A 57,671-nucleotide genomic window follows, 5' to 3' on the forward strand; every position below is an offset into this window, starting at 1 on the left:
AAGGCCCTGCGCGACCAGGGACTCGACCTCGAGGAGACACGATGACTGAGGAGACGCGATGACCACCGTGACGGCCGAGACCTCCGCCACCCCGCGCCCCGGGAGACACCCGGGGCGCGCCACGGTCGCGCCGCCGCCGGACGGCTGCGCACGGCCGGGCTGTACACGGTGTCGGTCCTCGCCGGGGTCGCCGTCTGGCAGCTGCTGGCGGTGACGTACGGCTCAGCCCTGGTCGCCTCCCCGGGCGAGACCCTGTCGGCGGCCAGGGAGCTGGCCGCCGACGGCACCCTGGTCAACTCGGTCATCGCCTCCGGCCGCCGCATCCTGATCGGCTGGGGCCTCGGCCTCGCCGTGGGCGTACCGGTCGGCCTGCTGATCGGGCAGATCCCGCTGGTGCGGCATCTGCTCGACCCCTACATCGAGTTCTTCCGCTTCATCCCTCCGGTCGCGTTCGTGACCCTGGCGGTGGTGTGGCTGGGCATCGGCGAATCGTCGAAGGTCGTCCTCATCTTCTACACGTCGGTCTTCATCGTCACCCTGAACACCAGCGCCGGCGTCATGGCCGTGAACGAGTCGAAACTGCGCGCCGCGGCGAGCCTGGGCGCGAGCCGCCGCCAGATCCTGCGATGCGTCGTGCTGCCCTCCACCGTGCCCCACATCGTCACCGGGGCGCGGCTGGCGATGGGCAACAGCTTTCTGACCATCGTGTCCGCGGAGATCGTCGCCTCCCAGGTCGGCCTGGGATCGTTGATCTGGACCTCCCGCAACTACGGCCGCATCGACTGGGTCTTCGTCGGGATCATCACCCTGGGCATCCTCGGGTTCGTCTACGACCGCGTACTCCGCGTCGTCGCCTCCCGTGCCCTGAGTCGTTATGGAGTGAAACTGTGAGCAGCCAGATGTCCCGCACCCTCGTCCTGGAGCGCTTCGGCACCCTGCCCCGGCTGGCGGAGCGGCCCGTGCCGGAGCGGCAGCCGGGTCAGACCCTCGTACGGGTGCAGGCCGCGCAGGTGGGCCACCTGGACCTGAACATCGTGGACGGGGCGTTCGGCATCCTGCCCGATCTGCCCACCGTGCCCGGCACCACGGGGTGCGGCGTCGTCCTGGCCTCCGACACCCACCCCGAGGGTGCCCTGGTCAAGATCAACGGCAAGGGCCTGGGGATGCGCCGGGACGGCAGCTGGGCCGACCACGCCGTGGCGCCCGACGCGGCCGTGTCCCCCTTCCCCGAGGGCACCGACCCCGCCCTGGCGTGCAGCTACTTCTCCCCGGCGGGCTCGGCGTGGGCCGCGGTGCACTCGGTCGCCGGGATACAGCCGGGGGAGCGGGTGCTGGTGACCGGCGCGGCGGGCGCGGTCGGCGCCCTCACCGTGCAGGTCGCCGCGCGGGCCGGGGCGGAGGTCATCGGCGTGGTCGGCCGCCCGGCCAAGCTCGCCCACGTCCCGGCCCCCGGCAAGGCGGTCCTGGCCTCGGACCTGTCGCCCGAGGCCGTGGGCGGGCCGGTCGACGCGCTCATCGACACCGTCGGCGGCCCGGTGCTGCGTGACGCCCTCGGGCTGGTCCGCCCGCGCGGCCGGGCCGTGCTGGTCGGCTACACCGCCGGACGGGAGCTGGCCATCGACATCGCGGACTGGCTGCTGGCCGATGTGGCGTTGCTGCCCGTCAACCTGATGTCGCGGGGCAAGGAGGTCGCCGCCGACACCGACGCGATGCTCGGCGACCTGATGTCCGGGGAGCTGACCCTGCCGATCGAGCGCTACACACCCGACCGGCTGGCCGAGGCGGTGGAGCGACTGCGCACCGGAGCCGCGGTGGGCAAGGTGGCGCTCGACCTGTCCTGACCCGCGTACGGACGGGCCGTCCCGGCGGCCCGCTCAGCGGACCGGATCGCTTGGGCGGACCGCCCCGGCCATCACACCATCGGTGCATGGACCTCATGGACATCCAGGCGCCCCCGGCGGGCGCCTACGCGGAAGCGGACGGCGACACGTACCACTACATCGAGACGGGGCAGGGCAGCCCCACCGTCTTCCTCCACGGGGGCGGCCCCGGGTGCACCGGCTGGTCGGACTTCGGCCAGGTGTCGCGGCTCTTCGCCGCGGACCGCCGGTGCTTCCTGGTGGACATCCTCCAGTACGGCAAGTCCGCGAAGCCGGTCATCAAGGGCCCCATGTGGGACTACCACGCCGCCAAGACCGTGGCGCTGATGGACACCCTCGGCCTGGAGCGCGCCGACTTCGTGTGCAACTCCTGGGGCGGCACCATCGCGCTCAACCTGGCCGCCGTGTACCCCGAGCGGGTCCGGTCCCTCGTCATCACCGGCAGCATGCCCGTCTTCCACGGCCCGCTCGCCCCGCTGCCGGAAGGCGGCCGCCGTGGGCGCAACGCCCGCGACGTGTACTACGGGGGGACCGGCCCGTCGTGGCAGAAGATGCGCGAGCTGATGGCCCGCCTGGAGTGGTACGACCCGGAGGCCATCCCCGACGCCACGGTGACGATGCGCTACGAACAGAGCCTGGACCCGGAGGAGACCGCGCTCGCCGGGGCCTCCGACAACCCGCGCGGCGACTGGCAGGACCTCACCGGCGCGCTCGGCCGCATCCAGGCGCCGACCCTCTTCATGTGGGGCATGTACGACGCCTTCCTCACCCCGGACTATCCGCTGATGCTGGCCCGCATGATCCCCAAGGGCAATCTGCACGTGATGAACGACGTCTCGCACCACCTCCAGGAAGAACGCCCCCACGACTACTACACCGTCGTCTCCGGCTTCCTGAACCAGCAGCACATCTGACAGCACCGAACACGGCTGACACAGCGCGGAGGAAACGTGACCGAGCCTGCCCTGCGGGTCGTCGAACTCACCAGCCCGTTCGCCCGGTTCGCGGGCCGGCTGCTGGTCGGACTGGGCTACGAGGTGGTGCTGGTCGAACCGCCCGAAGGCGACGCCACCCGGCGTGAGGAGGGCGGCGACGCGTTCGCCCACTGGCACGCCGGGAAGCGTGTCGTGACCCTCGACCCCGCCGCGCCCGAGGGCGCTGCGGGGATGCGCCGCCTGCTGGAGGGCGCCGACATCCTGCTCGACGGAACCCCCGGCGGCGCGGAGGCGAGCGCCGACGGCCTCGGCCACCTGGTGCACGTACGCGTCACCCCCTTCGGCCTGACCGGGCCGCGCAGCGGCTGGCAGGGCAGCGACCTCGTGGTGGCGGCGCTGGGCGGGATGCTCGCGCAGGTGGGCGACCCGGACGGACCGCCGCTGCGGATGCCCGAGGGGCAGGCGGAACACCTCGCGGGCGTGGGCGCGGCCATCGCCGCCCTGCTCGGGCTGCGGGCCCGGCGGCGCGGCCCTGGCCAGCTCGTCGATGTCTCCGCGCAGGCGTGTGTCGCGGCCGCCCTGGAGGCGGGCACCCTCGCCTACGTCCACGAGGACCGGGTCCCGGGCCGCCCGGGACGGGTGCATCCGCTGGTGCCGCACGGGCTGTTCCGGGCCGCCGACGGCTATCTCGGCGGCGGGCTCGGGGGCAGCCCGCGCATGTGGGACGCGCTGCTGGAGTGGCTGCGCGAGGAGGGCGCGGAGGCCGATCTCGCCGAGTCCCGGTGGCAGGACCCCGTGGAGCGCAAGAAGCACCAGGAGCATGTGTTCTCGGTGGTCCAGGACTTCCTGAGCCGCTGGCCCAAGGCCGACTTCGCGGAGCGGGCCCAGGCCAGGAAGCTGCCCTGGGCGGCCGTCGACCTGCCGCACGAGCTGCCGGACAATCCGCAGCTCGCCGCGCGCGACTTCTTCACCCGGCTGCGGACACCGCAGGGGGAGCGGACCGACCTCGGCTTCCCCTTCGCGTTCCCCGAGGGCCACCGGCCCGGGAAACTCGACGTGCCCGCCCCCGGCGCCGATCAGGGCCTGCTCGACGAGCGCCGCCCGGCCCGCCCGGTGGCCGCCGCCGAGGAGCCGGTGCGCCCTGCGCTGGACGGGGTCCGGGTCCTGGACCTGACCTGGGTGCTGGCCGGTCCGTACTGCACCAAGGTGCTGGCCGACCACGGTGCCGAGGTCATCAAGGTCGAGTCCGCGGGCCGCCCCGACCCCACCCGGTTCGCCCCCTTCATGCACCTCTCCCGGGGGCCCCACACCGACCCGAACACCAACGGCTACTTCAACGAGGTCAACCGCAACAAGCAGAGCATCGCCCTCGACACCCGGACCGAGGACGGCATCGCGGTGCTCCGCGAACTCATCGCGTCCTGCGACGTCCTGGTCGAGAACTTCAGCTCCACGGTCATGAAGAAACTGGGCCTCGGCTACGAGGCGCTCCGCGAGATCAACCCGCGCATCGTGTACGTGAGCATGTCCGGGATGGGCCACACCGGGCCGCGCAACGGCTGGGTGTCGTACGCGGACACCGTGTCCGCGAGCAGCGGGCTGACCGGCCTCACCGGCTGGGGACCGGACGACGTGGTCGGCGTGATCTACGGCCACGGCGACATCGTCGCGGGCCTCCAGGCCGCGCTCGCCACCGTGGCCGCGCTGGAACACCGCGACGAGACCGGGCGCGGACAGCACATCGACCTGTCCCAGCTGGAGGCGATCGCCGCGCACATGGGGACCAGCCTCCTCGCCGCGTCGCGCCCGGGGGCGGACGTGGCCCGGCCGATGGGCAACGCCCACCCGCGGTGGAGCCCGCAGGGCGTCTACCGGTGTCTGGGCGCCGACCGGTGGCTCGCCGTCAGCGTCCGTGGCGACGCCGAGTGGGCGGCCGTGTGCGAGGTGATCGGGCGCCCGGAGCTGGCCACCGACGAACGCACCCGCACCGCCGAGGGCCGCCGCCGGGCCGCCGACCTGGTGGACGCCGCGCTCGGCGGATGGGCGCGCGGCATGCCCGCCGACGCCGCGGCCGAACTGCTCCAGGAACGGGGCGTACCGGCCGGAGCCGTGCAGGACGGGCGGGAACTCGTGGAGCACGACCCGCAGTTGCGGGCCCGCGGCTTCTACGTCCACGCCGAACACCCGGTCGCGGGCGGCTTCCTCCACGAGGGCCTGCCGATCCGCCTCACCCGCACCCCAGGCTCCCTCCGCACGCCCGCGCCGGTGCTCGGCGCCGACACCGACACGGTGCTCCGCGAGGTGGCCGGACTGACACCGGAACGCATCCGGCGGCTGCGCGACGCGGGGGTCCTGCGGTGAACACACCGGGCGCGGCGATGACGCTCCCCGCCCTCCTCGACGCTGCCGCCGAGACACACGGCGACCGGGTGTTCCTCCGCGTGGACGGGGTGACGCGCAGCTACCGGCAGTCCCGTGAGGCGGCGGCCACGATGGCGGGAGCGCTCGCCGCGCGCGGCTGCCGCCCAGGCGACCGGATCGCCGTCATGTCCGGCAACCGCGTCGAGTTCATCGATCTCATCCTCGGCTGTGCCTGGCTCGGCGCGGTGCTGGTGCCGCTCAACACCGGCCTGCGTGGCGAGGGCCTGCGGCACGTCCTGCGCCAGGCCGAGCCGTCCTTCCTGTTCGCCGAGGAGGAGTTCACCGGGCGCGTCACGGCGGCCGGTTACCGGGGCCCGGTGTGGACCATCGGCGGCGACGGCGCCCCGGCCCCGGGCGGGACCGGGGCGCTCCCGCCCGCACCGGTGGGACCTGCGGACACCGCCGCCATCCTGTTCACCTCGGGCACCACCGGGGCCGCGCGCGGTGTGCGCTGCCCCCACGCCCAGTCCGTCTGGTGGGGCCGCAACGTCGCGGACTCGCTGCGCCTCACCTCCGACGACATGCTCCACACCTGTCTGCCGCTGTTCCACACCAACGCCCTCAACACCCTGGCGCACGCCATGACCGTGGGCGCCGCGTGCACCCTCGGGCGGCGGTTCTCCGCCGGTGCGTACTGGGGCGAGGTGGCCGAGGCCGGTGCCACCGCCGTGTATCTGCTCGGCGCGATGGTGCCCATGCTGCTGGCGCGCCCGCCCGGCCCCGACGACCGCGCGCACCGGGCCTGGCGCGGCCTGTCCCCGGCCACCCCGGGCCCGGCGTACCAGCCGTTCCTGAACCGTTTCGGCGTCACCCTGGTGGACGGGTTCGGCTCCACGGAGACCAATCTCGTCATCGGGTCGACACCCACCCACCACCGGCCCGGCTACATCGGCACCGTGCGCGACGGCTTCTCCGCGCGCGTGGTGGACGAACGCCTCGCCCCCGTCGCGGACGGCACGCCGGGTGAACTCGTCGTCCGCAGCCACCGGCCGTTCGCCTTCTCCACCGGCTACCTGGGGGACGACGGGCCCCCGCCGCCCGGCTCCTGGCGCCGCACCGGCGACCGGGTGGTCCGGGAACCCGACGGGTGGTTCCGCTTCGTGGACCGGATCAAGGACGTCATCCGCCGCCGCGGCGAGAACATCTCCTCGGCGGAGGTGGAGTCGGCGGTCCGCTCCCACCCCGCGGTGGCCGGGGCCGCGGCCTTCCCGGTGGCATCCGAGCTGGCCGAGGACGAGGTCATGGTGGCGGTGACGGTCCGGCCGGGCCTGGTGCTGGACCCGCCGGACCTGGTACGCCACTGCGAGGACGAGCTTCCGCCGTTCGCCGTGCCCCGGTACGTCGACATCGTCCCCGAACTGCCGCTCACCGCGACCGGCAAGATCCGCAAAGCCGTGCTCCGCGAGCGCGGGGTCACCGGGCACACCTGGGACCGCGGGGCGGCGGCCCGGTCCGGGGTCAGCCGCCCGTCACCCACTCCGTGATGACCTTGGCGTACTCCTCGGGCAACTGCTCCGGCGCGGGCACGTGGCCGCCGGGAACGACCCGGGTGTCGCAGCCGAGCGCCGCGGCGAACTTCTCCAGGCCGGGCAGCGAGTAGTGGTCCCCGTCCGCGCACACCGCGAGCGTCCGCGCGGTGATGTGCGGCAGCCGCGGCTCCATCGCATAGCGGCGGACCGCCACATGGCCCTCCTCCACCCGGTCCAGCACCGTCACCGCGTCGATCACATAGCGGTGCAGCGCGGCCTCCTCACCTTCCCGGTAGAAGCCGCGCCGCCGGTTCCACAGCTCCAGCAGATGGGAACCGTCGGGCCGGGGGTCGACGTGGTCGACCGGCTTGCGCCGGTCGGCGGTGCGCCGCTTCTCGTCGTCCACGAAGGGCGTGGCGGAGAGCAGCAGGCTGGACACGCGGTCCTGGTAGCGGGCGGCCAGCTCCACCGCGATGACACCGCCCGTGTGGTGCCCCACCAGGTGGAAACGCTCCAGGCCCAGCGCCTCGACGAGGGCCCCGGCGGCGTCGGCGAAGCGCTCGATCGTATGGGGCTCCTCGGGTTTCGCGGAGGCGCCGAACCCCAGGGTGTCCATGGCGATTCCCCGGTGCACGGCCCCGACCAGCGGCAGCACGCCCAGGTACTCGGTCCAGGAACGCGGCGTCTGATGGAGCATCAGCACCGGCTCGCCCGTGCCCGATTCGACGTAGTGCAGCTGCCCGAAGGGGCTGGGTACATAGCCGCGCAGCAAGGAGTCCGTCATGTGTGACCTGCCTGTTCCATCGGACGGAAGGGAGCGGGAGGCGCGCGCCGATGGCGAACACTGTGGCGGCCGTCCACGCGCGGCACCAGGCGGCCGGTCCGCTCTGTGAACCGATGGCCGGGACGTTCGGCATGGCCGACCGCACGCTAAAAATTCGACAGAGCGCCTTATGGCTCTCGATTACGCCGCGGGCACACCTTAGGGTATATGCCGATATGTCAATGGATCCGGCTGGTCGCGTACGTACCTGGTGCGACGAGCGGCTTCCCTTGCTCTCGGCGGTCGGTGTCCAGCTCACGGACCGCGAGGTGATGGAGTACGCGCTGGCACAGGCGGTGTCCGAGCTGGGCGGCATCGCCGGAGCGGTGCACTGGTCATGCGGCCCCGCGGGCAGCCATGAACTCCGTCTGGTGCTCGCCGGAGGGCTGCCCCGGTCCGCCCTCCCGGAGTGGGAGGAGATCCGGGAGGACGATCCGGCGCTCGCCCCCGCCCGGGCCGTGCAGGACGGCGCGTTCGTCTGGATGCCCGCCGCCGACGGGCGCGTTCCGGAGGGGCGCCACCCGGACGCGGAGCGTGCCCGTGCGCACACGCACGGGAGGCTGCCCGAGGCCACCATGGTGGCCGCCGTCCCCCTCTTCGCCGAGGACACCCCCGTCGGCGCGCTGTCCGTGTTCACCGGGCCCGGCGCGCCCACGACGGAGCAGCGCGGCTTCCTGCTGGAGATGGCCCGCTGGGCCTCCGGGCGGCTGTCCGGTCCCTCGCCCGCCGCGGGCCGGGGCCATCCGTGGTGGCAGGAGCAGTCGGCCGTCTCCGGGCTCCGCCAGGCCCTGGTGGCGACCAAGGTCGGTTCCTGGGAGTGGGACATCCGTACCGGCGAGATGGTCTGGGACGCGGCCGGGCTCAGGCTGCTGGGCATCCCGGAGGACTACGAACGCCGCATCGAGAGCTGGGTCGCCCTGATCCACCCCGAGGACGTGCCGCGGGTCATGGCCGCCACCCAGGAGGCGCTGCACGGGCACGGTGTGTACGAGGCCGAGTACCGGGTGTGCCGCCCGGACGGCACCACCGGCTGGGTCCAGAGCCGCGCCCACCTGGCGCTCGACGGGCACGGCGAACCCGTCCGCATGATCGGCCGGGTGTGGGACACCACCGAGAGCCGCATCGCGCGGGAGTCCGTGGGGCAGGCGCTGCGCTTCATGAGCGACGCGTTCTGGGCGGTGAACCGGGAGTGGCGGATCACCTTCCTCAACGTCGAGGCCGAGCGCCTCGTCGGGCCGTCCGTGGACGTGCTGGGCAGACCCCTCTGGGACGGGCCCGCGGGCCTGGTCCCCGAGCTGGAGGCCCGCTGCCGGCACGCGGCGCTCGACGGCACACCGACCGGGTTCGACATCCAGTGGCCCACCGACGGCCGCTGGTACCACATCCGGCTGGTCCCCGTGCCCGACGGGCTGACCGCCTACCTCACCGATGTCACCGACACCCGCAACCGGGCGGCGCGGCGTGAGGCGGCCGACCGGTCCGCCGCCGAGCAGGCGGTGCGGATCCGCGGGCTGACGAGCGCGCTCGCCGAGGCGGTCACCACCCATGACGTCGTCGACGTGGCCGCCGCCCACATGCTGGCCCCGTTCGGAGCCTCGGGCCTGCTGGTCCAGGTGCTGGAGGGCGAGCGGCTGCATGTGGTCGGGGCCGTCGGATATCCGCGGGCGTTCCTGCGGGAGGTCGACGGGATCGCGGCGGCCGACGGCCACCCGCTGCTCCACGACGTGATCGCCTCGCGCCACCCGCGCTTCATCGCCTCGGCCACCGAGTACGTCGAGCTGGCCCCGGCCCTCGCCGACTACCCGGTCCTCGCGGAGAAGAACGCCTGGGCCGTCCTGCCCCTGATCGCCTCCGGCGAGCCCAACGGCGTGTGCGTCGTCTCCTTCGCCGAGCCCCGCCACTTCACCGCCGACGACCGCACCCTGCTGACCGCCCTCAGCGGCATGGTCGCCCACGCCCTGGCCCGGGCCCGGCTGTACGACGCCGAGCACGCCCGCGCCCAGGCGCTCCAGCGCGGACTGCTGCCCCAGGACCTGCCCACGCCGTCCGCCGTCACCGCGGCCGTACGGTACCTGCCCGCCAGCACCGGCACGGAGGTCGGCGGCGACTGGTACGACATCATCCCGCTGTCCGCGGAGCGGGTGGCGCTCGTCATCGGCGATGTGATGGGCCACGGGCTGGCCGAGGCCGCGACCATGGGACGCCTGCGCACCGCCGTGCACACGCTGGCCCATCTGGAGCTGCCGCCCGAGGAGGTCCTCGCCCACCTCAACGACATCGTCAGCGCCCTCGGCGACGACTCCTACGCCACCTGCCTGTACGCCGTCTACGACCCGGTCTCCGGGGTCTGCTCCATGGCGCGCGCCGGCCACCCACCGCCGCTCCTGGTGAGACCCGACGGAACCGTGGAGTGCCTGGACATCGAGGCCGATCCGCCCCTGGGCGCCGCCGAACCCCCGTTCAACACGGCCGAACTGCGGCTGCCCGGCCACGGGCTGCTGGTGCTGTACACCGATGGCCTGGTCGAGTCCGCCTCCCGCGACATCGACGTGGGCATCGCCGAGTGCTCCCGGGTCTTCACCACCGACCTCGGACGGCGCCTCGCAGGCCCCGGCCATCCGCCCCCGGCCTGCGGCCCGGACGAGGACCACCGCGCGGACCGCAAGCGGCTCGACCGCCTCTGCGACACCCTCCTCGACGCCATGGTGCCCGCCCAGCAACTGACCGCGGACGACACCGCCGTGCTCGTCGCCCGGCTGCACCGCACCGCCCCCGGGAACATCGCCGCCTGGCGGCTCCCCGCCGAGCCGGTGGCAGCCTCCCTCGCGCGCGACCACGTCCGCGGCCAACTGGAGGAGTGGCATCTCGACGAGCTGGTCATGACCACCGAACTCCTCGCCAGTGAGCTGGTCGGCAACGTCGTCCGGCATGCGAGAGGGCCCGTCCACCTGCGCCTGCTCCGCGGCCGGACCCTCATCTGCGAGGTCTCCGACGGCAGCGCCACGACACCCCGGATCCGCCGGGCCGCCGAAATGGACGAGGGAGGACGCGGCCTGCAACTGGTCGCCGCGATCTCCCAGCGCTGGGGGACGCGCTACACCGCCGACGGCAAGTGCATCTGGACGGAGCAGCCCATACCGCCCCAGCGATCCTGAACGGCCCTTCTGTGGATGGCAGTTGACGTAGTCTCCTGGTTGACATTCCGCTCGTGCGTCACGAGGTCAACCAGGAGGACGCAGTGCCAGCAAGCTCGCGCATCCGCAAGGTCTCGTTCGTCCTCGGCAGCGCCATCGCCCTGGTCGTCGCCTTACCCGGAAGCGCTCTCGCGGACCCGCCGAAGGCCCTGCCCGGCAACGCGGAGGCGCTGGAGCAGACGTTCCAGCCCGCTTACGACTACGACACCGACGGCTGCTACCCCACCCCCGCCATCGGCCCCGACGGCACGCTGAACGGTGGCCTCAACCCGTCCGGCGCGCCCAACGGGCAGTGCCGCGACGCCCCGGACCTCGACAACACCAACGGATACGCGCGCTCCACGTGCAACAACGGCTGGTGCGCGGTCATGTACGGCCTCTACTTCGAGAAGGACCAGGCGTCGGTCGGCGGACACCGCCACGACTGGGAGCACGTCGTGGTGTGGGTGCAGAACAACCAGGCCCAGTACGTCTCCACCTCCGCCCACGGCGGATTCACCACCTACGGCCGCGACCAGATCCGGTGGGACGGAAACCACCCGAAGATCGTCTACCACAAGGACGGGCTGAGCACGCACGCGTTCCGCCCCGCGAACACCAATGACGAACCGCCCGAGAACCACTACGGCACCTGGCAGTTCCCCACCCTGGTCGGCTGGAACGGCTACCCCGCGGGCCTGCGCGACAAGCTGAGCCAGGCCAACTTCGGCAGCGCCAACTTCGGCCTCAAGGACGGCACCTTCGCCGCCCACCTCCAGAAGGCCAAACCGTCGGGCATCCCCTTCGACCCCAACGCCTGAGCAATCGCCACTCGCATGACCGCCCCAGGTCAGCCCAGGGCACGGTCGAGGTTGAACGCGGCGCTGATGAGCGCGAGATGGGTGAACGCCTGCGGGAAGTTGCCGATCTGCTCACCGGTGCGGCCGATCTCCTCCGCGTACAGCCCGCAGTGGTTGGCGTACGTCAGCATCTTCTCGAACGCGAGCCGCGCCTCGTCCAGCCGTCCGGCCCGGGACAGCGCCTCGACGTACCAGAACGAGCAGATCGAGAAGGTGCCCTCTTCGCCGCGCAGCCCGTCCGGGCTGGCCTGGGGGTCATAGCGGTAGACCAGCGAGTCGGACACCAGCTCCTCGCCCAGCGCGTCCAGGGTGGACAGCCACTTGGGGTCGGCGGGGGAGATGAACTTGGCCAGCGGCATCATCAGCACGGAGGCGTCGAGCACATCGTCGCCCTCGTGCTGCACGAACGCGTGCCGCCGCGGGGACCAGCCGCGCCGCATGATCCGGCGGTAGATCTGGTCGCGGGTGCGCGACCAGCGGGGCATGTTCGCGGGCAGCCCGCGGTGAGCGGCGATGCGCATCGCCCGCTCGATCGCGACCCAGCACATCAGCCGTGAGTACAGGAAGCACTGGGGTCCGGCGCGGGTCTCCCAGACGCTCATGTCCGGCTGGTCCCAGTGCTCGCAGACCCAGTCGACCAGTTCGCAGACGGTCTCCCAGTGGTCGCTCGCCAGTGGCTTTCCCCACTTGTCGTAGAGATAGAGCGAGTCCACCAGCGCACCGTAGATGTCCAGTTGCAGCTGGTCGACGGCCCCGTTGCCGGACCGGACCGGGGCCGAGCCCAAGTGGCCCTCCAGATGGGAGAGTTCCTGCTCGGTGAGTTCGCTGCGGCCGTCGATGCCGTACATGATCTGTAGCGGCCCGCCGGGGCCGTCCCGCAGCCGGATGTCCTCGGACAGGAAGCGCACGAACGCCTCGGCCTCGTCGGTGAAACCGAGCCGCAGCAGCGCGTAGATGCAGAACGCGGCGTCGCGGATCCAGACGTACCGGTAGTCCCAGTTGCGTTCCCCGCCGATCTGCTCCGGCAGACTGGCCGTCGGGGCCGCCACGATGGCGCCGGTCGGCGCGTAGGTGAGGAGCTTGAGGGTGAGCGCCGAGCGGTGCACCATCTCCCGCCACCGTCCGCGGTAGCGGGACTGCGAGAGCCAGCGGCGCCAGTACCGCACCGTGGCGTTGAACAGCTGCTCCGCCTCGGCCAGCGGACACGGCCGCGGCCGCACCTCGCCTCCGATCCGGTCGAGCGCGAAGACGGCCGCCTCGCCCTCGACCAGCTTGAACGAGGACACCGCGTCGAGGCCGTCGGTCTCCACCGTGACGCTGGACGTCAGCGCGAGCGACAGATCGGGGGAGTCGAACACCGTGAGGCCGCCCTGCCGGACACTCATGGTGTGCGTCTGCCGCCCGTAGTCGAAGCGCGGCGCCACCCGCGCGGTGAACGGCAGCGACCCGCGGACGCACAGCACCCGGCGGATCAGCCGGTGCCGGTCGGCCTCGCGGGAGTCGTCCTCGACCGGCATGAAGTCCTGGACCTCGGCGACACCGTCGTCCGCGAAGAAGCGGGTGATGAGGATGTTGGTGTCGGGGAAGTAGAACTGCTTGGTCCGGGCGGGCGCTTCCGGGGCCAGCTCGAACGCACCGCCGCGGTCGGCGTCCAGGATCGACGCGAACACGCTGGGCGCGTCGAAGCGGGTGGGGCAGTACCAGTCGATCGTGCCGTTCGTGCCCACGAGCGCGGCCGTCCGCAGATCGCCGATCAGGCCGTGCTCCGCGATGGGCAGATAGCGGGGCGTGTCCGCCTTGCAGGGGCGGAGGCTCTCGGCGACGGTCATCGCAACCTCCCGCGCTCACCGGTCGCGGTACCTCGGTTTCAGGATACGTCCGTGAGCCACCGCCCCGCGCGGCCGCTACGAGGCGTCCGTGCCGATCGCCTTCAGCATCGGCACGCGCGCGGCCCGGCGCCCCGGCCACAGGGAGGCGAGCACACCGATCACGGCGGCCGCGACGAAGAAGACGGCCGTCCTGTCCCACGGGATGACCAGGGGGACACCCTCCTGGCCGAGGACGGCCACCGCGCCGATGACGCCGCCGACGGCGACGCCGAGCGCGGAGCCGAAGAGGGAGATGGTCACCGATTCGATGCGCAGGACGGAGGCCACACCCCGGCGGTCCAGCCCGATGGCGCGGAGCATGCCGATCTCCCGGACACGTTCGAAGACGGCCATGCCCATGGTGTTCACCACTCCGAGGGCACCGATCAGCACGGTGACGCTGAGCATGGCGTACATGATGTTCAGGAACGGGCCGGTCCGCGCGGTGGCCGCCACCCGCGCGTCGGCGCGGTCCTGGACCAGCAGCGCGGGGTTGTCCAGGGCGCGCCGGATCTCCCGCTGGAGTGCTGCCGTACGGCCGGGGGCGGCCTTGACCAGGACCGATTCGACGGAGAACCGGCGCTCGCCGCCGGCCGGTCGCGGCAGGGACCGGTCGGACACGAGGGCGGGCGTCAGGTTCTCCGGGCCGTCGTAGACCGCGACGACGGGCAGGCTGGTGCGCTCGCCGGTGCCGGTGAAGGCGCCGCTGACGCGGGAGCCGAGCCGCCAGCCGCGGTCGGCGGCCAGCTCCTCGGTGATGGCGATGCCGTGGTCGAGGCGGTCCAGCGAGCCCTCCCGGACGGTGATCGGCGCCAGCCGTTCCACCGTGGCGGGGTTGACGGCGGTGACCGGGACGGTGTCGTCGCCGGACAGGTCGAAGTAGGTCTGCACGAGGGCGGTGACGGCCACCGCGTCCGCGAGCCGTGCCACCCGCGCGGCGGTGTCGTCGCCGACCTCCGCGAAGTCGACGGCCGTGACGCGCAGGTCCGAGGTCATGGAGCGGTCGACCTCCTGTTCCTCCAGGCGATTCACCGAGGCCACGGCCACCGTGACCGCGGTGACCATCGCGAGGCCGACCATGAGGGTGGTCGCGGTGGCCGCCGTGCGCCGGGGGTTGCGGCGGGCGTTCTCCACGGCGAGCTTGCCGCGGACGCCCGCCAGCCGGGTCAGCGGGCGGCGCAGCAGCGCGGTGACGCCCAGGGCGAGCAGCGGGGTGAGGACGATCAGGCCGATGAGCAGGACGGGTACCGCGCCGAACAGGACGTCCGTCTGGCCGAGGGCGGCACCCAGCAGCAGCGCCCCGCACACCGTGACGGCCACGCCGAGGAGGGTGCGGCGGCGCAGCGGGGCGGCCGTGGAGGGCTCGACCGTGCGCAGCGCCGCCACCGGCGGTACGGCCGCCGCGCGGCGGGCCGGAAGCCAGGCCGACAGGACGGTGACGCCGATGCCGACCGCGAACGCCGCGACCAGGGGCGTGACGGACAGCAGCCGCAGCGGGGCCGCCGGGCCTCCGGTGACGCCGAACAGGTCGCCCAGCAGCGTCGCGACGCCGGTGCCCAGCGCGTATCCGGCGATCGAGGCGGCCGTTCCGACCAGGGCGGCTTCCGTCAGCACCCTGCGCATCACATGGCCCCGGCTCGCGCCGACGGCCCGCAGCAGCGCGTGTTCCCGGGCGCGGGCGGCGCTGAGCATGGTGAAGGTGTTGGCGACCAGGAAGGCGGAGACGAACAGGGCGACACCGGCGAAGCTCAGCAGCAGCGTCGTGAGCTTGTCGCCGTCCCCGGAGGCGTCCGTGGCCAAGGACTCCAGCTCCGCCCGAGTGGCCGCCTCGACACCGGATGGCAGCACCTTGCGTACCGCATCGGCGAGTTGTGCGTCCGACGTGCCGTCCGCCGCGGTCAGGGTGATCGCGGAGTAGCTGCCCGGGACGGGGGCGAAGTGGCGCTCGGCGGTGGCGGGGTCGAAGGCGGTGAGGGTGCCGCCCGCTTCCCACCGGCTGTCGTGGGCGGTGAAGACCCCGACCAGCCGGGCGCTTCGGGCCGTACCGCCCACCACGACGCGTGCCCGGTCGCCCACCCGGTACCCGGCCCGCTCGGCGGTCCGCCGGTCCATGGCGATCTCGGCGGGGTTGCGGGGGCCACGGCCCGCGGTGAGCGGATAGCGGACGTCCTCGCCACGGTCGCCGGGGACGTAGTTGACGCCCGCGGCCCGGGACAGGTCACCCACGAGGGTGCCGTTGGAGCCCGCGACGAAGGCGCGGCCCTCCACCACACCGCGGGCCGCGGCCACCGAGGGCAGCTGCCGCAGCCGTCGCAGCAGGGCGCCGTCGAGCCGGGAGGCTTCGTCGGGGGAGTCCGGTTCGACCTTCACCGACACATCGGGCTGGGAGTTGGTCTGTGCCCGGGCGACGGCCGCCTTCACCGAGTCGCCGTAGAGCAGCGAGCCGGTCACGAACGCCACGCCGAGCAGGACGGCGAGGGCGGGCATCGCGAAGCGGAGCCGGTGGGAGCGGAGGGTGCGCAGAGCGGTGCGGAGCATCGGCGGCCTTCGGGATCGGTTGAGCGGATCGGTTGAGCGGATCGGTCGAGCGGATCGGTTGAGCGGTGCGAGCGGCTTCGATCCTTCCGGCGCGGCACGGTCCGGCGGATCCACTGGATGACCGAAACGGGCCGCGGCCCTCCCTCGGCCGAAAGGCCGATGTGGCGCGCGCGGCACGGCCGTACCGTAAATGGCCATGATCACCGAGTTCCGGGCCCGCTCCCGCCTCCGTCACATCCAGCTGTGCGTGGTCGGCGCCGTGTCCGTCGTCCTCGTGGCCCTGGAGGGGCTGAACGCCCCCTATCCGCCGGTGGCCTTGGCGACGACGGTGTCCGGGACGCTGTGCCTGGCCGCCCTCGCGGTGCCGCACCGCCTCTTCATCCGGTACACCCTGCTCGCGACGGCCGTCTCCTGCGCGCTGACCCTGGTGGAAACGGGGCTGCCCCGGCGTCCCGAGAACACCCCGGGACTGGTGGAGCTGAGCGTCCTGCTGTGGCTCATCACCCGCGCCGTGCGGCGCTGTGCCCCGCTGATGGCCACCGTGCTCCCCGCGGCCCCGGTCTTCGCCGCCGTCCTCCTTCCGCTGCGGATCGCCGAACGGGGCGAAAACCTCGGCAGCGTGGTCGGCGTGATCGTGGCCTGTGTGCCGTTCATGGTGGTGCTCGGGCTGTGCCTGCGCCTGTACGACGCGCTGCGGGCCCGGGAGCGCGAAGCTCTCCTCCAGACCCAACGCCTGGAACACGCACGGGAGTTGCACGACTTCGTGGCGCACCACGTCACCGCGATCGTTGCCCAGACCAAGGCCGCGCGCTTCACCGCCGCGGCCGGTCACACCCAGTCCCCGGAGGACCTGGACCAGATGCTCGCCCACATCGAACGGGCCGGATCGCAGGCGCTCGGGTCGATGCGCGCCATGGTCTCCAGCCTGCGGGACCCCTCCGCACCCGCCGCCACCAGCCCCACCGGCGGCCTGGCCGGACTGCGGGCCCTCACCCGGGACTTCTCCGCGGCGGGACCCTCCGCCGAACTGACCCTCGACCCGCGGCTCACCGACCGCCCGCTGCCGCCCGAGATCACCACCGCGGTCCACCGGGTGGTGCAGGAGTCCCTGACCAACGTCCGCAAACACGCCGCGGGAGCCGGGCGGGTCGAGGTGCGGGTCACGCTGTGCCCCGGCGACCCGGAGCAGGTGGAGGTGTCGGTGGCCGACGACGGCCGCGGCGGCGCACCGGCCGCCCGCGCGGAGGCGGGCGGCGGGTGGAACGGAGGCGGCTACGGCCTGGTCGGGCTGACCGAACGGATCGAGCGGGCAGGGGGCCGTCTCACCACCGGGCCGCGGGACGGCGGCGGCTGGCACGTCCTGGCCGTCCTGCCGCTGGACGCTTCGTAAGGCTTCTCGGGACGACGGCCGGGCGCCTGCGATCATGTCGGGTATGACGATCCGGGTGCTCCTCGCCGATGACCAGGAGATGGTCCGTGCCGCGTTCCGCATGATCATCGACTCCCAGCCGGACATGCGGGTCGTGGCCCAAGCGGCGGACGGCACCGAGGCGGTCGATCAGGCCCGCGAACTGCGCCCCGACGTCTGCCTCCTGGACATCCGCATGCCCCGGCTGGACGGCCTGGAGGCCACCCGGCTGCTCGCCGGACCCGACGTTCCCGACCCGCTGAACGTCCTCATCGCCACCACCTTCGACCTCGACGAATACGTCTACCGCGCGCTGCGCAACGGCGCGTGCGGCTTTCTCCTCAAGGACGGCGCCCCCGGGCTGCTCACCGAAGCGGTGCGGGCCGCCGCGGCGGGCAACTCGCTGATCTCCCCCTCGGTGACCGTCCGCCTCCTCGCGCAGATGGCCCCCCACCGCCACGCCCCCGCCCCCTCCGAGGCCCGGCCGGACCGTACCGCGGGGGGCGGGCGCCCGGACGCGCTGATCGAGCCGCTGACCCAGCGGGAACTGGACGTCGTGCGCCGGGTGGCCCGGGGCCGCACCAACGAGGAAGTGGCCGCCGACCTCTACGTCACCCTCTCCACGGTCAAGACCCACCTCGGCAACGTGCAGCGCAAGCTCGCCGCCCGCAACCGTGTCGAAATCGCGGCCTGGGCCTGGGAGAACGGGATCTGCCAGGACGACCCGGACTGACGGCGCCACCGGGCCGTCGGCCGCACGGTACGGGTTCGACCTCCAAGCGGCAGGACCGGCAGCAGCGCGGGCACATCCAGGTGCCATGAACCGGTCGCGCACCCAAGCGTCATCACGCGTTCGCGGGCGGCGAGGGGATCGATCGCCCGACGGCCGTGACCGTCATCGCTCGATCGCCTTCCGCGCCAGCAGAGTCAGCAGGGCGTCGTCGGCGTAGGCGCCGTTCCACACGGCGGTGAGGCGCTCGATCCTGCCCCACGGGTCGAGTTCGATACCGGTGATGCCGCGGGGAACCGGGCCGTTGACCGCGGTCCATTCGTATCCCCCTCCGACATCGTTGCCGAGCACGTGCCGTACGCCGGTGCCCGCGCCGACGTACGGCAGTACCGAGGCGGCCTTCGCCAGGTATGCGTGGATGCTCGCCTTGCTGGTGATCTGGATGTGCGCCGGCACGTCCTCGAAGACGGCGTCGGACGAGAAGAGATCCATCGCTGCCGCGATGTCACCCTTGCGCAGGGAGTCCGCGAGGCCGGTGACGACTCGACGCATCAGCGGTGAGGCGGTCTCTCCGACCGTGGACTCCCGGAAGTCGGTCGGCCACTGGTTCGGCGGCTCCTGCTCCTTCCGCCAATCGGACACACCGAACTGCCTGGAGTCCCAGTAGTCGACCCAGCGCTCGATCTTTCCGTGGCGGTCGAAGTTGACCGCGCCCGCGTTGCGCACCTGGCCGGGGCCGAACATGCCGGGCGTGTCGGTGAAGAAGAGAATCGCGCTCGTCGTGTCCCCGAGTATCCGGGTGGGATACGACTTACTGTCCTTCGGCCACTTGGGATAGAACGTCGCGAGTCCGTCGTGCAGGTCCTGCCAGGTGTACCAGTGCCACCCGAGGATCGCGTCGATGTAGGTGGTCTGCCGACGCGAGAAGTAGGACGACTGCCATGCGAGGTTGCGGTCGCTCTTCGCCTGGAAGTAGCCGCGGATGTGCGCGACGAGGGCGCTGGTGGCGTGGGAGGCGTCGGGCAGGACGTCGACCCCCGCGACGTACTGGGAGCCGCCGCGGGCCCGGGTGTCGGCCCAGGCGGTGGGTGCGGGGAGCAGCGACGCCGTGGCGGCGGCCGTCCCTCCTATGGCTGCGGCTCGCAGCAGTTGACGTCGTGTCGACGTTCCGGTGGGTTCCGTTGCTCGGTTCATGCCGGACCTCGATTCGAGAAAATATAATCCCATAACTATATCTCCATAATCATTATGGGTCCATAACCATGCCCCGTTCTGGCTTTACGGTCCCGGGTGGTCGAGGGGCAGCCGCGACACGTGTCCGGAGGGCTCGAGATACGCCGGTACGGCGTGCAGGGCGACGACGACGGTGGTGTCGGGCAGGTTCTGGAGGATGCCGAGGACGTGTCGGGCGGTTCGGTCGTCCAGGCCCGTGGTCGGTTCGTCGACGATCAGGACGTGCGGGTGGCGGGCCAGGGCCCGGCCCAGGTAGACCCGGCGGAGCTCCCCGCCGGAGAGTTGCCTCCCGCCGGGGCCGACGGAGGTCGTGGCGGTCAGCCCGCTGTCGTTCAACCGCAGTTCGGCGAGGCGTTCGTCGATCTCGTCGTCGGTCAGGGCGGGGTCGGCGAGGCGCCAGTTGGATCCGAGGGTGCCGGTGAAGAGGTGGTCGTCGGCAGCGACGGCCACGACGGTAGGGCGGCCCTCGCGGCCTTCGGCCGCTTGCCGCAGCGACGAGGCGAGGGTGCGGAGCAGGGTGCTCTTGCCGCTGCCGGAGCGGCCGGTGACGACGAGCATCGTGCCGCGGGCGACGGTGGCACCGAGGACGCGCCCCGGCCGGAGTGCCATCGGCGGAAGGGGATAACCGGCGAAGCCGATGCCCTGCTCGGTGGACCAGGACCGCATCTCCGCTGCGGTGGGAGTGCTTGCGGTGAGCGGCACGGTTGTCATGAGCCTGTGGTGTGCGGCCTTCGCGGCGGCTCCGGCTTCGGCGGCGGCCGCCAGTTGTTCGGCCTGGGCCAGCACGCCGAGAGCCAACAGGACGACGAACACGAACGTGGGGGTGTCCCGTGCGCTGCCGGTGGCGGCCGTGGCGGCCGTGGCGGTCAGCGTGGCCGTGCCGATCAGGCCGCCGGCCAGCTTGGTCCGGCGCCTGCGCCGACCGGCCGTTCCCCGCGCGGTGTCGAGTCGGGTGAACCTCGCCGTCGTACGCGCCGCGAGCTGCTCGGCGGCGCCGAGGGATGCCATCTCCGTCCATGCGTCGACGGCGGTGACGAGTTCGGTGCGCAGGGCCTTGCGGGTGCGCTGCTCGGCCTCGCGGGCGGTACCGGACGTACGGTGGGTGCTCACCGCCATGACGACGACCCCGGCCGCGAGCACGGCTGCCGGCACGACAGACGTGGACGCCGCCACGGCGAGGACGGCACCGGCGGTCAGCACGGCAGTGACGGCGACGGGGGTTGTGCACTCGATCAGTGCCATTCCGGCGCTGTCGGCATCGGCCATGCTGCGGTCGAGCAGGTCACCCGACCACAGGCCGTCCAACTGTGCCCGGTCGGTGGCCGCGGCACGGTCGAAGAGACCGGCCCGAGCGGCGGCGATCCGGCGCAGGGCGGCGGCGTGCAGCACCAGGCGCTTGCCGTAGTTGCCGGCGACGCGGGCCATGGCGAAGGCACGCACTCCGCCGCTGGGGGCGATGTAGGAGAAGGAGCTGAAGGTGGCCGCCCCGGCGACCGCACAGGTGCTGATGAACCAGCCTGACAGACCGAGCAGTCCGGCAGAGGAGAGTTCGGCGACGACCGCAAGGACCAGTCCGGCGGCCGCAAGAGAACTCCCCTGTCGTACATGGACGTATCGGCGGCGGCTACTGCTCAGCATGCGTTCACCGGCCTCGCCGCGTGCAGAACGCCGTCGTCGATCGTGAGCACGGTGTCGGCCGCGGCTGCCAGGGGGAACGAGTGGGTGGCGATGACGACGGTGCAGCCGTCGGTGGCCCTCCGCAGGGCCTCGAGGACCTCGCGTTCGCTGTCCGCGTCGAGGTGGGCGGTCGGCTCGTCGAGCAGCCAGAGGAGGGCTCCGCGCAGAAAGGCGCGGGCGACGGCGATCCGACGGGCTTCACCGGTCGACACACCCCAACCACCCTCACCCAGGCGGGTGTTCAGCCCTTCGGGGAGTCCCGCGATCACGGTGCTCAGCCCGGCGGCGTCGAGGGCCTGCCGGACCTGCCGCTCGGTGGCGTCCGGGCGTCCGAGGCGGATGTTGTCGCGGACGGTGGCGTCGAGCAGTACGGTCTGCTGTCCGACCCAGGCGCAGCCGCCGAGGGCCGGCGCCTGCCGGACGGAGGAAGTCTGCCACCAGACCGCGCCGGCCGATGGCAGCCGCAGACCGGCGATCAACGACAGCAGCGTGCTCTTTCCGGAACCGGAGGCTCCGGTGACGGCGGTCCACGTACCCGGTGCGAACTCGGCGTCGGCGCCGATGGTGTCGTGGTCGGCGCCGTCGTGGCGGAACCGGACCCCTGTCAGCGACACACCGACCGGCCCGGTCGGCTGCGGACCGGACAGCCTGGGCCCCTCGGCGGGGGTGTCCTCGACGATGTCCCGGACGGTGCCGGCCGCGACCATGGCGCGTTCCCTGTGATGGAAGGCGGCAGCCCTGGCACGCAGGGGGGCGAAGTACATCGGACACACGAGCAGCACCAGCAGACCGGTGAACAGGTCGAGCCGTGGTGCGTCGGGCGCCCGTACGTATCCGAGCAGCGACAGACCGATGTACGTGGCGTTCACCGCGATGGAGAACGTGATGACGACGTCCATGATCATCCCGGACAGGAAGGCCCGGCGCAGCACGCTCATCGTCACCCTGTTCAGCCGCTCGGCGGCCGCGGTCAGGGTTCGTCCGCGCCGGCCGACCGCACCGAGCTCGCGCAGCGTCCGTATGCCGCGGTAGCTGTCGAGCACCACGGCGTTCAGGTGCCGGGTCGCGGCCGACTGCCGGTCCGCGCCGGCTTGCGCGAACAGTCCCGCCAGGCGCATGTTCAGGGGCAGCAGCACGGTGGTCAGGACGAGTACGATCGCGGCCGGCCAGTGCACGGCGGCCGTGACCGCCAGGACGGCGGCCATGGACAGCGGTGCCGACCGGCTCAGAGGTGCGGCCTGTGCGTGGAAGTCGGCGACGTCGTCGGCCAGATCGACCATCGCCCACGCGGCCTCGGCCGGTCCGGTCTCGCTGATCCGCCCGGAGGCCGGCAGCAGAGCACCCGTCAACTGGTGCCGCAGGCCGGTCGCGACGGCACGGGCGCCCCGCTCGGCGAGCACGCCCGCCGTCCAGCCGGCGCCCAGCGCCAGCACGCTCGTGACGGTGAAAGCCACCAGGCCCCACGCCTCGTGCGCCGCGGCCCGGTCCATCACTGCCTGGGCCGCCCATGCCAGGGCGCCCCAGCGGCCGATCGTGAACAGTGTCTCCAGCGTCTCCAGGGCGCTCGACAGGCCGAACCAGAGCCGCCCCGGCGCGGCGCACGCGGTGAGCCGAGCGTCGTCGTCCTTCTGCTGACCCGTGGCGCCCGGCTCGCTCGTCTCGTTCATCTCATGCGCCGTCATGAGGGCGCCGCTCGTCGACGATCCACGCGAGGCCACCAGTCAGAGAGATGGCGATCATTCCGAGGGTGGTCAGCAGGTGCGAGTCGATCTGCCGGTAGCCACCGAACATCCCCTGGCACACGCAGTAGGCGAGCAGGCCCAGCACGGTCCAGACGACCGCGGCGAGCAGGCGCAGCGCGATACGGACCGGTGTGGGAAGTGAGCTCCGGATGGTCATGAGTGCGCTCCTGCGGTGTCGAGCTTTCCGGCGAAGGCCCGGTGGGCGAACACGTTGTAGGCCAGCACCAGGGGCATGTTCAGGCCGATACCGATGAGGATGAAGACCATCGTGGAGTGCGGCCCGGCCGTGCTGTCGACGGTGAGGTCCGGGGGTATGAGCACCGGGTATCGGGCCACCGCGAGGGCGAGGAACACGGACACGGTCGCGACGACGAGTCCGCCGAGGGGCAGGCTGTCCGCCGCCCCCGACTGCCGCTTCCAGGGGAACGTGACGAGCGAGGCGGCCGCTCCCGCGGCGGCGAACAGCAGCAGGACGGCGAACGCGAAGGCGCGCCCCGGGCTGTCCAGGTTCAGCGGTGCCGCGGTGGTATCGACGGCGACGAGGACGAGGCCCAGCAGCACTGCCCCGAGCGCCGTGGCGACCGCACCCCGTCGGGCCGCCGACTCCCGCAGCGGCCCGGACGACTTGTGCTTGGTGTACGCGTAGCCGAGAGCCGTGTACGCGGCCGTGACAGTGACCCCCGACAGCACGCAGAACCAGCTGAAGGCCCCGAAGGGCGAGCCGGTGTAGACCTCACTCCGCAGATGTACCGCTGAGGTCAGGGTCCCCAGGGCGAAGCCCTGCGCGAACGAGGCGAGCAGCGACGCCACACCGAAGGCGGTCGTCCAGCGGGGAGCCGGCGGCGCCTGGGACGCCATCTCGACACTCACGCCGCGCACGATCAGGGAGAAGAGCGCCACGGTGACCGGCAGGTAGGCGTGCGGCAGGATCGTGCCGAAGGCCAGGGGGAAGCCGGCCCAGAGCGCGACGCCGAGCAGGATGAGCCAGGTCTCGTTGCCGTCCCAGCCCATCGCGACGGACTCCAGCAGGTGCCGCCGGTGCGCGGGGTCGCGTTCGAAGAGGGTGGCCACTCCGACGCCGAGGTCGTACCCGTCGAGCACGACGTACATCAGCAGGCAGAACAGGACGGTCACCGACCAGAGGGTGATGGTCATCGCGCCGCCACCGCCCTCGGGGCCGGCGATGCGGACGGCCCGGCAAACGGAACGGGACCGGCCTGGGGTGGAGCTTCGCGTCGGGGGTCGTCCCGTTCCGGGCCGATACGCAGGGTGCGGACGATGTAGGCGACGTAGGCCACCAACATGATCAGGTAGAGCACGGAGAAGCCGATCACCGAGAACAGGACTTCCCCGGGGGCCAGGTGGGACACCGCGGCCGCGGTGCGGAGCTGCCCGAACACGATCCACGGTTGCCGCCCCGCTTCCGCGGTGACCCAGCCCCCGAGGATGGCCAGGATCCCCACCGGTGTCGTCCAGAGGACGAACCGGTGGAAGCGGCGCGCGGTCCACAGACGGTTGCGCATGCGCAGGACCGTGGCGGCGAACGCGGTCCCGAACATCAGCACGGCCGCCAGGAACATGACGCGGAAGCCCCAGAACGTCGCGGCCATGTCGGGCCGGTCGGCTGCCGGGGTGAGCTTCAGGCCGGGCATGGCCGTCTTGCAGCTGAGGTCCTTCGCGATGTAGCTGCCGAGACAGGGAATGTCGAGTTCGGCGATGTTCCGCGCGGCTTGCTGGTCCGGTACGGAGAACAGGACGAACCCGGTGTCACCGTTGTCCCAGTTGCCCTCGATCGCCTCCAACTTCGGGAGCTGATACGGCAGTTCGTGCCCGGCCACACTGTCGCCGAGGTAGAGCTGCACGGGCATCAGCAGCGCGGCGATACCCAGCGCGATCGACATCGTGCGATGGGCAAAGCCCATCGCACGCCCCTTGACCAGGTACCAGGCCGAGATCCCGGCGACGAAGAAACTCGCCGAGATCAGCACGGCGGCCAGCATGTGCGGCCAGCGCCAGAGGAACGACGGGTTGAAGATGACCCGCACCCAGTCCGTCGGCTCGAACCGACCGTGGGCGAGCTTGAATCCGGCAGGCGTCTGCATCCACGAGTTGGCCGCGATGATCCACGTGGACGACAGGACGGTGCCGATCGACACCATGACGGTGGACAGGAACATGGTGCCCTTGCGGACCCGGCCGTCCCCGTAGAGCAGGACACCGATGAAGCCGGCCTCGACGAAGAAGGCCGTCACGACCTCCATGCCGATGATCGGCCCGATGATGGGGCCGGTCTTCGCTCCGTACACGCCCCAGTTGAGGCCCATCTGGAAGGTGATGACGGCTCCGGCGACCACGCCGATGGCGAAGCCCACGGCGAAGATGCGCCGCCAGAACCGGAACATCTGAAGGTAGACCGCCCTGCCGGTGCGCCAGTACAGGCCGTAGACGACCGACAGGAAGATCGAGAGGCCGACGGTGATCGCCGGGAAGGTCATGTGGAACATCACGGTGATGGCGAACTGCCATCGCGACAAGTCGAGAAGACTCATCACTGCTCCCTTTCGTAAGGGGCGGATTCAGGCCTCGACGACCGGCGTGGCGGCCGGTGCGGAGGCGGTGAAGCGCGGCAGGGCGGCGGCGCCGACCGCGAGGAGGGCGACGATGCCCATGTGCACGTACTCGACTCCGGCGAAGGCGTGCGAGACGCCGTGCGGTGCGAGGCTGATGTAGAGGGTGCCGAGCGTGGCCACGCCGAGGGCGAGTCCGCTCTGTTGCAGGGTGATCAGCGCGCCGCTGCCGATGCCGCCGAGGTGGGCGGGGACGTCGGCGAGCACGCTGCGGAACAGGCCGGCGAACAGCATCGACTGCCCGGCGCCTGCCAGGGCGAGCGGTACGGCCATGGCCCACAGGCTGACGTGCGGCCACTTCACGAGCAGGACCGCCACCAGGGAGACGAGTCCGGCGAGTTGGACGACGGCGCCGGCGGACAGGGCCGCCCTGCCGAATCGGCCGATGAACCGCGGCGCGAACAGCGAGCCGGCGAAGAACAGCAGGGCCATCGGAAGGATCGCCAGACCGCCGTGCAGGGCGTCGGCATGCAGGCCGTTCTGGATGGTGAGGGCGAAGACGAACATGAACGCGCCGAAGCCGATGCTGAAGGCGAACACCATGACCAGGCCGCGGGACATCGACGGCAGGCGCAGCAGCGACGGCGGCAGCAGCGGGACCTCGCCGCGCTGCTCGGCGCGCTTCTCCACGACGTAGGTGGTGGCACCGAGCACGACCGCGGCGGCGAGCAGCAGCCAGGTCCACCACGGCCAGCCCAGGGAGTGGCCCTCGGTCAGTGGAACCAGCAGGGTGGTCAGGGTGGCGGCGAACAGGACGGTGCCGGGCAGGTCGATGCCGACGGGGTGGGGCGAGCGGGTGGCGGGCACGATGTGGGCCGCGACGATCAGCACGATCACGCCGATGGGTACGTTGACCAGGAAGATCGGGCGCCAGGAGGTACCGGCGATGTCGGCGCTGACCAGCAAGCCGCCCACCAACTGACCGACCACGGCGGCGATGCCTGAGGTGGCCCCGTACAGGGCCACGGCACGGGACTTGCGTTCCCCTTCGAGGACCTGGTGGAACGTCGCCAGCACCTGGGGGATCAGCAGCGCGGCGGTAGCGCCCTGGATGATGCGGGCGCCTATCAGCACACCCACGCCCGGGGCGACACCGCAGGTCAGCGACGCGAGCACGAAGCCCACGAGGGCGCCGAGGAAGACGCGGCGGCGGCCGTAGCGGTCGCCCAGCCGGCCGCCGAGGACGAGCAGGGTCGCGTACGCGACGCCGTACCCGGCGATCACCAGTTCCAGCGAGGACGCGGAGGCGTGCAGGGAGGCGTCGATGCTGGGCAGGGCCACGTTGGTGATGAAGAAGTCCATGATCGACAGGAATGCGCCCGCCAGCAGGATGAACACTCCGGCCGGGTGCAGCCCGCCGGCGCGGGCCGTGGCGTGGGGCGAGAGCGCGGTCGCCCTGGCCCGTGAGGAGGAGGTGGTTGTCGTCATGACGACTCCAGATGGAACGGATGTTATGAGTGCATAACTATGAACTCATAATGAGTATGCCCTCATAACCAATCGGCGGCAACCCCGTACGCTGGAGCCGTGACGGAGGACCATGCGCACCAGACGGACCCGACAGCAGGGCCGGACCACGAGCAACGGTGGGCCGAACTGGCCGACCTCGTGCTGATCATCAGCAGGGAGATCCAGTTCCGCCGCTACACGGACGAGCGGGCTGTGCACCTGTCGCAGTCGGAGGGCATGGTGATGCGCTACCTCAAGCGCGACCCCGCCGCGCCGCCCAGCCGGATCGCGGACGCGACCGGTCTACAGCGCACCAATCTGTCCACCGTCCTGCGCGGGCTCGAACAGAAGGGCTTCATCGAGCGACGCGCCCACTCGGGTGACGGGCGAGGGGTGACGGTCCACTCCACCGAGCGCGGACGCAACAACACCGCCCTCGTCCGGCAGGAATGGGCCGCGACCGTCTCCGGAGCCGCCCATCACGACACCGAACACCTCGACGCCGCCCTCACCCTGCTCAGGGCCGTGGAGAACGGACTGACCAGAACGCGATCACAGACCCGAGTCACACGCCCGGCGACAGAGAACTGAACGGGCAGCCGCATACCGAACGAGGCGGGTTCGACCTGGTCCGGCGTCGCGGCTCGTGGTCACCGAAGGCACCGTCCGCGAGCACATCCGTAACGCCCGGCGCCGGGCCTGAAACCCACCCGGGGTGGGCAGCGTTCCCCCGCACGGATCGTCGAAGAGATCGGAAGGTTCGTATGAGTGGCACGCACCGGTCGCGGCAGTGGTACGAGGGTGACTCCCGCGACGCGTTCATCCACCGGGCCTGGATGCGGCGCGGCCTCCCCGACCACGCCTTCGACGGACGACCGCAGATCGTCATCTGCAACACCTGGTCCGAACTCACCCCCTGCAACAGCCACTTCCGCGAAATCGCCGACCATGTGAAACGGGGCGTGTGGGAGTCCGGCGGGGTGCCGCTGGAGCTTCCGGTGCCGTCGCTGGGGGAGACCCTGCTGCGCCCGACCGCGATGTTCTTCCGCGACCTCGCCGCGATGGTGACCGAGGAACTCATCCGGGCCAACCCCGTCGACGGCGTGATCCTGCTCGGCGGCTGCGACAAGACCGTACCGTCCCTGCTGCTGGGGGCCGCGTCGGTCGACCTGCCCACCCTGATGGTCACCGGCGGCCCCATGCTGAACGGCTCGTGGAAGGGGCGCCCGCTGGGCTGTGGCACCGGAGTGTGGGAGCTGAGCGAGGAGGTGCGGGCGGGCCGGATGGACCGCTCCGAGCTGCGCCGGGCCGAGTCGGCGATGATCCGCAGCCGGGGACACTGCAACACCATGGGCACGGCGTCCACCATGGCCTGTGCCGCCGAGGCGCTGGGCATGACCCTGCCCGGCAACGCGGGGCTCCCCGCCCCCGACAGCCGGCTGCTGGAGCTGTCCCACGCCGCGGGCAACCGCATCGTCGACATGGTGCGCGAGGACCTGCGGCCCAGCGCCGTCCTGACAGCGGAGGCGCTGCGGAACGCGGTGCGCGCGGTGGCCGCCATCGGCGGCTCCACCAACGCGGTCGTCCATCTGCTGGCCCTCGCCCGCCGGGTCGGGGCGGACTTCGGCCTGGACGACATCGACCGCGCGGGCCGCGGCATCCCCCTGCTCGCCGATGTGCAGCCCGCCGGGTCCCACCTCATGGAGGACTTCCACCGCGCCGGTGGCCTGGACGCCGTCCTCGGGGAGATCAGGGACCACCTGGAACCGGCCCTCACCGTCTCCGGCCGCCCCCTCACCGAGCAGCTGTCCGGCCTGTCCAGTACCGACACCACCGTCATCCGCACCGCGGACGAGGCGATCGCCCACCAGGCCGGGCTCGCCGTGCTCCGCGGCAACCTCTGTCCCGACGGAGCCGTCATCAAGCCCGCCGCCGCGACACCGGAGCTACTGCGCCACCGGGGCCGCGCCGTGGTGTTCGACGGTATCGAGGACTTCCGTACCCGGATCGACGACCCGGACCTGGACGTCGACGCGTCCGATGTGCTGGTCCTGCGCGGCTGCGGACCGCGCGGCTACCCCGGCATGCCCGAGGTGGGGAACATGCCCCTGCCGCCCGCGGTGCTCCGGGCCGGAGTGCGGGACATGGTGCGGATCAGCGACGCGCGGATGAGCGGAACCGCCTTCGGCACCGTCGTCCTGCACATCGCGCCCGAGTCGGCGGCGGGCGGTCCGCTGGGGCTGGTGCGGACCGGCGACTGGATAGAACTGGACGTCGAGCGGCGGCTGCTGAGGCTGGACGTCCCCGACGAGGAACTCGCCGCACGGCAACCGGTGACCGCCGCCGCCCCACCGGCCACCGGCGGATGGGAGCAGATCTACCGCGACCACGTCGAACAGGCCGACCGCGGCGCCGGACTGGACTTCCTCAGCGGCACCCGCGGATCGTTCGTCGCCCGCGAATCGCACTGACATGACGCCCGCGAATCGCACCGACGTGACGCCCGCGAATCGCACTGACATGACGCCCACAGCGGGGTCACAGGAACGACCCAGGCCCGGGAAAGGTTCGCCGATTACCCTCCGGGCATGCCCACGACGCGCTCCACGGACGACGCACTGGCGCAGACCGCCGTACGAGCCCTGATCTCCCAGGCGGAGCTGACCCCCAAACCGGGCCTCGCGGACACCCGCGACCTCCAGGCCCGCGCCACCGGCACCGACCTGCTCGCACTGCGCTGGTCGGCCAAGTCGCTGGCGCCCGGCTTCGCGGCCATGGCGGCCGCCGCCCGGCGCCCCGGCGAGCCGACGCGTGCGCTCCGCGAGGAGCTGGGCGCCATCGGCCGCTGCGCCGAGTGGACCATGGCGCGGGCCGGTGGCGGCCCGGTCACCGGCCGTCTGCACCACGGGGCGCTGTGGGTGCTGGGGCTGCTGGTGGCGGCCGCCGCCCTGGAACCCGGCGCCGCACCCGATGAACTGACCGCCACCGCCCGGCAGCTCGCGGCCCACGTCGACCGTGGCGCCCCGCGCAGGCCGTCGGCGGGCTCGCAGGTGTCCGCCACCTACGGGGCGGCGGGGGCGCGCGGCGAGGCGCGGGCCGCCTTCCCGCACGTACGCCGCGCCCTGGACGCCCTGTCCGCGGCGCGGGCCGCGGGCGCCACCGAGACGCAGGCCCGGCTCGACGCGCTGCTCACCGTGATGAGCACACTCCAGGACACCGGGCCGCTGTACCAGGCGGGGCCGCCCGCCCTCCGGCGGGTGCAGGACGGGGCGCGCGGTGTGCTGGAGGCGGGCGGCGCCGCGACGGACCGGGGCGCCGCCGCCCTCGCCGCCCTCGACGCCGAGCTGCGCGCCCAGGGCATCGCGCCCCGGGGGAGCGCCGCGCTGCTGGCCGGGGCGCTGTTCCTGGACGCGCTCCCGGCCCGGGCCCGGACCCGCCCCCGGGACCGGGGCCACGTGGCGAGGGGTTAGGCCGCTCCACCGGACACGGGGTGCCCCGCCAGGGGGCTGAGATCACACCCGTCGAACCTGAACCAGTTAGCACTGGCGGAGGGATGTCATCGATGCCATGGCCGCATGCTGCCACCGACCCGGCCACCACCGGCGCGGAGTCCGTCTTCGACGGCCGGATGCCCACCGCGCCCGGCGATCTGCGCGTCGAGGCGCGCGGGATCGCGCCGGTTCCGGAAAGCCACCGCTATGGCGGGCCGGGGCGCCTGTTCACCGTGTGGTTCGCCCCGAACCTGACCACGACCGGCGTGTTCACCGGCACCGTCGGCATCGCCCTCGGCCTGGACTTCGCCACCGCGCTGGCCGCCGTCGTCCTGGGCACCCTCATCGATGCCGTGCCCACCGCGTACCTGGGCACCTGGGGCAGCCTGACCGGCGCCGGGCAGCTGCCCCTGGCGCGGCTGGCGTTCGGCCGGGCCGTCGCCGTGCCCGGCGTCCTCCAGTGGCTGTCGTCCGTCGCCTGGGACGCCCTCATCGGCCTGTTCGGCGGTGATGCGCTGGCCCGGCTGTGCGGGCTGCCGTTCTGGCTGGGTGTGCTGCTCATGATGGCCGCCCAGGGGGCGCTCGGGGTGCTGGGCTACGAGGCCATCCACCGGATGCAGAAGCTGATGACGTTCGTCCTCGCCGCCGCGTTCGCCGCCCTGGCCGTCAAGCTGCTCGATGGCGTCCACCCCGCCGCCACCGGGTCCGCCCACGGCGCCGACCGCATCGGCGCCTCCGTCCTGACCAGCACCATCGCGCTGAGCCTGGCGCTGTCGTGGGCGCCGTACGCCAGCGACTTCAGCCGCTATCTGCCCCGCGCCACCTCCCGGCCCCGCATGTTCTGGTGCACGCTGCTCGGCGTCACCGTGTCCTTCGTGGCCGTCCAGGCGCTCGGGCTGTGGGGAGCCTCCGTCTTCACCGACCAGACCGCCCGCGGCGTCGATGAGGCGCTGGGCGGCGGGGCGCTCGGCGCGTTCGGGCTGCTGGCCGTGGCGCTCGCCGCCGTGCTCGGCTTCCCGCTGGTGCTGTGGATGCACGCCGCCGACACCACCGCCCGCTTCCCGAACGTGCTGTTGTTCGTCGGCTACTGGATCCCCGGCTTCGTCGCGGTCGTGGCCGTCGACTGGTTCGGGTCCGCGCCCGGGCCCGGGGCGGCGCGCCGGTGGACCCGGCCGCCGAGAGCGCCCGCCCGCAGCCGTGGTGGCCCGCCCTGCTGGCGTTCGGCGCCGCCTTCGCCGCGGCGGTGCCGTTCATGGACACCAGCCTGTACACGGGCCCGGTGGCCGCCGCGCTGCACGGCGCCGACCTCGCCTACTACGCCGCCTTCCTCGCGGCGCTCCTCGTCTACGCCCCGCTCAGGACACGGCTCCACACCGTCCGCTGAGGCGGGTGGCTTCGCCCGTATCCGCACGTCACACGGCATCCGGCGACCGCGCCCCGCGGCAGGCGTGGCACCCTGGGCTCCGTTGAGTTCCCGCACCACCCGAGGAGACGTGCCACGTGCCGCAGAACCAGCCAGCGGAGTCCATCGCCGCCACGGCGGTGCTCGCCGAGGAACGCAGACTCCGCAAGGACCTCGGCTTCTGGGCCCTGACCGCGATCGGGTTCTCCAACATCCTCGGCTCCGGCTGGCTGTTCGCGGCCCTGTACGCCGCCCAGACCGCCGGACCCGCCGCGCTGCTGTCCTGGATCGCGGCGGGCGTGCTGTGCGCCCTGATCGCCCTGGTCATGGTGGAGCTGGGCGCCACCCGCCCGGAGGGCGGAGGCACCGTGCGGTGGCCGCTGTACGCGAGCGGGCGGCTGGTCGGCACGATGGTCGGCTGGTCCGTCGTGCTGTCCGTCGGCGGTACGGCCGCGGAAATCAGCGCGATCATGCAGTACGCCGCGCACTATCTGCCGGGGCTCTACGACGGCGGCCGCCTCACCCTCCCGGGCCTCGGCGTGGCCGTCGCACTGAGCGTCGTGCTCACCGCGCTCAACTGGTTCGCCGTGCGGATATTCGCCCGGCTCAACAACCTGGTGTCGGTGTTCAAGGTCGTCGTCCCCGTGGTCACCGTCGTCGCGCTGTTCCTGTCGGGCACCCACTCCGGGCGCCTCACCGAACACGGTGGTTTCGCACCGTACGGCTACGCGGCCTGCCTCACCGCCCTCGCCGGCGGCGGCATCGTGTACTCCGTCAACGGGTTCCAGGCGCCGCTGGACTTCTCCGGCGAGGCCCGCAATCCGCGCCGTTCCGTACCGGCCGCGGTGCTCACCGGCATCGGCCTCGCCGTGCTGGTCTACCTCGGGCTCCAGCTGGCGTTCCTGTACACGGTGCCGGACTCCGCGCTGGGCGACGGCTGGCAGGGCGTCAACTTCGAGTCGCCGTTCGGCCAGCTCGCCCTCATCCTCAATCTGCACTGGCTGGCCACGCTGCTGTACGCGGACGCCGTGATCTCCCCGGGCGGCTCCGCCTACGTGGGCGTGGCGATCAACGCCCGGCACACCTACGCCCTGGCCAAGAACGGGCTGCTGCCCCGCTTCTTCATGCGCATCGACCCCGCGTCCGGCATGGCGCACCGCGCGCTGCTGCTCAACCTCGCGGTCATCGTCGTCTTCATGCTGCCGTTCGGTGGCTGGCAGGACATCGTGAGCGTCATGGGCGACATGTATCTGCTCATCTACGCGGCCTCGGCGGTGGCCGTCGCGGTGTTCCGGGCACACGACCGGGAGCGGGGAGTGCCCCGGGCGGAGGGGCAGGTGCCGGGGGTGCGCTGGATCGCACCGCTCAGCTTCGTCGTGGCCACCGAGTTCGTGTTCTGGTCCGGCTGGGACGACCTGCGGCTGGCCCTGCCCCTCGTCCTGGTCGGCGTCCCGCTCTTCCTGCTCCAGCGGCGCGGCACCGCCGGACTCCCCGCCCTCGGCGAACTGCGGCACGGCGCCTGGCTGGTCTTCCACCTCGCCGCGCTGACGCTGCTGTCGTGGCTCGGCACCTTCGGCGGTTCCGGCCATCTTCCGGCGCCGTACGACACGGTCGCGGTGGGCGCCCTCGCGTTCGGCGTGTTCGTGTGGGCGGTGCGCTCGGGCGCCGCGCACCTCAGGACGGCCGCCACGGACACGCCGCCCGCGGCCCCGGCGGTCTGAGCCCCCCCAAATCTGGACGGGCGCCGCCGCACACGCAGCCGGAAAACCCCTGGCGCGGCGCTGCTCCTTCGCCGATGATCGCAGCACCACCGGCCGTGCACGACCCACCGCATACGGAGGATGGAGACGCGATGAGTGCTCGGAGTGCGCGACCCCTTCCCGAGAGCACACCCGCCGCGAAGGGAGTGGACGCGCGCGGTGTCGGCGCGTTCCTCGACGCGCTGGAGGCGGCGCCCGGCATCGAGCCGCACAGCCTGATGATCGTGCGCCATGGGCATGTGGTCGCCTCCGGCTGGTGGGCGCCGTACACCCCGGACCGGCCGCATCTGCTCTACTCGATCAGCAAGAGCTTCACGGCGACGGCGGCCGGATTCGCGGTGGCCGAGGGGCTGATGAGCCTCGACGACACGGTGCTCTCCTACTTCCCCGAGTTCGACGGCGACATCACCGACCCGCGCAGCCGGGCCATGCTCGTCCGGCACGTCGCGGCCATGGCCAGCGGGCATCTGACCGAGACCCGGGCCCAGGCGTTCGCCCGCGACCCGGCCGAGCCCGTCCGCGGTTTCCTGCTGCTCCCGCCCGACCGTGACCCCGGTACCGTCTTCGCCTACAACCAGCCCGCCACGTACAGCCTCGCCGCGATCGTCCAGCGCGTGACCGGGCAGTCGCTCACCGACTATCTGCGGCCACGGCTGTTCGACCCGCTGGGGATCGACGAGACGGCCTGGCTCCAGCGTCCGCCCGGCCGCGACCTCGGCTTCAGCGGCATGTTCGCCACCACGGACGCCCTCGCCCGGCTGGGCCTGCTGTACCTGGGCGACGGGGTCTGGGAGGGCCGCCAACTGCTGCCCGCATCCTGGGCGGCCGAGGCGACCCGTGCGCACATCAGCAACGCCGACGGCACTGCCGAGGGCGCGCTGTCCGACTGGCAGCAGGGGTACGGGTTCCAGTTCTGGCGGTCCCGCCACGGCTACCGGGGCGACGGGGCGTACGGCCAGTTCTGCCTGGTGCTGCCCGACCACGACGCGGTGGTCGCCATGACCGCGGACACCGAGAACATGCAGGCGGTGCTGGACCTCGTATGGCGGCATCTCCTCCCGGCGTTCGGCCCCGCGCCCGTCGACGGCCGCCAAGACGACGACGCGGCCCTGCGGCGGCGGCTCGGCGGCCTCCAACTGCCGCCGACGTACGAGAAGTTCACGGCGGTCGACGCCGGGGCAGCCACGACCTTCACCCCGGCCGGTGGCACCTGCGCGGACCAGCCCGCGCTGGCGGAGGTGACCGTCGCCGCCGATGGCGACGGTGTGTGGACCGTCTCCCTGGCGGAGGGCGCCTCCCGGCTCGATGTGCGGCTCGACACCCCGGGGTGGACCGTTCAGGAGGGTACGGACGAGCGGGTCCCGACGGCGGCGAACGGCGGCTGGACCGACCCGGACACCTTCGTGGCCGACATCGCGTTCCTGGAGACCCCGCACCACCTCGACGTGACCTGTTCGAGGGCCGACCGGACCTTCACCGCGCGCTGGCGCACGACGCCGCTGCACCCGGCGCCGCTGCCCGCGATGGGCATGCCCCGCCGCGCCCAGGGGTGAACCCGGCAACCATTGCCCGCTCGGCGGCGACTGTCGCATGGACGATTCCCCCGAGCTGAGGATGGTGTGGTCATGGCGGCCCAGTGGCGGCGCATACGAGGAAACGGCGGTCGCGGATCGGGTGCGGTGGTGTGGGCGGTGCCGCTGGCAGTGGCCCTGACGGTCGGTCTCGCCCCCCAGGGATCCGGCTCCCCGGCGGACACGGGCCCGGCGAATACGAGTCCGGTGGCCGCAGCCTGGGCCGATGGCGTCGCCGACGGGTTCGCGTCGGTCAACGCGCTCGGTCAGAACGGCACGTACGGGGGCCGTGACGGCAAGACCGTGACGGTGCGCACCCTGGCCGACCTGGAGAAGTACGCGACGGCCGCCGAGCCGTACGTCATCGTGGTGGCCGGGGCGATCACCATGGATCCCAAGGGCAAGGAGATCAAGGTCGCCTCGGACAAGACGATCGTGGGCCAGGGGACCGCGGGCGAGATCGTCGGCGGCGGCTTCTTCCTCGGGCAGGGCGTGCACAACGTCATCATCCGCAACCTGACGATCCGCGACTCGTACATGGGCACGTGGAACGACAAGGAGCACGACTTCGACGCCATCCAGATGGACGGCGCCCACCATGTGTGGATCGATCACAACGACCTGAAGCACATGGCCGACGGCCTGATCGACAGCCGCAAGGACACGACGTACCTCACGGTCTCCTGGAACCGGCTGCAAACGCACAACAAGACGTTCGGCATCGGCTGGACGGAGAACACCACGGCCGACATCACCATCCACCACAACTGGTTCCGGGAGACGGAGCAGCGCAACCCGTCCACGGACAACGTCGCGCACGCGCACCTGTACAACAACTACCTCCAGGACGCCCCGGGGACGGACATCGCCTCCTCCTACGGCAACTACGCGCGCGGCAACACCAAGATGGTGCTGGAGAACAGCTACTTCGAGGGGATGAAGAACCCCGTCATCAAGGACGCCACCGCCTCGCTCGTCCAGCGGGGCAACACGTTCGTGGGCACCAGCGGCCGCAACGAGAGCGGCGGCACCGCCTTCGACCCCAAGACGTACTACCCCTACACTCTCGACGCCACCGCCAAGGTGCCGTCGGTGGTGAAGTCCGGATCCGGACCCGGCGGCACCCCGGCGCGGTAGCGGGCCGCGGTCTGCGAAAGTGTCAGCCCCGGCGGGCCGGGCCCGTGGACTTCCTGATGACGAGGTCGACCGGCATGTCGAGCCGGATCGGGGCCCGGTCCGGCTCACCGGTGACCGCGCCGAGCACCCGGATGGTCTCGGCCGCCATGTCCTCGAAGGGCTGACGCACCGTGGTCAGCGCGGGCGCGGCGGACCCGGCGGCGTCGATGTCGTCGAACCCGACGACCGAGACGTCTCCGGGGACGCGCAGCCCGCGTTCGGCACACGCCTCGATGACGCCGAGCCCCTGGAGGTCGTTGCCGGTGACGAAGGCCGTCGGGGGATCCCACAGGTCGAGGAGGGCGTGGGCGGCGCGCCGGGCGGGTTCGGTCTGGAACGCCACCGACCGGATCAGTTCGCGGTCCGGGCGGATCCCCGCGTCCCGGAGCGCGGCCATCGACGCCTACTGGCCGCTGACGGACACCGCCACCACCGACCCGGAGCGGCTGGCGAAGGGCTGGGAGCCGATCGTGGCCGAACTCGCCGCGTTCGCCGCCCGGCAGGACCGGAAGATCCTGTTCACCGAGGCCGGATACGCCAGCCAGCGCGGCAGCACGGCCGCCCCGTACTCCTGGACCGTCAGCGAGCACGCCGCGGCCGACGAACAGTCCGCCGCGTACCAGGCCCTGCTGACCGCCTTCGACGGCCGGTCCTGGTGGGCCGGGGTGTGCTGGTGGATGTGGGACGACTGGCCGGACACCGGCGAGACCGCGCGAAAGCTCGCCTACACCCCGCACGGCAAACCCGCCGAGAAGGTGCTGCGCCGCTGGTGGCGGGGGTGAGACCCGGCTGACGTGCGCCCCCGCCACTTCCGCCTAGGCTCGGCTGTGTGACGTGGCCGCGGTCGCTGATGGACACCGTGCGTTCCGGGCTGACGATCGAGCGTGCCCGGCTCGAACCGCTGGCCGCGCTGCGCGCGGCGGCCGGAGTGGCGATCGTGATCGGGCTCTCGCTGTGGACCGCCTCCCCGTCGTACGCCGCGTCCGCCGCGTTCGGCGCCTTCTCGGCCGGTACGTCGACGTTCCAGCGCAGCTGGCGGCCGCGCAAGGTGATCGCGCTGGTCGCGGGGGCCGGGCTCGGGCTCAGCACCTTCGTGGGCTATCTCGCGATGTCCCATCTGGCGCTCTTCCTGCTGCTGCTCGCCGTCTGGGCGTTCCTCGCCGGGATGGCCTGGGCGGCGGGGCCGACCGCCGGGATCGTGGCGACGACGACGGTCGCCATCATGCTGCTCACCATCACGCTGCCCACCGGTGTCATCGAGGCGCTGGAACACGCGGCGGTCATCGCGTTCGGCGGGGTGGCGCAGGCGGCGCTGATCTGGCTGTTCCCGATCCGCCGATGGGGGAGGCACCGGGACGCGCTGGCCGACGCCCTGGCCGCGGTGGCGGACTACGCGCGGCGGCTGCGGGAGGATCCGGTGGCGCCGTTCGACCCGGAGCCGATGATCACGGCCCGGAGCGCCGCGGCCGTCACGCCCTCGCAGGCACGCCGCCGCCCTGCCGCCCTGCACGGCCCGCGGGGGCTGGCCGAACGCGTCCGTCCCGCCCTCGCGGCCCTCGCCGACCCCCGGGTCGGCGCGCCCGCCGAGGGGCCGGGCCGGGACCGGGCGCGGGAGCTGCTCGACGCGGCCGCCGACGTCCTGGACGCCGCCGCCCGGTCGATCCGCCGCGGTGCCCCCGCCGAGGTGCCGTCCGCGACCAGGGAGACCCTGCGGATCGACGACGAGGGCGGCGCGGACGAGACCGACGAGGGCGGCGGGGACGAGACCCTGGAGGGGCCCGCGCGCCAAGCCGCCGTCCAGCTGTCGCACCTGCTCACCGAGGTGCTGGAGATCGCCGACAGCAGCGGCAGGGGGCTGGGCCCCACGTCCGGCGCGGACGAGGCACCGCCGCTGCTGCGGCCGACGGTGTTCCAGCTGGTGCCGATCGTGCTGCGCGCGATGCGCCGCGAGCTGCGCGGCGACTCGCCCGTCTTCCGGCACGCCCTGCGGCTCGCCGCGGTGGCCTGTCTCGGCTATGTGCTCGGCAGCGCGCTTCCCCTGGGCCATGGCTACTGGGCCCCGGTCACCTCCGTGATGGTGATGCGGCCGGACTTCCACCGCACCTACTCCCGGGCCGTGGCCCGCTTCGCGGGCACGCTGGTGGGCGTCGCGCTGGCCACCGGCGCGGTGCAGCTGACGCACCCGGACGCGTATCTGTCCGGCGGGCTGGCCGTGATCGCCGCCGCCCTGACGTATCTGCTGATGCGCACCGGATACGCGGCCTCGCAGTGCACCTCGGCCGCGTACGCCGTCCTCCTGCTCGGGATGGGCGGCGAGGGGTGGCACCAGACGGTGCCGGACCGGGTCCTGCTCACCCTGCTGGGCGGGGTGCTCGCGATGCTCGCGTACGTGGCGTTCCCGGCCTGGGAGACCCCGCGGATGCCGGACCGGCTCGCGGACTGGCTCGCCGCGAGCGGCCGGTACGCGGCGGCGGTGGTCCGCGGCTACGCCGTCCCCGGCGAGCTGCCCGCCACGGACGTACGGCGCACCCTGCTCGCCGACCGTACGGCGCACGCCGCGTGGAACGAGGCCCTCGACCGGGCCAAGCGGGAGCCCGTGCGCCACCGGGGGCTGACCCGTGCGCAGGCGGAGGAGGCGCAGGCGGCGCTGGAGGCGTTCGGGCAGGCGGCGATGTTGCTGGAAACCCATCTGCCGCAGCGCGGCGCACGGCCGGTGCCCGGGGCCGCCCGGTTCGCCGACGCGCTGGCGGCGGACACCGAGCGGGCGGCCCGCCATGTGCGGGAACGGCGCAGGCCGCGCTGGGACCGGGCCAAGGAGGCCCTCGTCGACTGGGAAGCCGACAGCACCGCGGAAGCGGTGGTCCAGAGCGGGGCGGAGCTGCTCGTACGGCCCCTGGACCAGCTGACGACCGCCGTGGACCGGGCGCCCCTGGAACGGGACACCGAGGCGGCCCGGCAGCAGCGGCAAGACGCCCTCTAGCTACGGAACCGTCCGGCGAGTGCGGCCATCGTGTCGAGGTGGGCGAGCGTCTCGCCCTCGGGCTTCGTCGGCAGGTACAGCAGCACCCGGTCCACGCCGAGCCGCCGATACCCCTCCAGCGCCTCGGCGGTGTCGGGCACCGCGTACACCGTCACCGGCACGTCCCGGCCCGCCACCTGCCGCAGCCGCTCGATCTGCGGGGCCAGCGCGTCGGGCGGCACGCTGTTGGCCAGCCAGCCGTCGCCGTGCGCGGCGATCCGGGGGAACGCGGCCTCGCCGCCGCCCACGTAGATCGGCGGATGCGGACGCTGTACGGGCTTGGGCCACTGGTAGACGGGGTCGAAGTTCACGAACTCGCCGTGGTACTCCGCCTTCTCCTTCGTCCACAGCTCACGGATCGCCTCCAGCCGCTCGTTCACCAGACGGCCACGCGTGGACGGGTCGGTCCCGTGGTTCTCCATCTCCTCGCGGTTCCATCCGACGCCCACCCCGAAGACGGCCCGCCCGCCGGAGACCACGTCGAGGGAGGCCACCTCCTGCGCCGTGATGATCGGGTCCCGCTGTGCCACCAGGGCGACCCCGGTTCCCAGCAGCAGCCGTGTGGTCACCCCGGCGATGGTGCTCAGCGTGACGAAGGGGTCGAGGGTGCGGTAGTAGATCTCCGGCAGCTCGCCCCCGCCCGGGTAGGGCGAGCGGCGTTCCACCGGGATGTGGCTGTGCTCGGCGATGAAGAGTGAGTCGAACCCCCGCTCGTCGAGGGCGCGCCCCAAGGCGGCGGGTCCGATGCCCTGGTCGGTCACGAAGGTCGATACGCCAATCTTCACGGCGGCTCCTCGGTCGGCGACTCCACGTTCGGCATGCGCGTAGGCATAAAGGTGGCGAGCGGGTACCCCCGGGGCCGCCCGTCACACGTGACGGATCGACGAGTTGCCGACGGCCGCGGAATGCGACCGGAGGTCGGCAGGTCTTCAAGCGATCGGCACATCCATTCCACAGAAGTCGCGTGTACCGCACGCCGGCGGCGCCCCGCGATCACGGTGTGCGGCGGCCGCGCCCGGGAATGCGCGGTTTTCCGCGCGGAGGTGGAGGGCGGCGCCGCGCGAGTGGTGACGCTCGTGTGTGGAAGCGGTGCCGGTCACGTGGGCATGTGTGCACGCCATGTGATCGGAAAGTTGGCGGAATGCGTAGTTCCGGATGCGCCGCGATTCGAAGACGGCCAGCTCACGTGGTTACATCCTTCCGCGCCGAGACGTTCCCGGGGAGCCCTCTTTCGGGAAGCGCGGGAACGTGCCGCGGTCGGCCGACGTGGGAGCCGGATGCTTTTCGGCAACCACCGGCCGTTACAAGCTCATTTCGAGATACGTATCCAAGGGAGACGCAGTAATGAACAACGCACCCAAGGTCGCGACCCAGGAGATCTCCGACGCTGAGCTGGACAACGTGGCCGGTGGTCTCGGCGCTGTGGGCAACGCCCTGGGCACCGTGCACTCCGTGACCGGTCCCGTCACCGGCCCGGTCACCGGCGCCGTCGGCACCGTCACCGGCACCGTCGACGGTGCGACCGGCCTGAACACCTCCGGCATCGTCGGCACGGTCGCGGGTCTCTGAGACGACCCCGTTTGCACCCCATGCCCCGGGCCTGCCTGGTCCGGGGCATGCGCGGTCCCCGGCGCCCGTCGTACGGGCCGCCCGGGCCGCGCACCCGACCCGTTCCCTCGCGCCCCCTCCGGCCGGTTGAGGAAAGACTCCCGTGCAGTTCCGCCAGCAGGCCCTTTCCAAGCTCCAGTCGGCAGACGACATCGACCTGCCGGTCCGCTACGCCCGGCCCCAGGGCTGGCTCGCGCTGACGGTCACCGTCGTCGCCATGGCCGCGGCCGCCGTCTGGGCCGTGACCGGCACCGTGGGGGACACCCTGGGCGCCTCCGGCATCCTCACCCACGGCCAGGGCAGCTACGTCCTCCAGAGCCCGGTCAGGGGACAGGTCACCGCCGTGCTCGCCGAGGAGGGCAGTACGGTGCGGGCGGGCGCACCGCTGGTGAAGGTCCGTAACCCCGGCGGAGGAGCCACGGTCGTGCGCGCCCTCGCCGCCGGCCGGCTCACCACCCTGTCCGTCTCGATCGGCTCCGTCCTCGACACCGGCGCGGACGTCGCCTCCGTGGAGCGCGTCCGCACCTCCCGCGACCCGCTGACCGCGACCCTGTACGTACCGGCGGACCGGGCGGCATCGGTGCCCGCGGGCGCCACGGTCGACCTCGATGTGCAGTCGGCGCCCTCCGGGACGTACGGCGTGCTGCGCGGCCATGTCCAGGCGGTCGGCCGGACGGCCCAGTCGCGCCAGCAGATCGGCTCCTTCCTCGGCAGCGCGCAGCTCGGCGAGGAGTTCTCGAAGCAGGGCCCGCCGGTCGCGGTGGCGGTACGCCTCGACCGTTCCTCCGCCACCCGCTCCGGCTACCGCTGGTCCTCGCCGAAGGGCCCGCCGTTCGCCCTCGGCTCCATGACCCTGGCCTCCGGCACCATCCACCTGGCCGACCGTCACCCCGTCGATTGGCTGCTCCCGTGACCGCGACGAACCCGACGAATCCGCCGAACATGGCTGACGCGACGAACGGGAGCGGCGGACCGCCCCGCCCCGCACCCGCCGGGACCAGCGGACGCCGCCGCCCCGAACCGGCCCGCGGACGGCGGCGCGCACCGCGGCGCGGGAACGGGCCGAAGAAGCCGGGGCGTCGGACCGTACGCACCCCCACCGTGCTCCAGATGGAGGCGCTGGAGTGCGGTGCCGCGTCGCTCGCCATGGTGCTGGCCCACTACGGACGCCACGTACCGCTGGAGGAGCTGCGGATCGCCTGCGGCGTCTCCCGCGACGGATCGCGCGCCAGCAACGTGCTGAAGGCCGCCCGCAGTTACGGCCTGCGCGCCAAGGGCATGCAGATGGAGCCGGAGGCGCTGGCCGAGGTCCAGGCCCCGGCGATCCTGTTCTGGGAGTTCAACCACTACGTCGTCTACGACGGCATGGGACGGCGGTTCGGCAAGCGCGGCGTCCACATCAACGATCCCGACAAGGGGCGCCGTTTCGTCTCCGCCGAGGAGTTCGGATCGAGCTTCACCGGGATCTGCCTGGTCTTCGAGCCCGACGACTCCTTCCGCCGCGGCGGAAGGAAGCCCGGCATCCTGAACGCCCTGCCCGCGCGGCTGCGCGGCACCGGCGGCACCCTGCTGGCCTCGCTGCTGGCCAGCCTGCTGCTGGTGGCGGTGGGCGCCGCGGTGCCCGCGCTCAGCCGCACCTTCATCGACACCTTCATCGTCGGCGGCCAGACCTCGATGCTGCCACCGCTGTTCGCGTCCATGGCCGTGGCGGTGGTGCTGACCGCGGTGCTGACCGGTGTCCAGCAGGCGAATCTGCTGCGCGGACGCATCATCTCCTCCACCCTCGGCAGCGCCCGGTTCCTGCGCCATCTGCTGCGGCTGCCCGTCACGTTCTTCGCCCAGCGCAGCCCCGCCGACCTGGTGCAGCGCCTGCGGTCCAACGACACCGTCGCCGAAACCCTCGCCCGCGACCTGGCCGCGGCGGCGGTCGACGGGATCGTGGTGGTGCTGTACGCCCTGCTGCTGTGGACCTACGACCCCCAGCTCACCCTGGTGGGCGTCGGGCTCGCGCTGCTCAACGTGGTCGCGATGCGCATCGTGATACGGCTGCGCGCCACCAGAACCCAGAAGCTGCGCGCCGACACCGCGCGGCTGACCACCACCGCGTACACCGGGCTCCAGCTCATCGAGACCATGAAGGCCACCGGGGGCGAGAGCGGCTACTTCCGCCGCTGGGCCGGTCAGCACGCCATCACGCTGGAGGAACAGCAGCGCCTCGGTGTGCCGAGCGCGGTCCTGGGCGTCGTGGCGCCCACCCTCGCCACCCTCAACAGCGCGCTGATCCTGTGGATCGGCGGGCTGCGGGCCGTCGAGGGCCATCTGTCGGTCGGGCTGCTGGTGGCCTTCCAGGCGCTGGTCACCCGCTTCACCGCGCCCATCACCCGGCTGAACGGGGTGGCCGGGCGCATCCAGGACTTCTCCGCGGACGTGGCCCGGCTGGGGGACGTGGAGCGCTTCCCCGCGGACACCCTCCACACCCGCGACGAGGGGCAGCCGGACGCCGACGGCGCCCGCCGCCTCACCGGCCATGTGACCCTGGAGGACATCACCTTCGGCTACAACCCGCTGGACGAACCGCTGCTGCGCGGCTTCTCGCTGTCCGTCGGCCCCGGCCGCCAGGTGGCGCTGGTCGGCGGCTCCGGCAGCGGCAAGTCCACCGTGTCCCGGCTGGTCTCCGGCCTCTACAGCCCGTGGGAGGGGGCCATCCGCATCGACGGGCAGCGGCTGGAGGACATCCCCCGCGGCCGGCTCGCCGCCTCGGTGTCCTTCGTCGACCAGGACGTCTTCCTGTTCGAGGGGACGGTGCGGGACAACGTGGCGCTGTGGGACCCGTCGATCCCGGACGACGCGGTGGTGGCCGCCCTGCGGGACGCCGCCCTCTACGACGACGTCATCGCCCGCCGCCCCGGTGGGATCCACTGCCGGGTCGAGCAGGACGGCCGCAACTTCTCGGGCGGACAGCGGCAGCGGCTGGAGATCGCCCGGGCCCTGGTCCGCCGCCCCAGCGTGCTGGTCCTGGACGAGGTGACCAGCGCCCTGGACGCGCAGACCGAACAGACCGTCATGGACAGCCTGCGCCGTCGCGGCTGCGCGTGCGTGGTGATCGCCCACCGGCTCAGCACCGTCCGGGACAGCGACGAGATCCTCGTCCTGGACCGCGGCACGGTCGTGGAACGCGGACGGCACGAGGACCTCGCGGTCGCCGGAGGCCCGTACGCCGAGCTGATGAAGGAGCACTGACATGGCGTCCGTACACCCGCCCGCGGCCGTGGACGCCGACGGCGGCGACGCGGTGGTGCGGGCGCTGGGCGCCCTCGGCACCCCGGTCGACGGCGCCGGGCTGCGCAGCCTCCCGCTGGAGGGCCCGCAGGTGCTCTGGCTCGTCGTCGCGGGCGCCCTGGACCTGTTCGCGGTCGACGCCGCCGAGGAGGGGCAGTGGCACTTCCTCGGCCGCCTGGAGACGGGCGCCGCGCTCCCCGGGCCCGTCGAGGGCCCGCGCCACACCCTGCACGGGCGGCCCTCGCAGGACTGCGCGCTGCGCCGCATCCCGCTGCGCGAGCTGTACCGGCCGGAGCGGTACGACGCGTACGGCACCCCGTACGACACGTCCTACGACGCCAACGACACCTACGCCGACGGCACCGCGTTCCAGGACCCGGCGCCGACGCCGCTGGAACACGCCGTGGCGCTCGGCATCAGCCGCAGCCTCGGCGTGCTGTTCCAGGCCCCGCTGGACGGGGGAGCGCCGCCCGGAGAGGAGGCGGCCGACGAGGACCTGCTGTGGCTCCCGGTGCCGCCCGGCAGCGTGTGCTACGGCGCCGAGTACAGCGCCCAGGCCGCCGGAGACCTGCTGATCGACGGCGCGCTGTGGCAGCGGATGGTCAACCAGCAGTACCGGCTCGGCACCGCCGTGGACCGCTGGATCGACACCCTGGAACGGGCCCACGCCGACCGGACGGCCGCCGGTATCCGGGCCGGTGAGGCCGTACGCTCGCGCGCCGACGAGGCGCTCATCGCGTCCATCGGAGGCCCGCGGCGCTCGCCCGGGGCCGCGGACGACACCGCCGACGACGCCGTGCACGCGGTCTGCCGGGCGGTGGCGGACGCCGCCGGGATCACCCTCGCCGAACCGCCCAAGGGCCCCGCCCCCGACGACCGTACGGACCCCGTGGAGCGCATCGCGGCCCACGCGCGCATCCGCACCCGCGCCGTCCGGCTGGAGGGCCGCTGGTGGCGCGAGGACGCCGGACCGCTGGTGGGCTACCGCGCCCTGTCCGGGGCGCCGGTGGCGCTGCTGTGGCGGCGCGGCCGGTACGAGGCCGTCAACCCGGCCTCCGGCCTGCGGATACGGATCGGCCGCGGCACCGCGGAGGAGTTCGAGCCGCGGGCGGTGATGTTCTACCGCCCGCTGCCCGAGCGGCCGATGACGATGTGGCGGCTGCTGCGCTTCACGGCCCGCGGCGCCGCGCCGGACCTGCGCAGCCTGTTCGCCGCCGGACTGGTGACGGTGGCGCTGGGCGCGCTGGTGCCGATCGCCACCGGGCAGGTGCTCGGCGAGTTCGTACCCCGCGCCGAGAAGAGCCCCATCGTCCAGATCGCCCTGGCGCTGATCGTCTCCAGTGTCGTCGCCGCGTCCTTCCTGTTGCTCCAGAACCTGACCCTGCTGCGGCTGGAGGGACGGCTGGAGAGCACGCTCCAGCCCGCCGTCTGGGACCGGCTGCTGCGGCTGCCCACCACGTTCTTCGCCGAGCGCTCCACCGGCGAACTCGCCAGCGCGGCCATGGGCATCAGCACCATGCGCCGAATCCTGTCCGGCACCGCCCCGGTGGTGCTCCAGGCGGGCACCGTCGGGGCGATGAACGTCGCCCTGCTGCTGTTCTTCAGCGTGCCGCTCGCGCTCGCCGTGATGGGCATGCTGCTGGTCGTCTGCGGCATCTTCTTCGCCATGGGCCTGTGGCAGGTGCGCTGGCAGCGACGGCTGGTGGAGACCGAGAACAAGCTCAACAACCAGGCGTTCCAGACCCTGCGCGGGCTGCCCAAGCTGCGGGTCGCCGCGGCCGAGAACTACGCGTACGCGGCCTGGGCCCGCGGCTTCGCCCGCTCCCGCGACCTGCACCAGCGCACCGGGCGCATCAAGAACCTCACCCAGGTCCTCGACGCCGTCTACCTTCCGCTGTGCTCGCTCGTCGTGTTCCTGCTGCTGGCCGGCCCGGCGCGGGGCAGCATGTCGGCGGGCGGCTTCCTGACGTTCAACACCTCCGTCACCATGCTGCTGACCTCCGTCACCCAGCTCACCAACGCGCTGGTCTCGGTGGTCGCCGTGCTGCCCATGTTCGAGGAGGTCAAGCCGATCCTGGACGAGCCGCCCGAGGTGCGCGGCGGCAGTGCCCAGCCCGGCCCCCTCTCCGGCGCCCTCCAGGCCAGGAACCTCACCTTCCGGTACGGCGCCGACGGGCCGCTGGTCCTCGACGACGTGTCCCTGGAGATCCGGCCGGGCGAGTTCGTGGCCGTCGTCGGCCCCAGCGGCTGCGGCAAGTCCACCCTGCTGCGGCTCCTCATCGGCTTCGAGCGGCCGGTGTCCGGCAGTGTGCTCTACGACGGCCAGGACCTGACCGCCCTCGACCAGGCCGCCGTGCGCCGCCAGTGCGGGGTGGTGCTCCAGAACGCGCAGCCGCTGGGCGGCACCGTGCTCGACTGCATCCGCGGCGCCGAGCCGTTCACCCCCGAGGAGGCCATGGCGGCCGCCGAACTCGCGGGCCTGGCCGAGGACATCCGCCAGATGCCCATGGGACTCCACACGATGATCTCCGGCAGCGGCGCCATCTCGGGCGGTCAGCGGCAGCGCCTGATGATCGCCCAGGCGCTCATCCGCCGCCCGCGCATCCTCTTCTTCGACGAGGCCACCAGCGCCCTCGACAACGAGACCCAGCGCATCGTCATCGACAGCACCCGCCGCCTCAACGCCAGCCGACTGGTGATCGCCCACCGGCTGTCGACCGTCATGGACGCCGACCGCGTGCTCGTCATGGAGGAGGGCCGGGTCGTCGAACAGGGCGCCCCGGCCGAGCTGATGGCCCAACAGGGCGGAAAACTGCACGAGTTGGTGCGGCGCCAAATGCACTAGTCAGCCCTTGCCGCGCCGGAAGACCGCGTCACCGGCCGCGCCCACGATGAGCCCGAGGACGACCATCACGATGTACGCGTAGATCTCGTAGCCGTCGGGGGCGAGGAACCGTACGAACCCCAGGATGCGGATCGTCCAGCCGAGCCATTCGTGCAGCAGGCCGCTGCCACCGCCGGCGACGAGGACGAAGCAGAGCAGATCGGATACGGCCGCCAGCGGCGGCTTCGAGGAACTGGAGGTCATGGCCCGACCGTAGGAGCGCGCCCGGTGGCGCGGGATCGGGCCGAGGTCGGCCGGGCGGTGACCGAAGTCTGCCGTGCGCCGCCGCGGTGTCGTACTTAAGTATGCGGCCGTCGCAGGGAGGCCCGTCAGGCCTGTCAAGGGGGTCGGGGCCGCGTACATTGCCGGGATATGCGCCGCATCCACCGCACCCGCCGGGACTGGGCCGCCGACCTGGGGCTGTTCCTCTTCGCCGCCTGCTTCGCCGTCGTCAGCTCGCCGTCCATACCGGTCCCGGAGGACATGAGCCCCGCGTTGCGGGCCGCCGAACAGGTGGCCGGTGGGCTGGGCTGTGCGTCCGTGCTGCTGCGGCGGAGGTGGCCCGTGTGGCTGGCGGTGGCGCTGCTGCTGGCTGGCAGCCATCTGTCGCACTACATGACCGGCCCCGCGATGGTGGCGGTGTACACGGTGGCCGCCACCCGGCCCTGGCGCGCCACGGCCTGGGTCGCGGCGCTGGCCTTCGCGCCGCTCCCCGTCTTTCTGTCGCAGCTGCCGGAGCTGCCCGAGGACCGCGCGGGCTCCGCCGTGACGTACTTCGCGCTCATCGCCGGGACCATCGGCTGGGGGCTGTTCCGGCGGTCCCGGCGGCAGCTGATCGCCTCGCTGCGGGAACGCGCCGAACTGGCGGAGGCCGACGCGGAGTTGCGCGCCGAACAGGCCCGGCGGGAGGCGCGGGAGGAAAACGCCCGGGAGATGCACGACGCGCTCGGCCACCGGCTGACGCTGCTGAGCGTGCACGCCGGGGCGCTGGAGTTCCATACGAGCGCGCCCCGCACCGAGATCGCACGGGCCGCCGCGGTGATCCGGGAGAGCGCCCATCTGGCCCTGAGCGATCTGCGCGAGGTGATCGGGGTGCTGCGCGCCGGTCCCGAGGGCGAGCGGCCCCAGCCCCAACTGGCCGACCTGGAGCGGCTGGTGGCCGAGGGGCGCGCGGCGGGCGGCCGGATCGAGCTGACCGGGCCGCCGGAGGGTCCGGCGCCACCACCGGTGGTGGGACGCACCGCGTACCGCATCGTGCAGGAGTGCCTGACCAACGCGCGCAAACACGCGCCCGGCGCGACCGTTACGGTACGGGTGGCCGGGACCCCGGAGGACCGGCTGACGGTCGAGGTCCACAACACCCCGCCACCCGGACCCGCCCCGGACGCGCACAGCGGCGCGGGTGGCGGACAGGGACTGGTCGGGCTGGCGGAACGGGCCCGGCTGGCGGGCGGCGAGCTGACGGCCGGACCCGCCGAGGGCGGCTTCCGGGTGCGCGCCTGGCTACCCTGGCCCGCGGCGGACACCGTGGCCGCCGCCGGTCAGGGGTGAGGCACCACCGGTCAAGGTGAGCAAGAGGAAGGGGGGCGTGGTAGTGATCCGCGTCCTGCTCGTCGACGACGACGCGATCGTACGGGCCGGGCTGCGCCTGATGCTGGGCGGCGCCCCGGACATCGAGATCGTGGCGGAGGCCGCCGACGGGGCCGAAGTGCCCGCACTGGTCGACCGTCACGAGCCCGACCTGGTGCTGATGGACATCCGGATGCCGGGCGTCGACGGGCTGACCGCCACCCGGACCCTGCGGGCCCGGCCCGGCGCCCCGGAGGTCCTGGTGCTGACCACCTTCCACACCGACGCCCATGTGCTGCGGGCGCTGCGCGCCGGAGCGGCCGGATTCCTCCTCAAGGACACCCCGCCGCAGGACATCGTCACCGCCATCCGGACCGTGGCCGCCGGCGATCCGGTGCTCTCGCCCGCCGTCACCCGCCGCCTCATCGAGCAGGTGACGGGTGACGGCGGGCAGGAGGACCGGGCGGCCACCGCCCGGGCCCGGCTGGCGCTCCTGGGCGAGCGCGAGCGGGACGTGGCCCGGGCGGTCGGACGCGGCCGGTCCAACGCGGAGATCGCACGCGAACTGCACCTCGCGCTGCCGACGGTGAAGGCCCATGTGTCGCGGATCCTGACCCGGCTCGACCTCAACAACCGCGTCCAGATCGCGCTGCTCGTCCACGACGCCGAGGGCTGAGCCGTCCGAGCCCGGCAAGACGCCCCCTACGGCTTGCGGGCCACTGCCCCGTACATGGCGATGTCCTCGTCCTTGATGCCCTCGCCGCTCCGGGCGTCCGGATGCCACTTGTGCACCTGGGCGACACCGGGCGCCACCAGGTCGAGCCCGTCGAAGAACTGCGCGGCCTCGGCCTCGGTGCGCAGCCGCATGGGCATGTCCCGCGCCGCGTACTCGCGGGCCACGCGGCCCACTTCCTCCGGCGCGAAGTCGGCGGTGCCGACCGACATCGCCAGATAGCTGCCCGAGGGCAGCGGCTCCAGCAGGCGGTTGACGATGCCGTACGCGTCGTCCTCGTCGAGCACGAAGTGGACGATCGCGATCACCGTCAGGGCGACCGGTTTGCCGAGGTCGAGGGTGTCGCGCAGCTCCGGCGCGTCCAGGATGGCGGCGGGGTCGCGCATGTCCGCCTCGACGTACGTGGTCTTCCCCTCGGGCGTGCTGGACAGCAGGCCCTGGGACAGGGTGAGGACGATGGGGTCGTTGTCCACGTACACGACCCGGGAGTCCGGGGCGACCGCCTGGGCGATCTCATGCAGGTTGGGGGAGGTGGGGATGCCGGTTCCGATGTCGAGGAACTGCCGAATGCCCGCCTCCTCCGCCAGATAGCGCACGGCCCGGTTCATGAAGTCCCGGTTGGCCCGCATGTGGATCGGCAGCGCGGGCCACTCCCGGGCCATGGCGTCGCCCGCCTCCTTGTCGGCGGGGTAGTAGTCCTTGCCACCGATGATGTAGTCGTAGATCCGCGCAGAATGTGCGCTCTCGGTGTCAATCCGTTCGGCCGGCCATCCGTTGTCGCGCAACGCCCGCCCCTCCCATCAGATCGTCGGTCAACTGTCCAGGCCCACGTCACAGCTCCTTGCGGATCTCGCCGAGCAGGGCCTCGGTCTTCTGGGCGGGCGCCGACTGGGCGCTCACCCGGTCCAGCGCCTCGCGGTACACCACCACGTCGTCCGTCTTGTCCAGATAGACCGCTCCGACCAGCCCGCCCAGGTAGACGATGTCAGGCAACTCGGAGGCCCGGAACCGGAAGACATGGAACGCGCCTGCCGTCATCGCCGGATGCGGGCCGTTGCCGAACGGCATGATCTGGAGCGTCACGTGCGGCAGCGCGTTCACCGCGATGAGGTGGTCGATCTGGGCGCGCATCACGGCCGCGCCCCCGACCGGCCACCGCAGCACGGTCTCGTCCATCACGACCCACAGCCGGGGCGGGGACTCGCGGGACAGCAGCTCCTGGCGCCGCATGCGCAGGGCGATCCGGCGCTCGGTGGCCTCGGCGGGGACATGCGGATTGCCCGCGCTCAGCAGGGCGCGGGCGTAGTCCTCGGTCTGGAGCAGGCCGTGGACGAACTGCGGCTCGTACGCGCGGATCTGGAGCGCCGCCTGTTCCAGGCTCAGGTACGCGGCGAACCAGTCCGGCATCACATCGCGGTAGACGTGCCACCAGCCGCGCTTGTTGGCCTCGCGGACCGACTTCAGAAAGGTGTCGATCTCGTGCTGGTCCGTCACGCCGTACGTCTGGAGCAGCTTCTCGACGTCCGCGAGCCGTAGCCGGGCCACCTTCGCGGCTTCCATCCTGCGGATCGTCGAGTGGCTGACGCCGATCGCCGCGCCCGCCTCGTCGTAGCTGAGCCCGGTCCGGGTCCGCAGCTCCTCCAGCTGCTTGCCGAGGATCATGCGGAGGACGGAGGGAGCGCCGCCCCATGCGGATTCCGCCGCCACTCCCTGCCTCCTCACACCGCGTTCCACGGTTGCAGTCTGTCACGATCATGCGCTGCCGCCGCACCTGCATCCAACGACTTGCAAATTTCAAGTTACCTCTTGCAACTCGTTCATAGCAGATGACACAGTGGACATGCCGTCACCGACTGTGTGACTCCGCGGAAGTTGGCCCGCGGTGCCGGGGGAAACGTCGGAAGGGCCGGACCGATTCGCGGCCCGGCGACGGCGGAACGTTCGCGTGTGTACGTCGGTAGGCACCGGGCAGTGCAGGACCGGCGCTGCCCACAGTGCGCAGGCAGACGAAAGGCGACCGATCGTGGTTCCCCCCACCCTCCCCCTGCCTTCGGCTCACATGCCGCGGAAGAAATCCCCGCATCCTGCGAGCGGCCCGCCGGGGTCGCCGCGTGGCGCGCGCCGTGGACGGCTGACGCTCCCCGCGGGGCTGTCCGCCGGGCTGGGCTACGACGCGGTCGGGATGTCCGCGGACCACGGGAAGCGGGTCATGGACCGGCTGCCCCGCATCGGCTGTGTCTTCGCCTGCGATGAGCACTGGTGGTGGATCGTGCCCGCCGGATCGCACATCGGGCTGGTGTGGCCCGCCGTCACCAGCTATGCGGTCGGGGCGTTCGTGGGGTCGCCGAGCGGTCCGCGCACCGCCAGGACGTCCCGCAACCCCCGCCTCATCCACCGTCCCGAGGGCGACTCCCCGTATACGCCGCCGATTCCGCTGTACTTCATGGCCTGCCACATCGCCGGTGTCATGCCGTGCTGGTCGGTCACCGAGTAGGTCCCCGGCCTCCGGTGCGGTAGTCCGCCACCGCGTCCTGGGCGAGCTTCTGGGAGACCTGGAGCGCCGTGCGCACCGACTGCTTTCCGGCGATGGCCGCGCTGATCTGTGCGGACACCTTGGTGCCGAGGTCGGCGAACTGCGGGATGCCGACGAACGAGATGCCCTGGTAGGGGCGCGGGCCGACGCCCGGGTTCTTGGGGTTGGCGGAGTGCTTCACCGCCGCGTACTCCTCCCGGTACCAGGCGGCCGCCGCGCGCTGGTAGTTGGGGTTGGCGTAGAGCGACTGCCGGCTGCCCGCCGGGGCCTCGTTCCAGCCGAGCGTGTCGCCGATCTGCGCCTGGTACTGCTTGGAGGAGGCCCAGGAGATGAACTTCCAGGCGGCGTCCTTCTTCTTGGAGCCGTTCTCGATGCCCCAGGCCCACGTCCACAGCCAGCCCGCCCTGCGGGTCTTTTCGTGCGGGGCGGGGACGTAGCCGACCTTGCCCTTGACCGTGGAGCCGTCGGCCTCGATCGACGTGGCGAGCGAGCTGGCGTCGTACATCATGGCGCACTTGCCCTGGCTGAAGTCGGCGAGGATTTCGAGGACGCCGCTGCGGGCGGCGTTGGGCTCGCCGTACTTGCGCACCAGGTCGACATAGAACTGAATCGCCCTGGTGAACTCCGGCGAGGTGAGCTTGGCGTTCCACTGCATGTCGTACCAGGCACCGCCGAAGGTGTTGACCACGGTGTTGATGGGGGCGAGGTTCTGGCCCCAGCCGGGCAGGCCGCGCAGGCAGATGCCGCTCGCGCCGTCGATGCCGTCGATCTTGGCCGCCAGCGAGGCGACCTGCTTCCAGGTCGGATCGCGCGGCATGGTCAGCCCGGTCTTGCGGAAGAGGTCCTTGCGGTACATCAGGAAGGATCCCTCGCCGTAGAAGGGCTCGGCGTAAATCTTGCCGTCGCTGCCGGTCACGGCCGTGATCAGGCCGGGAAAGATGTCCTTCTGGTCGAAGGCCCGGTCCGCCTTCGCATAGGAATCCAGCGGGGCGAGCCAGTGGTTCCTGGAGTAGATCGGCACCTCGTACGCGCTCACGCTCGCCACGTCGTACCGGCCCGACTGCCGGGCGAACTCCCTGTTCATCCGCTCCCGCGCCTCGTTCTCCGGAAGCAGGGTGTAGTCGACGGCGATGCCGGTCCGCGAGGTGAAGTACTTCTTCGTGTACTGCTTCAGGGTCTCCATCTGGGGATTTTTGGTGGCGAGCACGCGGATGCTCTCCTTCCCCTCACCGGAAGACCGCACGCCGGTGCCCTGGCAGCCGGAGACGACCAGAGCCGCGGCGAGCGCGGCCGCCGTGGCCGCGCGGGTGAGGAGAAGACGTTTCATCGCACTCCGATGGTCATGGTGAGCGCATCGGATCCTTCCAGAACACCCGGCGAGATGTCCGGCTTGCCCGGGAATGGGAAGCTCTAGTGCAGCATAGCGTCACGCCCGGACCGTGACGACCGTCAGGTGGGGCCGCGCGCCCGCGCGGCTCGCCGGGTGAGCGAGTCCGCGGCCACGGCGGCCAGCAGCACCCCGCCGGTGACCATGAACTGGATGGCGTCCTGGATGCCCAGCAGCGCCATGCCCGAGGCGATCGACTGGATGACCAGCGCACCGAGCAGCGCCGACCACGCCGAGCCGCGCCCCCCGAACATGCTGGTGCCGCCGATGACCGCCGCGGCCACCGCGTTGATCAGCAGCATGCCGGAGCCCGCCGCGCGGGCCGTCGTGGGACTCGCCGAGGTCAGCCCCGAGGCCACGAACAGACCGCCGACCGCCGCCAGCGTCCCCGACACCATGAACATCGCGATCCGCACCCGCACCACGTCCACCCCGGCCCGGCGGGCCGCCTCGACACCGCCGCCCACCGCGAACACCTTCCGCCCCGACCGGGTGCGGCGCAGCAGCAGATCCGAGCCGACGACGACGGCCAAGAAGATCAGCAGGGCGAGCGGCACGCCCTGGAACCGGATGAGCACATGGGCGGTGGCGAACGCGAGCACCGCCAGGACACCCGTGCGCACCCCGATCTCGGTCAGCGGCCGGTACGGCACCCCGGCGTCCCGGCGCCGCCGCCGTGACCGCCGCGCGGCCAGGAAGTACCCGGCCGTGCCGATCGCGGCCAGACCGTACGCGATGACGCCGCCACTGAAGTAGAGGCTGGTCAGCGCGGCGACCAGACCGCCCTCATCGATGTTGATCGTGCCACTCGCGCCCAGCAGGTAGAGGGTCAGCCCGTTCCAGGCCAGCAGCCCCGCGAGCGTCACCACGAACGCGGGCACCCCGACCCGGGCGAAGAAGAACCCGTGCACGGCGCCCACGGCCGTCCCCGCGACCACCGCCACGATGATGGCGAGCCACTCCGGCATGCCGAGGAACACGTTCAGCACGGCGAACGCGGCGCCCGCCAGCCCGCTGACCGAGCCCACCGACAGGTCGATCTCGCCGATCAGCAGCACGAACACGATGCCCACCGCGACCAGACCGGTGGCGGCGATGTCCACGCTGAGGTCGGACAGATTGCGCGGCGAGAGGAAGTTGGCGTTCAGGCCCTGGAAGACCAGCCAGATCACGACCAGACCGAGGATCACCAGGAGCGGACCGCGCTCACCGACCCCCAGTCCGCGCCGGGCCGCCTCGCCGCCGCGCAGCCGGTGCCGCACCGCGTCGGCGTACCCCCGGATGTTCTGTCCTACGGCCATGCCCCCTCCTCACCCGTCGTGCGGTGGGCCACGGCGTTGTCGGCGGCGCCGGTGATGGAGGAGATGATGCGCTCCTGGGTGGTGGTGGGCACCTCGAAGAGCCCGTTGTTACGGCCCAGCCGCAGCACCGCCACCCGGTCCGCCACGGCCTTGATGTCCCCCATGTTGTGGCTGATGAGGAGCACTCCGAGACCGCGGTCGCGCAGCTCCTCGATGAGGTCCAGGAGCTGGCTGGTCTGCTCGACGCCCAGGGCGGCGGTGGGCTCGTCGAGCAGCAGGACCTTCGGCGCGCGCAGCAGCGAGCGGGAGATCGCGACGGCCTGCCGCTGGCCGCCGGACAGGATGGCCACGGGCGCCCGCACATCGGGGATGCGGATGGACAGGGTGTGCATCAGCTCGCGGGCGCGCCGCTCCATCTCCACCTCGTCGAGGATCCCGGCGTGGTGCACCTCGCGGCCGAGGAAGAGATTGCCGACGACGTCGAGGCTCTCGCACATCGCGAGGTCCTGGTAGACGGCCGCGATGCCCAGGGCCTGCGCGTCATGCGGCCGTTTGATCTGGACGGTGTGGCCCTCCCACTCGATGACGCCCTGATCGGCGGGGCCCACCCCGGCGATCACCTTGACCAGGGTGGACTTGCCGGCGCCGTTGTCGCCCACCAGGGCGACCACCTCACCGGCCCGGATCTGGAGATCGACATCGACCAGCGCCTGGACGCCGCCGAAGCGCTTGGAGATGCCGCGCAGCGCCAGCAGGGGAGGGGCGGCCACGGAAAATCACCTCCGTCAGCGGGTGAGACCGGCCCTGTCACAGGCGGTCCGGAGCTTGGGCGTGCAGATCTCCTCGATCGTGTACACACCGTCCTTGACCAGGGTCTTCCTGATGTCGGCGGCCGTCACGGCGACCGGGGTGAGCAGGGAGGCCGGGATGTTCTCGGTGGTGGCGTTGTCGACCGTCGTCCGGGCGATGGAGCGCAGGCTCTGGCCCCGCCCCAGGGCCACCGCCATGGCGGCGACGGCATGCGCCTCGGCCTTGAAGGGCTTGTAGACGGTCATGTACTGGTCGCCGCTGACGATGCGCTGCACGGCGTCGATGTCGGCATCCTGGCCGGTGACCGGCGGCACCGGCCTGACCCGCGCGGACTTCAGCGCCGAGATGGCACCGGAGGCGACGCTGTCGTTGACCGCCAGGACTCCGCCGATCCGGTGCGGGCCCAGCGCCGTGATGGCGGCTCGCATGTTGTCGTACGCGTTGTCCGGCCGGTACTCGACCACGTCGTACGACTTGCCGATCCGCACCTTGTCCTTCAGGACGGACATCGCGCCCTTCCTGAACCAGGTGGCGTTGGGGCTGCTCGGATCGCCGTTCATCATGACGATCTGGCGGCCGTCCCCCTTGGCCCGCATGGCGTCCAGGAGTGCCCTGGCCTGGAGCCTGCCGACCTCTCCGCCGTTGAACGAGGCAAAGCCCGAGATCGGGCCCTCGGCGAGCCGGTCGTAGGCGATGACCGGGATGCCCGCCTTGTGTGCCGCCTGCACCGAGGAACGCAGCGCCTTGACGTCGACGGCGTCGAGGATCAGCGCCCCCACCCCTCGGGTGATCATGGAGTTCATCTGCCGCTGCTGGCTCGCCACGTCGTCCCCGGCGTTGGCGTGGTCCACGGTGCAGCCCGGGCACAGCTCCTTCACGCGCTTCTCGATCATCGGCCGGTCGGACTTCTCGTACCGGGTGACCTGCTGGCTCGGCAGCAGCAGGCCGATCGTGAAGCCGTTTCCGCGCTGCGCCCCGCCGTTCTCTCCGCAACTCGCCAGGGACACGGCCAGCAGCCCCGCGGCCACGGCGGCGACGGCGCTGCGCGTACGGGACATCCTCATGTCACGCACCCCCTTGCCGGACGCGGGGCCCGGGCTCGGTGTCGTCGGGACCGGGCTCACGGCCGGGTACGACGATCTCGCTCCACACCTGCTTGCCGCCGCCGACCGGTACGGAGCCCCAGGACGCCGACATCGCCTCGACCAGCAGCAGACCCCGGCCACCGGTCGCCTCCCAGTCCGTGACCACCGGCTTGGCGGGCGCCCTGGGGGAGGAGTCGGTCACCGCGACGCGCAGCCGGTCCACGGCGTACGTGAGGTCGAGGCGGACCGTGCCGTGCGTGTGCATCAGCGCGTTGGTGACCAGTTCCGAGACGACCAGCAGCGTCACATCGCCCTGGTCCGCCAGGCCCCACGAGCGCAGCGTGCGCGCGGTGAAGCGGCGGGCGTGCATCACCGCGTCCGGCAGCCGCCACACCAGCCAGCCCGCCCGGATGGGCCGGACCCGCATGCCGTCGTACCGCAGGAGCAGCAGCGCCACGTCGTCGTCCCGCCGGTCGGCCACCCCGAGCAGCGCGTCCGCCATCCGGCTGAGATCCGCGGGGGCGGCGGCCAGCGCGACCCGCATCCGGCGCATGCCCTCGTCCAGGTGCAGCGTCGAGGACTCGACCAGGCCGTCCGTGAGCAGCGCGACGACCGTGCCCGGGGCCAGCGGCTCCGCCGTCATGGGGAACTCCGCGTCCGCGACGATTCCCAGCGGCAGCCCGCCCTCGACCACCACCTCCTCGGTGGTGCCGTCCGGGCGGCGCACCAGCGGCGCCAGATGCCCGGCCCGGACGAACCAGGCGTTGCCCTCCTCCATGTCCAGCTCGACATAGGTGCAGGTGGCGAACAGATCCGTCTCCATGCCCACGAGCAGCCGGTTGGCGTGGGACACCACCACATCCGGCGGATGCCCCTCCACGGCGTACGCACGGACCGCCGTCCGCATCTGCCCCATGATCGTCGCGGCGGCGGCGCTGTGCCCCTGCACATCGCCGATGACCAGCGCCACCCGGCTCTCGGAGAGCGCGATCACGTCGTACCAGTCGCCACCCACCTGGAGTCCCCGCATCGCGGGCAGGTAGCGGGCCACCGCCACCCCGCCGGGCAGCGGCGGCAGGCTGCGCGGCAGCAGGGAGCGCTGGAGCATCGTGGCCAGCTCCTGCTCGGCGTCGTAGGCGTGCGCCCGCATCAGGGTCTGGCCGACCAGCCCCGCGGTCGCCGTGAGCAGAGACCGCTCCTCGGGGCCGAACGGATGCGGAGCGTCCCAGC

The 57,671-nt window shown here is 72.3% G+C and carries 44 protein-coding genes, 2 pseudogenes and 1 riboswitch (2 of these 47 cut by a window edge); of the genes and pseudogenes, 26 read left to right on the top strand and 20 right to left on the bottom strand.

The features are described 5' to 3' along the window. The 6 genes from HYQ63_RS39150 to HYQ63_RS39175 form a co-directional block, all read left to right on the top strand. Positions 1–45: the end of an ABC transporter ATP-binding protein gene (locus HYQ63_RS39150; RefSeq protein ID WP_179938492.1), read on the top strand. The gene continues 810 nt to the left of window position 1, outside the view; only the last 45 of its 855 coding nucleotides appear in the window; its start codon lies beyond the left edge, outside the window; its stop codon occupies positions 43–45. A gap of 123 nt (positions 46–168) precedes the next feature. Continuing rightward, positions 169–891, top strand: coding sequence for an ABC transporter permease (locus HYQ63_RS39155; RefSeq protein ID WP_257232442.1), 723 nt, complete (start codon positions 169–171; stop codon positions 889–891). After that, a complete protein-coding gene (locus HYQ63_RS39160; protein WP_179938494.1) occupies positions 888–1,841 on the top strand; it encodes a zinc-binding dehydrogenase in 954 nt (317 codons plus the stop codon). Before HYQ63_RS39155 ends, HYQ63_RS39160 begins: the two co-directional genes overlap by 4 nt. An 86-nt stretch (positions 1,842–1,927) precedes the next feature. Continuing rightward, complete coding sequence (locus HYQ63_RS39165; protein WP_123104308.1) at positions 1,928–2,794, top strand: alpha/beta fold hydrolase; 867 nt, start codon at positions 1,928–1,930, stop codon at positions 2,792–2,794. Between the two features lie 36 nt (positions 2,795–2,830). Continuing rightward, the gene (locus HYQ63_RS39170; protein ID WP_179938496.1) at positions 2,831–5,176 is read left to right on the top strand and encodes a CoA transferase; all 2,346 of its coding nucleotides are present in this window, start codon (positions 2,831–2,833) and stop codon (positions 5,174–5,176) included. Beyond that, entirely contained in the window at positions 5,173–6,720 is a 1,548-nt protein-coding gene (locus tag HYQ63_RS39175) for an AMP-binding protein (protein WP_257232443.1), read from the top strand. The genes HYQ63_RS39170 and HYQ63_RS39175 overlap by 4 nt, the downstream gene beginning before the upstream one ends. Here HYQ63_RS39175 and HYQ63_RS39180 read toward each other — a convergent pair. Beyond that, the gene (locus HYQ63_RS39180) at positions 6,695–7,489 is read right to left on the bottom strand and encodes an alpha/beta fold hydrolase (protein ID WP_179938498.1); all 795 of its coding nucleotides are present in this window, start codon (positions 7,487–7,489) and stop codon (positions 6,695–6,697) included. The two genes, HYQ63_RS39175 and HYQ63_RS39180, sit on opposite strands and share 26 nt — an antisense overlap. Before the next feature lie 269 nt (positions 7,490–7,758). Here HYQ63_RS39180 and HYQ63_RS39185 point away from each other — a divergent pair, with 269 nt between their 5' ends. Together HYQ63_RS39185 and HYQ63_RS39190 are read left to right on the top strand one after the other, a co-directional pair. Further along, positions 7,759–10,683 carry a SpoIIE family protein phosphatase gene (locus tag HYQ63_RS39185; protein WP_257232444.1) on the top strand — a complete coding sequence of 975 codons (2,925 nt, stop codon included), beginning with the start codon at positions 7,759–7,761 and terminating at the stop codon, positions 10,681–10,683. Between the two features lie 83 nt (positions 10,684–10,766). After that, the gene (locus HYQ63_RS39190) at positions 10,767–11,522 is read left to right on the top strand and encodes an NPP1 family protein (RefSeq protein ID WP_179938500.1); all 756 of its coding nucleotides are present in this window, start codon (positions 10,767–10,769) and stop codon (positions 11,520–11,522) included. A gap of 29 nt (positions 11,523–11,551) precedes the next feature. Here HYQ63_RS39190 and HYQ63_RS39195 read toward each other — a convergent pair whose 3' ends face one another. Next, complete coding sequence (locus tag HYQ63_RS39195; protein WP_179938502.1) at positions 11,552–13,390, bottom strand: glycoside hydrolase family 15 protein; 1,839 nt, start codon at positions 13,388–13,390, stop codon at positions 11,552–11,554. A gap of 75 nt (positions 13,391–13,465) precedes the next feature. Further along, positions 13,466–15,967, bottom strand: coding sequence for an ABC transporter permease (locus tag HYQ63_RS39200; RefSeq protein ID WP_179938504.1), 2,502 nt, complete (start codon positions 15,965–15,967; stop codon positions 13,466–13,468). A gap of 196 nt (positions 15,968–16,163) precedes the next feature. Between HYQ63_RS39200 and HYQ63_RS39205 the strand changes: the two genes are divergently transcribed. Then, positions 16,164–17,357: a sensor histidine kinase gene (locus HYQ63_RS39205; RefSeq protein ID WP_179938506.1), complete on the top strand. Its 1,194-nt coding sequence runs from the start codon at positions 16,164–16,166 to the stop codon at positions 17,355–17,357. Between the two features lie 34 nt (positions 17,358–17,391). Next, on the top strand, positions 17,392–18,108 hold the full coding sequence (locus tag HYQ63_RS39210) for a response regulator (protein ID WP_373689181.1): 717 nt from the start codon (positions 17,392–17,394) through the stop codon (positions 18,106–18,108). A 162-nt stretch (positions 18,109–18,270) separates the two neighbouring features. Here the strand turns inward: HYQ63_RS39210 and HYQ63_RS39215 are convergent, their stop codons facing one another. The 7 genes from HYQ63_RS39215 to HYQ63_RS39245 form a co-directional block, all read right to left on the bottom strand. Then, complete coding sequence (locus HYQ63_RS39215; RefSeq protein WP_179938510.1) at positions 18,271–19,299, bottom strand: nuclear transport factor 2 family protein; 1,029 nt, start codon at positions 19,297–19,299, stop codon at positions 18,271–18,273. An 84-nt stretch (positions 19,300–19,383) separates the two neighbouring features. After that, the gene (locus HYQ63_RS39220; RefSeq protein ID WP_179938512.1) at positions 19,384–20,976 is read right to left on the bottom strand and encodes an ATP-binding cassette domain-containing protein; all 1,593 of its coding nucleotides are present in this window, start codon (positions 20,974–20,976) and stop codon (positions 19,384–19,386) included. Next, positions 20,970–22,682: an ABC transporter ATP-binding protein/permease gene (locus tag HYQ63_RS39225; protein ID WP_179938514.1), complete on the bottom strand. Its 1,713-nt coding sequence runs from the start codon at positions 22,680–22,682 to the stop codon at positions 20,970–20,972. The genes HYQ63_RS39220 and HYQ63_RS39225 overlap by 7 nt, the downstream gene beginning before the upstream one ends. Before the next feature lies 1 nt (position 22,683). Then, the gene (locus HYQ63_RS39230) at positions 22,684–22,914 is read right to left on the bottom strand and encodes a hypothetical protein (protein ID WP_179938516.1); all 231 of its coding nucleotides are present in this window, start codon (positions 22,912–22,914) and stop codon (positions 22,684–22,686) included. After that, on the bottom strand, positions 22,911–23,912 hold the full coding sequence (locus HYQ63_RS39235) for a cytochrome d ubiquinol oxidase subunit II (RefSeq protein ID WP_179938518.1): 1,002 nt from the start codon (positions 23,910–23,912) through the stop codon (positions 22,911–22,913). Before HYQ63_RS39235 ends, HYQ63_RS39230 begins: the two co-directional genes overlap by 4 nt. Continuing rightward, on the bottom strand, positions 23,909–25,306 hold the full coding sequence (locus tag HYQ63_RS39240) for a cytochrome ubiquinol oxidase subunit I (RefSeq protein WP_179938520.1): 1,398 nt from the start codon (positions 25,304–25,306) through the stop codon (positions 23,909–23,911). The genes HYQ63_RS39235 and HYQ63_RS39240 overlap by 4 nt, the downstream gene beginning before the upstream one ends. Positions 25,307–25,333: 27 nt before the next feature. Further along, a complete protein-coding gene (locus HYQ63_RS39245) occupies positions 25,334–26,812 on the bottom strand; it encodes an MFS transporter (protein ID WP_179938522.1) in 1,479 nt (492 codons plus the stop codon). 99 nt (positions 26,813–26,911) lie between these two features. On the opposite strand from HYQ63_RS39245, the gene HYQ63_RS39250 reads away from it, so the two are divergent. The 7 genes and pseudogenes from HYQ63_RS39250 to HYQ63_RS39280 all read left to right on the top strand — a co-directional run. Beyond that, entirely contained in the window at positions 26,912–27,424 is a 513-nt protein-coding gene (locus HYQ63_RS39250; protein WP_179938524.1) for a MarR family winged helix-turn-helix transcriptional regulator, read from the top strand. Positions 27,425–27,597: 173 nt separating this feature from the next. After that, positions 27,598–29,304 (top strand): IlvD/Edd family dehydratase, encoded by a 1,707-nt coding sequence (locus HYQ63_RS39255; RefSeq protein WP_179938526.1) that lies wholly within the window; start codon positions 27,598–27,600, stop codon positions 29,302–29,304. Positions 29,305–29,421: 117 nt separating this feature from the next. Beyond that, positions 29,422–30,303: a triphosphoribosyl-dephospho-CoA synthase gene (locus tag HYQ63_RS39260; protein ID WP_179938527.1), complete on the top strand. Its 882-nt coding sequence runs from the start codon at positions 29,422–29,424 to the stop codon at positions 30,301–30,303. A 6-nt stretch (positions 30,304–30,309) separates the two neighbouring features. After that, a riboswitch (TPP riboswitch) is annotated at positions 30,310–30,404 on the top strand. 57 nt (positions 30,405–30,461) lie between these two features. Beyond that, positions 30,462–31,708, top strand: a pseudogene (locus tag HYQ63_RS39265) (cytosine permease). Positions 31,709–31,824: 116 nt separating this feature from the next. Then, positions 31,825–33,447 (top strand): APC family permease, encoded by a 1,623-nt coding sequence (locus HYQ63_RS39270; RefSeq protein ID WP_179938528.1) that lies wholly within the window; start codon positions 31,825–31,827, stop codon positions 33,445–33,447. Between the two features lie 131 nt (positions 33,448–33,578). Beyond that, the gene (locus tag HYQ63_RS39275) at positions 33,579–35,039 is read left to right on the top strand and encodes a serine hydrolase (protein WP_179938529.1); all 1,461 of its coding nucleotides are present in this window, start codon (positions 33,579–33,581) and stop codon (positions 35,037–35,039) included. Between the two features lie 72 nt (positions 35,040–35,111). Then, positions 35,112–36,173, top strand: a pseudogene (locus HYQ63_RS39280) (polysaccharide lyase family 1 protein); the annotation flags it as partial. A 43-nt stretch (positions 36,174–36,216) separates the two neighbouring features. Here the strand turns inward: HYQ63_RS39280 and HYQ63_RS39285 are convergent. Continuing rightward, positions 36,217–36,630: a LacI family DNA-binding transcriptional regulator gene (locus tag HYQ63_RS39285; protein WP_179938533.1), complete on the bottom strand. Its 414-nt coding sequence runs from the start codon at positions 36,628–36,630 to the stop codon at positions 36,217–36,219. A gap of 16 nt (positions 36,631–36,646) precedes the next feature. Between HYQ63_RS39285 and HYQ63_RS39290 the strand changes: the two genes are divergently transcribed. Both HYQ63_RS39290 and HYQ63_RS39295 read left to right on the top strand, forming a co-directional pair. After that, the gene (locus HYQ63_RS39290) at positions 36,647–37,015 is read left to right on the top strand and encodes a hypothetical protein (protein ID WP_373689240.1); all 369 of its coding nucleotides are present in this window, start codon (positions 36,647–36,649) and stop codon (positions 37,013–37,015) included. Between the two features lie 47 nt (positions 37,016–37,062). Then, on the top strand, positions 37,063–39,213 hold the full coding sequence (locus tag HYQ63_RS39295) for an FUSC family protein (RefSeq protein WP_179938535.1): 2,151 nt from the start codon (positions 37,063–37,065) through the stop codon (positions 39,211–39,213). On the opposite strand, the gene HYQ63_RS39300 is transcribed toward HYQ63_RS39295, so the two are convergent. Next, positions 39,210–40,037 (bottom strand): LLM class F420-dependent oxidoreductase, encoded by an 828-nt coding sequence (locus tag HYQ63_RS39300; RefSeq protein WP_179938537.1) that lies wholly within the window; start codon positions 40,035–40,037, stop codon positions 39,210–39,212. The genes HYQ63_RS39295 and HYQ63_RS39300 overlap by 4 nt on opposite strands. 559 nt (positions 40,038–40,596) lie before the next feature. Between HYQ63_RS39300 and HYQ63_RS39305 the strand changes: the two genes are divergently transcribed. The 4 genes from HYQ63_RS39305 (at position 40,597) to HYQ63_RS39320 (ending at position 46,984) form a co-directional block, all read left to right on the top strand. Then, positions 40,597–40,821, top strand: coding sequence for a type A2 lantipeptide (locus HYQ63_RS39305; RefSeq protein ID WP_123108315.1), 225 nt, complete (start codon positions 40,597–40,599; stop codon positions 40,819–40,821). Positions 40,822–40,963: 142 nt separating this feature from the next. Beyond that, entirely contained in the window at positions 40,964–41,773 is an 810-nt protein-coding gene (locus HYQ63_RS39310; protein WP_179938539.1) for an HlyD family efflux transporter periplasmic adaptor subunit, read from the top strand. A gap of 29 nt (positions 41,774–41,802) precedes the next feature. After that, entirely contained in the window at positions 41,803–44,100 is a 2,298-nt protein-coding gene (locus HYQ63_RS39315) for an NHLP family bacteriocin export ABC transporter peptidase/permease/ATPase subunit (RefSeq protein WP_257232446.1), read from the top strand. 1 nt (position 44,101) lies between these two features. Continuing rightward, positions 44,102–46,984, top strand: a complete 2,883-nt coding sequence (locus tag HYQ63_RS39320; RefSeq protein WP_179938541.1) for an NHLP bacteriocin export ABC transporter permease/ATPase subunit — start codon at positions 44,102–44,104, stop codon at positions 46,982–46,984. Here HYQ63_RS39320 and HYQ63_RS39325 read toward each other — a convergent pair whose 3' ends face one another. Continuing rightward, complete coding sequence (locus HYQ63_RS39325; RefSeq protein ID WP_179938543.1) at positions 46,985–47,227, bottom strand: hypothetical protein; 243 nt, start codon at positions 47,225–47,227, stop codon at positions 46,985–46,987. Positions 47,228–47,395: 168 nt separating this feature from the next. On the opposite strand from HYQ63_RS39325, the gene HYQ63_RS39330 reads away from it, so the two are divergent. After that, a complete protein-coding gene (locus tag HYQ63_RS39330) occupies positions 47,396–48,574 on the top strand; it encodes a sensor histidine kinase (protein ID WP_179938545.1) in 1,179 nt (392 codons plus the stop codon). A 37-nt stretch (positions 48,575–48,611) separates the two neighbouring features. Further along, complete coding sequence (locus tag HYQ63_RS39335) at positions 48,612–49,268, top strand: response regulator transcription factor (RefSeq protein ID WP_257232447.1); 657 nt, start codon at positions 48,612–48,614, stop codon at positions 49,266–49,268. Positions 49,269–49,294: 26 nt separating this feature from the next. Here the strand turns inward: HYQ63_RS39335 and HYQ63_RS39340 are convergent, their stop codons facing one another. Together HYQ63_RS39340 and HYQ63_RS39345 are read right to left on the bottom strand one after the other, a co-directional pair. Next, the gene (locus HYQ63_RS39340; protein ID WP_179938547.1) at positions 49,295–50,110 is read right to left on the bottom strand and encodes an SAM-dependent methyltransferase; all 816 of its coding nucleotides are present in this window, start codon (positions 50,108–50,110) and stop codon (positions 49,295–49,297) included. Between the two features lie 46 nt (positions 50,111–50,156). Next, a complete protein-coding gene (locus HYQ63_RS39345) occupies positions 50,157–51,032 on the bottom strand; it encodes a helix-turn-helix transcriptional regulator (protein WP_179938549.1) in 876 nt (291 codons plus the stop codon). 352 nt (positions 51,033–51,384) lie between these two features. Here HYQ63_RS39345 and HYQ63_RS39350 point away from each other — a divergent pair, with 352 nt between their 5' ends. After that, positions 51,385–51,819: a hypothetical protein gene (locus tag HYQ63_RS39350; RefSeq protein ID WP_257232448.1), complete on the top strand. Its 435-nt coding sequence runs from the start codon at positions 51,385–51,387 to the stop codon at positions 51,817–51,819. On the opposite strand, the gene HYQ63_RS39355 is transcribed toward HYQ63_RS39350, so the two are convergent. The 5 genes from HYQ63_RS39355 to HYQ63_RS39375 all read right to left on the bottom strand — a co-directional run. After that, complete coding sequence (locus HYQ63_RS39355) at positions 51,809–53,185, bottom strand: ABC transporter substrate-binding protein (RefSeq protein WP_179938553.1); 1,377 nt, start codon at positions 53,183–53,185, stop codon at positions 51,809–51,811. The two genes, HYQ63_RS39350 and HYQ63_RS39355, sit on opposite strands and share 11 nt — an antisense overlap. Before the next feature lie 122 nt (positions 53,186–53,307). Next, entirely contained in the window at positions 53,308–54,546 is a 1,239-nt protein-coding gene (locus tag HYQ63_RS39360) for a sugar ABC transporter permease (RefSeq protein WP_179938555.1), read from the bottom strand. Further along, positions 54,537–55,316 (bottom strand): ATP-binding cassette domain-containing protein, encoded by a 780-nt coding sequence (locus tag HYQ63_RS39365; protein WP_179938557.1) that lies wholly within the window; start codon positions 55,314–55,316, stop codon positions 54,537–54,539. Before HYQ63_RS39365 ends, HYQ63_RS39360 begins: the two co-directional genes overlap by 10 nt. Before the next feature lie 15 nt (positions 55,317–55,331). Continuing rightward, complete coding sequence (locus tag HYQ63_RS39370) at positions 55,332–56,420, bottom strand: sugar ABC transporter substrate-binding protein (RefSeq protein WP_179938559.1); 1,089 nt, start codon at positions 56,418–56,420, stop codon at positions 55,332–55,334. A gap of 1 nt (position 56,421) precedes the next feature. Continuing rightward, a protein-coding gene (locus tag HYQ63_RS39375) for a SpoIIE family protein phosphatase (protein WP_179938561.1) crosses the window boundary here: on the bottom strand, positions 56,422–57,671 show its final stretch. It continues 1,252 nt past the right edge of the window; 1,250 of the gene's 2,502 nt are visible here — the last part of the coding sequence; the start codon falls outside the window, past its right edge; it ends in the stop codon at positions 56,422–56,424.

The sequence above is a fragment of the Streptomyces sp. Rer75 genome, from assembly GCF_013414305.1.
Lineage (GTDB): Bacteria > Actinomycetota > Actinomycetes > Streptomycetales > Streptomycetaceae > Streptomyces > Streptomyces himastatinicus.

Excerpts from the sequence above, each read along its gene's own strand:
- HYQ63_RS39205 (WP_179938506.1), top strand. The coding sequence starts at position 16,164 with ATGATCACCGAGTTCCGGGCCCGCTCCCGCCTCCGTCACATCCAGCTG.
- HYQ63_RS39360 (WP_179938555.1), bottom strand. The coding sequence starts at position 54,546 with ATGGCCGTAGGACAGAACATCCGGGGGTACGCCGACGCGGTGCGGCAC.
- HYQ63_RS39350 (WP_257232448.1), top strand. The coding sequence starts at position 51,385 with ATGCCGCGGAAGAAATCCCCGCATCCTGCGAGCGGCCCGCCGGGGTCG.
- HYQ63_RS39285 (WP_179938533.1), bottom strand. The coding sequence starts at position 36,630 with ATGGCCGCGCTCCGGGACGCGGGGATCCGCCCGGACCGCGAACTGATC.
- HYQ63_RS39315 (WP_257232446.1), top strand. The coding sequence starts at position 41,803 with ATGGCTGACGCGACGAACGGGAGCGGCGGACCGCCCCGCCCCGCACCC.
- HYQ63_RS39355 (WP_179938553.1), bottom strand. The coding sequence starts at position 53,185 with ATGAAACGTCTTCTCCTCACCCGCGCGGCCACGGCGGCCGCGCTCGCC.
- HYQ63_RS39325 (WP_179938543.1), bottom strand. The coding sequence starts at position 47,227 with ATGACCTCCAGTTCCTCGAAGCCGCCGCTGGCGGCCGTATCCGATCTG.
- HYQ63_RS39320 (WP_179938541.1), top strand. The coding sequence starts at position 44,102 with ATGGCGTCCGTACACCCGCCCGCGGCCGTGGACGCCGACGGCGGCGAC.
- HYQ63_RS39245 (WP_179938522.1), bottom strand. The coding sequence starts at position 26,812 with ATGACGACAACCACCTCCTCCTCACGGGCCAGGGCGACCGCGCTCTCG.
- HYQ63_RS39180 (WP_179938498.1), bottom strand. The coding sequence starts at position 7,489 with ATGACGGACTCCTTGCTGCGCGGCTATGTACCCAGCCCCTTCGGGCAG.
- HYQ63_RS39195 (WP_179938502.1), bottom strand. The coding sequence starts at position 13,390 with ATGACCGTCGCCGAGAGCCTCCGCCCCTGCAAGGCGGACACGCCCCGC.
- HYQ63_RS39215 (WP_179938510.1), bottom strand. The coding sequence starts at position 19,299 with ATGAACCGAGCAACGGAACCCACCGGAACGTCGACACGACGTCAACTG.
- HYQ63_RS39165 (WP_123104308.1), top strand. The coding sequence starts at position 1,928 with ATGGACCTCATGGACATCCAGGCGCCCCCGGCGGGCGCCTACGCGGAA.
- HYQ63_RS39200 (WP_179938504.1), bottom strand. The coding sequence starts at position 15,967 with ATGCTCCGCACCGCTCTGCGCACCCTCCGCTCCCACCGGCTCCGCTTC.
- HYQ63_RS39305 (WP_123108315.1), top strand. The coding sequence starts at position 40,597 with ATGAACAACGCACCCAAGGTCGCGACCCAGGAGATCTCCGACGCTGAG.
- HYQ63_RS39240 (WP_179938520.1), bottom strand. The coding sequence starts at position 25,306 with ATGAGTCTTCTCGACTTGTCGCGATGGCAGTTCGCCATCACCGTGATG.
- HYQ63_RS39210 (WP_373689181.1), top strand. The coding sequence starts at position 17,392 with ATGTCGGGTATGACGATCCGGGTGCTCCTCGCCGATGACCAGGAGATG.
- HYQ63_RS39220 (WP_179938512.1), bottom strand. The coding sequence starts at position 20,976 with ATGCTGAGCAGTAGCCGCCGCCGATACGTCCATGTACGACAGGGGAGT.
- HYQ63_RS39370 (WP_179938559.1), bottom strand. The coding sequence starts at position 56,420 with ATGAGGATGTCCCGTACGCGCAGCGCCGTCGCCGCCGTGGCCGCGGGG.
- HYQ63_RS39255 (WP_179938526.1), top strand. The coding sequence starts at position 27,598 with ATGAGTGGCACGCACCGGTCGCGGCAGTGGTACGAGGGTGACTCCCGC.
- HYQ63_RS39330 (WP_179938545.1), top strand. The coding sequence starts at position 47,396 with ATGCGCCGCATCCACCGCACCCGCCGGGACTGGGCCGCCGACCTGGGG.
- HYQ63_RS39225 (WP_179938514.1), bottom strand. The coding sequence starts at position 22,682 with ATGAACGAGACGAGCGAGCCGGGCGCCACGGGTCAGCAGAAGGACGAC.
- HYQ63_RS39275 (WP_179938529.1), top strand. The coding sequence starts at position 33,579 with ATGAGTGCTCGGAGTGCGCGACCCCTTCCCGAGAGCACACCCGCCGCG.
- HYQ63_RS39235 (WP_179938518.1), bottom strand. The coding sequence starts at position 23,912 with ATGACCATCACCCTCTGGTCGGTGACCGTCCTGTTCTGCCTGCTGATG.
- HYQ63_RS39230 (WP_179938516.1), bottom strand. The coding sequence starts at position 22,914 with ATGACCATCCGGAGCTCACTTCCCACACCGGTCCGTATCGCGCTGCGC.
- HYQ63_RS39260 (WP_179938527.1), top strand. The coding sequence starts at position 29,422 with ATGCCCACGACGCGCTCCACGGACGACGCACTGGCGCAGACCGCCGTA.